Annotated in this window: 46 protein-coding genes and 1 tRNA gene (2 of these 47 running past the window's edge); 19 read left to right on the top strand and 28 right to left on the bottom strand. The window is 68.4% G+C overall.

The features are described 5' to 3' along the window. Positions 1 to 908 carry the 3' portion of a glycosyltransferase gene (locus tag ACIPV5_RS08495; RefSeq protein WP_053095629.1) on the top strand. Its footprint begins 22 nt before the window's first position, so 908 of the gene's 930 nt are visible here — the last part of the coding sequence; its start codon lies off the left edge, out of view; the stop codon is at positions 906 to 908. 27 nt (positions 909 to 935) lie between these two features. Here the strand turns inward: ACIPV5_RS08495 and ACIPV5_RS08490 are convergent, their stop codons facing one another. Next, positions 936 to 1,937, bottom strand: a complete 1,002-nt coding sequence (locus ACIPV5_RS08490; protein WP_400340726.1) for a glycosyltransferase — start codon at positions 1,935 to 1,937, stop codon at positions 936 to 938. Between the two features lie 110 nt (positions 1,938 to 2,047). Between ACIPV5_RS08490 and ACIPV5_RS08485 the strand changes: the two genes are divergently transcribed. Continuing rightward, positions 2,048 to 3,310 carry a lipopolysaccharide biosynthesis protein gene (locus ACIPV5_RS08485; protein WP_372984657.1) on the top strand — a complete coding sequence of 421 codons (1,263 nt, stop codon included), beginning with the start codon at positions 2,048 to 2,050 and terminating at the stop codon, positions 3,308 to 3,310. Further along, positions 3,303 to 4,076 (top strand): glycosyltransferase, encoded by a 774-nt coding sequence (locus ACIPV5_RS08480; RefSeq protein WP_372984656.1) that lies wholly within the window; start codon positions 3,303 to 3,305, stop codon positions 4,074 to 4,076. The genes ACIPV5_RS08485 and ACIPV5_RS08480 overlap by 8 nt, the downstream gene beginning before the upstream one ends. Before the next feature lie 32 nt (positions 4,077 to 4,108). Here the strand turns inward: ACIPV5_RS08480 and ACIPV5_RS08475 are convergent, their stop codons facing one another. From ACIPV5_RS08475 to ACIPV5_RS08460, 4 genes are read right to left on the bottom strand one after another with little or no spacing between them, the layout of a single operon-like run. Beyond that, complete coding sequence (locus tag ACIPV5_RS08475; RefSeq protein ID WP_372984655.1) at positions 4,109 to 4,999, bottom strand: glycosyltransferase; 891 nt, start codon at positions 4,997 to 4,999, stop codon at positions 4,109 to 4,111. Further along, the gene (locus ACIPV5_RS08470; protein WP_372984654.1) at positions 4,996 to 6,936 is read right to left on the bottom strand and encodes a DUF6541 family protein; all 1,941 of its coding nucleotides are present in this window, start codon (positions 6,934 to 6,936) and stop codon (positions 4,996 to 4,998) included. The genes ACIPV5_RS08475 and ACIPV5_RS08470 overlap by 4 nt, the downstream gene beginning before the upstream one ends. Beyond that, a complete protein-coding gene (locus ACIPV5_RS08465; protein WP_056278153.1) occupies positions 6,933 to 7,835 on the bottom strand; it encodes a glycosyltransferase family 2 protein in 903 nt (300 codons plus the stop codon). The genes ACIPV5_RS08470 and ACIPV5_RS08465 overlap by 4 nt, the downstream gene beginning before the upstream one ends. After that, positions 7,829 to 9,514, bottom strand: a complete 1,686-nt coding sequence (locus tag ACIPV5_RS08460; RefSeq protein ID WP_295103261.1) for a glycosyltransferase — start codon at positions 9,512 to 9,514, stop codon at positions 7,829 to 7,831. The genes ACIPV5_RS08465 and ACIPV5_RS08460 overlap by 7 nt, the downstream gene beginning before the upstream one ends. Positions 9,515 to 9,745: 231 nt before the next feature. Between ACIPV5_RS08460 and ACIPV5_RS08455 the strand changes: the two genes are divergently transcribed. Together ACIPV5_RS08455 and ACIPV5_RS08450 are read left to right on the top strand one after the other, a co-directional pair. Further along, positions 9,746 to 10,579, top strand: a complete 834-nt coding sequence (locus ACIPV5_RS08455) for an ABC transporter permease (RefSeq protein WP_053099057.1) — start codon at positions 9,746 to 9,748, stop codon at positions 10,577 to 10,579. Beyond that, positions 10,563 to 11,306 carry an ABC transporter ATP-binding protein gene (locus tag ACIPV5_RS08450; protein ID WP_053095621.1) on the top strand — a complete coding sequence of 248 codons (744 nt, stop codon included), beginning with the start codon at positions 10,563 to 10,565 and terminating at the stop codon, positions 11,304 to 11,306. The genes ACIPV5_RS08455 and ACIPV5_RS08450 overlap by 17 nt, the downstream gene beginning before the upstream one ends. Positions 11,307 to 11,359: 53 nt before the next feature. Here the strand turns inward: ACIPV5_RS08450 and ACIPV5_RS08445 are convergent, their stop codons facing one another. Then, complete coding sequence (locus tag ACIPV5_RS08445; protein ID WP_400340724.1) at positions 11,360 to 12,433, bottom strand: glycosyltransferase; 1,074 nt, start codon at positions 12,431 to 12,433, stop codon at positions 11,360 to 11,362. A 109-nt stretch (positions 12,434 to 12,542) separates the two neighbouring features. On the opposite strand from ACIPV5_RS08445, the gene ACIPV5_RS08440 reads away from it, so the two are divergent. Then, positions 12,543 to 14,303, top strand: coding sequence for a DUF4012 domain-containing protein (locus tag ACIPV5_RS08440; RefSeq protein ID WP_372984652.1), 1,761 nt, complete (start codon positions 12,543 to 12,545; stop codon positions 14,301 to 14,303). A 143-nt stretch (positions 14,304 to 14,446) separates the two neighbouring features. After that, positions 14,447 to 15,028, top strand: a complete 582-nt coding sequence (locus tag ACIPV5_RS08435; RefSeq protein ID WP_053095618.1) for a hypothetical protein — start codon at positions 14,447 to 14,449, stop codon at positions 15,026 to 15,028. Positions 15,029 to 15,217: 189 nt separating this feature from the next. On the opposite strand, the gene ACIPV5_RS08430 is transcribed toward ACIPV5_RS08435, so the two are convergent. The 6 genes from ACIPV5_RS08430 to ACIPV5_RS08405 all read right to left on the bottom strand — a co-directional run bounded on the left by ACIPV5_RS08430 (position 15,218) and on the right by ACIPV5_RS08405 (position 21,122). Next, on the bottom strand, positions 15,218 to 16,588 hold the full coding sequence (locus ACIPV5_RS08430) for an LCP family protein (protein ID WP_400340722.1): 1,371 nt from the start codon (positions 16,586 to 16,588) through the stop codon (positions 15,218 to 15,220). An 80-nt stretch (positions 16,589 to 16,668) separates the two neighbouring features. After that, a complete protein-coding gene (gene purE, locus ACIPV5_RS08425; RefSeq protein WP_053099056.1) occupies positions 16,669 to 17,136 on the bottom strand; it encodes a 5-(carboxyamino)imidazole ribonucleotide mutase in 468 nt (155 codons plus the stop codon). Positions 17,137 to 17,245: 109 nt separating this feature from the next. Further along, complete coding sequence (locus ACIPV5_RS08420; RefSeq protein ID WP_053095616.1) at positions 17,246 to 18,370, bottom strand: 5-(carboxyamino)imidazole ribonucleotide synthase; 1,125 nt, start codon at positions 18,368 to 18,370, stop codon at positions 17,246 to 17,248. Between the two features lie 90 nt (positions 18,371 to 18,460). Beyond that, positions 18,461 to 19,015, bottom strand: a complete 555-nt coding sequence (locus ACIPV5_RS08415) for a PH domain-containing protein (protein WP_056278146.1) — start codon at positions 19,013 to 19,015, stop codon at positions 18,461 to 18,463. Between the two features lie 57 nt (positions 19,016 to 19,072). Beyond that, the gene (locus ACIPV5_RS08410; protein WP_372984649.1) at positions 19,073 to 19,837 is read right to left on the bottom strand and encodes a biotin--[acetyl-CoA-carboxylase] ligase; all 765 of its coding nucleotides are present in this window, start codon (positions 19,835 to 19,837) and stop codon (positions 19,073 to 19,075) included. A 1-nt stretch (position 19,838) separates the two neighbouring features. Then, a complete protein-coding gene (locus ACIPV5_RS08405) occupies positions 19,839 to 21,122 on the bottom strand; it encodes a CDP-glycerol glycerophosphotransferase family protein (RefSeq protein WP_072591026.1) in 1,284 nt (427 codons plus the stop codon). A 153-nt stretch (positions 21,123 to 21,275) separates the two neighbouring features. Here ACIPV5_RS08405 and ACIPV5_RS08400 point away from each other — a divergent pair, with 153 nt between their 5' ends. Beyond that, complete coding sequence (locus tag ACIPV5_RS08400) at positions 21,276 to 22,301, top strand: glycosyltransferase (RefSeq protein ID WP_053099055.1); 1,026 nt, start codon at positions 21,276 to 21,278, stop codon at positions 22,299 to 22,301. A 21-nt stretch (positions 22,302 to 22,322) separates the two neighbouring features. On the opposite strand, the gene ACIPV5_RS08395 is transcribed toward ACIPV5_RS08400, so the two are convergent. Genes ACIPV5_RS08395 through ACIPV5_RS08385 form a run of 3 tightly spaced genes read right to left on the bottom strand, consistent with a single transcriptional unit; the run spans position 22,323 to position 26,655 of the window. Further along, positions 22,323 to 23,759, bottom strand: coding sequence for a CDP-glycerol glycerophosphotransferase family protein (locus ACIPV5_RS08395; RefSeq protein ID WP_230100651.1), 1,437 nt, complete (start codon positions 23,757 to 23,759; stop codon positions 22,323 to 22,325). Next, the gene (locus ACIPV5_RS08390) at positions 23,756 to 25,009 is read right to left on the bottom strand and encodes a CDP-glycerol glycerophosphotransferase family protein (RefSeq protein ID WP_320487923.1); all 1,254 of its coding nucleotides are present in this window, start codon (positions 25,007 to 25,009) and stop codon (positions 23,756 to 23,758) included. The genes ACIPV5_RS08395 and ACIPV5_RS08390 overlap by 4 nt, the downstream gene beginning before the upstream one ends. A 53-nt stretch (positions 25,010 to 25,062) precedes the next feature. Continuing rightward, complete coding sequence (locus ACIPV5_RS08385) at positions 25,063 to 26,655, bottom strand: S1C family serine protease (RefSeq protein ID WP_372984648.1); 1,593 nt, start codon at positions 26,653 to 26,655, stop codon at positions 25,063 to 25,065. A gap of 100 nt (positions 26,656 to 26,755) precedes the next feature. On the opposite strand from ACIPV5_RS08385, the gene ACIPV5_RS08380 reads away from it, so the two are divergent. After that, positions 26,756 to 27,955 (top strand): aminotransferase class I/II-fold pyridoxal phosphate-dependent enzyme, encoded by a 1,200-nt coding sequence (locus tag ACIPV5_RS08380; RefSeq protein WP_372984647.1) that lies wholly within the window; start codon positions 26,756 to 26,758, stop codon positions 27,953 to 27,955. A 10-nt stretch (positions 27,956 to 27,965) separates the two neighbouring features. Here ACIPV5_RS08380 and ACIPV5_RS08375 read toward each other — a convergent pair whose 3' ends face one another. After that, positions 27,966 to 28,787 carry a carbon-nitrogen hydrolase family protein gene (locus tag ACIPV5_RS08375; protein ID WP_372984646.1) on the bottom strand — a complete coding sequence of 274 codons (822 nt, stop codon included), beginning with the start codon at positions 28,785 to 28,787 and terminating at the stop codon, positions 27,966 to 27,968. Between the two features lie 79 nt (positions 28,788 to 28,866). Between ACIPV5_RS08375 and ACIPV5_RS08370 the strand changes: the two genes are divergently transcribed. Further along, positions 28,867 to 28,940: transfer RNA gene (locus ACIPV5_RS08370), tRNA-Met, on the top strand. A gap of 120 nt (positions 28,941 to 29,060) precedes the next feature. Here the strand turns inward: ACIPV5_RS08370 and ACIPV5_RS08365 are convergent. Next, positions 29,061 to 29,528: a hypothetical protein gene (locus ACIPV5_RS08365; protein ID WP_053095607.1), complete on the bottom strand. Its 468-nt coding sequence runs from the start codon at positions 29,526 to 29,528 to the stop codon at positions 29,061 to 29,063. Positions 29,529 to 29,532: 4 nt separating this feature from the next. After that, positions 29,533 to 30,852, bottom strand: a complete 1,320-nt coding sequence (locus tag ACIPV5_RS08360) for a hypothetical protein (protein ID WP_053095606.1) — start codon at positions 30,850 to 30,852, stop codon at positions 29,533 to 29,535. Between the two features lie 221 nt (positions 30,853 to 31,073). Between ACIPV5_RS08360 and ACIPV5_RS08355 the strand changes: the two genes are divergently transcribed. After that, positions 31,074 to 31,664, top strand: a complete 591-nt coding sequence (locus ACIPV5_RS08355; protein WP_400340718.1) for a hypothetical protein — start codon at positions 31,074 to 31,076, stop codon at positions 31,662 to 31,664. A gap of 150 nt (positions 31,665 to 31,814) precedes the next feature. Here the strand turns inward: ACIPV5_RS08355 and ACIPV5_RS08350 are convergent, their stop codons facing one another. After that, positions 31,815 to 34,709 (bottom strand): UPF0182 family protein, encoded by a 2,895-nt coding sequence (locus ACIPV5_RS08350; protein ID WP_400340716.1) that lies wholly within the window; start codon positions 34,707 to 34,709, stop codon positions 31,815 to 31,817. 46 nt (positions 34,710 to 34,755) lie between these two features. Then, on the bottom strand, positions 34,756 to 35,850 hold the full coding sequence (locus ACIPV5_RS08345; RefSeq protein ID WP_082586550.1) for a PDZ domain-containing protein: 1,095 nt from the start codon (positions 35,848 to 35,850) through the stop codon (positions 34,756 to 34,758). Positions 35,851 to 35,967: 117 nt separating this feature from the next. Between ACIPV5_RS08345 and ACIPV5_RS08340 the strand changes: the two genes are divergently transcribed. Next, positions 35,968 to 37,374: a zinc-dependent metalloprotease gene (locus ACIPV5_RS08340; RefSeq protein WP_394194306.1), complete on the top strand. Its 1,407-nt coding sequence runs from the start codon at positions 35,968 to 35,970 to the stop codon at positions 37,372 to 37,374. A gap of 789 nt (positions 37,375 to 38,163) precedes the next feature. On the opposite strand, the gene ACIPV5_RS08335 is transcribed toward ACIPV5_RS08340, so the two are convergent. Together ACIPV5_RS08335 and nudC are read right to left on the bottom strand one after the other, a co-directional pair. Next, positions 38,164 to 39,885: an ATP-dependent helicase gene (locus tag ACIPV5_RS08335; protein WP_053095601.1), complete on the bottom strand. Its 1,722-nt coding sequence runs from the start codon at positions 39,883 to 39,885 to the stop codon at positions 38,164 to 38,166. Beyond that, positions 39,882 to 40,781, bottom strand: coding sequence for an NAD(+) diphosphatase (gene nudC / locus ACIPV5_RS08330; protein WP_400340714.1), 900 nt, complete (start codon positions 40,779 to 40,781; stop codon positions 39,882 to 39,884). The genes ACIPV5_RS08335 and nudC overlap by 4 nt, the downstream gene beginning before the upstream one ends. A gap of 64 nt (positions 40,782 to 40,845) precedes the next feature. On the opposite strand from nudC, the gene ACIPV5_RS08325 reads away from it, so the two are divergent. Continuing rightward, positions 40,846 to 42,195 carry a phosphotransferase gene (locus ACIPV5_RS08325; RefSeq protein WP_072591014.1) on the top strand — a complete coding sequence of 450 codons (1,350 nt, stop codon included), beginning with the start codon at positions 40,846 to 40,848 and terminating at the stop codon, positions 42,193 to 42,195. Here the strand turns inward: ACIPV5_RS08325 and ACIPV5_RS08320 are convergent. Together ACIPV5_RS08320 and ACIPV5_RS08315 are read right to left on the bottom strand one after the other, a co-directional pair. Continuing rightward, entirely contained in the window at positions 42,141 to 45,635 is a 3,495-nt protein-coding gene (locus tag ACIPV5_RS08320; RefSeq protein ID WP_400340712.1) for a UvrD-helicase domain-containing protein, read from the bottom strand. The two genes, ACIPV5_RS08325 and ACIPV5_RS08320, sit on opposite strands and share 55 nt — an antisense overlap. Further along, positions 45,584 to 48,817 carry an ATP-dependent helicase gene (locus tag ACIPV5_RS08315; RefSeq protein WP_400340710.1) on the bottom strand — a complete coding sequence of 1,078 codons (3,234 nt, stop codon included), beginning with the start codon at positions 48,815 to 48,817 and terminating at the stop codon, positions 45,584 to 45,586. Before ACIPV5_RS08315 ends, ACIPV5_RS08320 begins: the two co-directional genes overlap by 52 nt. A gap of 186 nt (positions 48,818 to 49,003) precedes the next feature. Here ACIPV5_RS08315 and ACIPV5_RS08310 point away from each other — a divergent pair, with 186 nt between their 5' ends. Together ACIPV5_RS08310 and ACIPV5_RS08305 are read left to right on the top strand one after the other, a co-directional pair. Further along, on the top strand, positions 49,004 to 49,228 hold the full coding sequence (locus ACIPV5_RS08310; protein WP_053095596.1) for a DUF3107 domain-containing protein: 225 nt from the start codon (positions 49,004 to 49,006) through the stop codon (positions 49,226 to 49,228). A 7-nt stretch (positions 49,229 to 49,235) separates the two neighbouring features. Then, on the top strand, positions 49,236 to 49,523 hold the full coding sequence (locus tag ACIPV5_RS08305; RefSeq protein ID WP_400340707.1) for a hypothetical protein: 288 nt from the start codon (positions 49,236 to 49,238) through the stop codon (positions 49,521 to 49,523). Positions 49,524 to 49,545: 22 nt separating this feature from the next. On the opposite strand, the gene ACIPV5_RS08300 is transcribed toward ACIPV5_RS08305, so the two are convergent. Further along, positions 49,546 to 50,259, bottom strand: coding sequence for a ferritin-like fold-containing protein (locus ACIPV5_RS08300; RefSeq protein WP_053095594.1), 714 nt, complete (start codon positions 50,257 to 50,259; stop codon positions 49,546 to 49,548). A gap of 167 nt (positions 50,260 to 50,426) precedes the next feature. On the opposite strand from ACIPV5_RS08300, the gene ACIPV5_RS08295 reads away from it, so the two are divergent. Next, positions 50,427 to 51,950, top strand: coding sequence for a DEAD/DEAH box helicase (locus ACIPV5_RS08295; protein WP_053095593.1), 1,524 nt, complete (start codon positions 50,427 to 50,429; stop codon positions 51,948 to 51,950). 73 nt (positions 51,951 to 52,023) lie between these two features. On the opposite strand, the gene ACIPV5_RS08290 is transcribed toward ACIPV5_RS08295, so the two are convergent. After that, positions 52,024 to 52,899 carry a PHP domain-containing protein gene (locus ACIPV5_RS08290; RefSeq protein ID WP_400340705.1) on the bottom strand — a complete coding sequence of 292 codons (876 nt, stop codon included), beginning with the start codon at positions 52,897 to 52,899 and terminating at the stop codon, positions 52,024 to 52,026. Between the two features lie 88 nt (positions 52,900 to 52,987). Between ACIPV5_RS08290 and ACIPV5_RS08285 the strand changes: the two genes are divergently transcribed. From ACIPV5_RS08285 to ACIPV5_RS08275, 3 genes are read left to right on the top strand one after another with little or no spacing between them, the layout of a single operon-like run. Then, the gene (locus tag ACIPV5_RS08285; RefSeq protein ID WP_372984639.1) at positions 52,988 to 54,007 is read left to right on the top strand and encodes an endonuclease/exonuclease/phosphatase family protein; all 1,020 of its coding nucleotides are present in this window, start codon (positions 52,988 to 52,990) and stop codon (positions 54,005 to 54,007) included. A gap of 37 nt (positions 54,008 to 54,044) precedes the next feature. Further along, a complete protein-coding gene (locus ACIPV5_RS08280; protein WP_400340704.1) occupies positions 54,045 to 55,466 on the top strand; it encodes an aminopeptidase P family protein in 1,422 nt (473 codons plus the stop codon). A gap of 8 nt (positions 55,467 to 55,474) precedes the next feature. Further along, entirely contained in the window at positions 55,475 to 56,365 is an 891-nt protein-coding gene (locus ACIPV5_RS08275) for a phosphotransferase (RefSeq protein WP_400340702.1), read from the top strand. Positions 56,366 to 56,369: 4 nt separating this feature from the next. Here the strand turns inward: ACIPV5_RS08275 and ACIPV5_RS08270 are convergent, their stop codons facing one another. Both ACIPV5_RS08270 and ACIPV5_RS08265 read right to left on the bottom strand, forming a co-directional pair. Then, positions 56,370 to 57,125 (bottom strand): metallophosphoesterase family protein, encoded by a 756-nt coding sequence (locus ACIPV5_RS08270; RefSeq protein ID WP_400340701.1) that lies wholly within the window; start codon positions 57,123 to 57,125, stop codon positions 56,370 to 56,372. Between the two features lie 12 nt (positions 57,126 to 57,137). After that, positions 57,138 to 57,179 carry the 3' end of an alpha/beta family hydrolase gene (locus ACIPV5_RS08265; RefSeq protein ID WP_295100551.1) on the bottom strand. It continues 609 nt past the right edge of the window, so 42 of the gene's 651 nt are visible here — the last part of the coding sequence; the start codon falls outside the window, past its right edge — the gene reads right to left on this strand; the stop codon is at positions 57,138 to 57,140.

Genomic DNA, 57,179 nt, shown 5'->3' with positions numbered 1-57,179 from the left:
CCGATGTCTGGGGCGTCGTCACCGTGCATCGCCCGGCACAGGTGCCTCCGCTTCTGGGAGATCTCGCTCCGCAAGTCACCGGCATCATCGTGGTCGATGACGGCAGCGGTGCAGAGTTCGACGTGATCCGCGCGGACATCGCATCGACCGGTGCGCAGGTGATCACGTTGGAGAGCAACCGCGGCATCGGTGCGGCACTGAATCACGGCATCCGCTGCGCCATCGAACACGGCGCGAGCGCGGTCGTGACATTCGACCAGGACTCGACCATCGCCCCCGGCTTCGTCGCCGCTCTGGGCGCCGCGCACGAGCATGCGCGCGCGCACGGCGTTCCCGCGGGCCCCGTGGTTCCGGAGTTCTTCGCGGACGTCTCCCAGGCCGGGTCATCGACGCCGCAGGGAGTGGTCCACGCCGCCCACGCGATCCAGTCCGGCATGTATCTTCCGTCAGAGGTGCTCGAACGGGTCGGGCTGATGGACGAAGCCCTCTTCATCGACCTCGTGGATACGGACTTCGAGATCCGCTGCCTGGATGCCGACCTGCCGTGCATCGTCGCCCCCGGCCTCCGCCTGCCCCACCGCCTGGGTGCACGCTACCGGGTACCCGGCCCGCTCGGAGCGGTGCTTCCCACCCTCACGCTGAGCACGCCGTTCCGGTACTACTACAGGGCGAGGAATCGGATCGTCGTGGGACGGCGGCATCCGCGTCATCGGGCGCGCCTGCGTCGCGACGCGCGAGCCGACTACGCGTACTTCCTCATCGCGTGGATGCTGGCCAGGCCCCGATCCACCATGCGCAAGCTGCTCATCGCGGGGTTCCGTGACGGACGCGCTGAGCGCCTGGGCAGGATGAGCCCGGAACTCGCCGCTGACGCCGCTCGAGTCACCTGGCGCGCGCGCCCTGTGTGACCGGCGCGAGATTTGCGAACGGACCGCTCAGCGTGCCACCGTCGGAGTGCGCCGCCGGCCCCGGATCAGCCACCCCGCTGCCCAGCTCGCGACATAGGCGATGACGAAAGGCGTCGGGACGGCCCGCGCGCGGCGAACCCTCCGCAACATCCCCAGGGTCACCGGCAGTCGCCGACCCGAGCCGAAGAGCCGATCCAACTCGATCGCGCGTGCCGCGCGGGGATCACGCTCCAGGAGCGTCTGCGCCATGAGCTGGCGCCACCCCACATAGATCCAGAACAGCATCCGGGTCATCGCGGACGGCGTCGCCGCCCCCTCGTACCGCACGGCGAACGTGACGGCATTGCCCCAGGCTCTCCGCAGGGTCGCGATCGGTCCGAGTCTCAGCCTGCTCGGGTCGCCGAACACGTTCGCGGAGTGCTGCACGTAGTCCTGCACGACCTCATCCACGATGCGACCGCCTCCCTGCGCCATCCCGACGACAGCAAGCCAGTGATCGTGCGCGACCGTGTGTGAGGAGAGGCGGGGAAACGGCAGCGCCGTCGTCAGCAGGTCTCGGCGGAAGAGGCACAACGAACCGGTGAACTGATTCACGATCATCGTCGATGCCGGGTCGAGCTGCCGGCGGTCGGTGAATCCGAGCACCTCGTCACCGGGATGGGACACCAGACGCGCCTGCCCGGAGACGATCGCCGAATGCGAGAGGTACGGGAGCAGCTTCTCGAGCTTGTCGGGATACCAGAAGTCGTCCTGGTCGCTCAGCGCCACCCACTCGGTCTCGGCGGGCACCGCTGCGAGACCCCTCTCGAAGTTCAGGTAGAAACCCAGGCGTCTGCCGTCCGCGACGATGCGGAAGCGCTCGTCCCCGGCCGCGACCTCGGCGACGACCTCCTCGACGGTCTCCAGTTCTCCGTCGACGGAGATGATGCACTCCCAGTCGGTGACCGTCTGATCGCGAATAGAGGCGAGCTGGCGGCTGAAGAGTTCCCGGGAAGGTCGGTAGGCGGCGAGCACGATGACACCAACCATGGGACCCTGACCTCTCGTTCACGCCGACTCAAGTAGTCTAGGGTCGCACGCGTTCACGTCCGCGCCATCCGGAATGGTGTCGGGCCGCAATGGTCCGAGGAGTCCCATCGATGAAGGTTCTGCTGTCACGCTTCGCGGGCTTCAGCGCCGTTCCTCTGATCTCATTCATCGCGCCGCTGTTCCTGCTGCCGATCATCCCGAACGTCTTCGGTCTGGCGGCGTGGGGCTCCGTGGGCACTGCTCAGGCCGTGGGAACCGTCTGCGCGATAGTCGCGGGATTCGGCTGGAACATCTCGGGCGGAGCGCGCATCGCGCTCAGTGCCGACGACGACGCCCGACGTCAGCTCTTCGGTGATTCGTTCTGGTGCCGCGGACTGCTCGTCGTCGCGGCGGGACTCGTCGGTGCCGCCCTCAGCTCGGCCCTGGTTCCCCCCGAGTTCCGCCTTGTCGCCGCCCTCGTCACGCTGGCGACCACCGCCGCGGCCATGACCGTCGTCTGGTACGCAGTCGGCGTCGGGGATGCGCGGGTCGTCCTGCTGTTCGAGACCGTGCCAGTGAGCCTCAGCGTCGCTCTCGCGATCCCGCTCCTCCTGCTCACCGAGCAGCTGCTGTGGTATCCGGTCCTCACTCTGATCGGCTTCCTCACCGGCCCGCTGCTTCTGAACCTCCGCCTCTACCGACGACCCGTGCCTCCGTTCGCCGGGCGGCGCGTCCTGCGCGCATATCGCGCGAACGTCTCGGTCGCCGCGGCCGAGACGATCGGCGGAACCTACACCTCTGCGCCCATCCCGCTCGCCCAGGGCCTCCTCGGCGCGACGGCCAGTGGTCAGGCGACCTCCGCCGACAAGTTCTTCCGCATCGCCCTCTTCGCCGTCACGGTGCTGTCGAACACTCTGCAGAAGTGGGTGCTCGAAGTGTCTTATGCGCATGGCCGGGCGCGCCGCCATCTCGTGGCATTCGGCCTCCACACAGCCCTCGCTCTCTTCGGCGGTACGGCGCTGGCTCTGCTCGGCCCTGTGCTGTCCACGCTCCTGTTCGGCCGCGCGGCGACGCCCGAGATCGCCGTGTTCCTGGGCTTCGGCGCCACCTTCGCGCTGACGAGCCTGACGACCCCCTTCATCCGCAACGTCCTGGTGCCGGCCGGCCTCAACCGCTACGTGCTCTACGGCACCCTCGGCGCCGCTGTCGTCGGAGTGCCGCTCATGATCTGGGCGTCCCAGTGGGGTCTCAGCGGGATCATCGCCGGCCTCGCCGCCTCGGAGCTCGTGATCCTCGCCGTCGTCGGGTCGGCCGGAACACATCATCTGCTGCGGGAGAGGCGGGCGGCTTTCGCTCTCGTGGCACCGTCTGAGCGAGGAGTCGCACATGACTGAGACCGTGTGCGTATGCATGGCGACGTACAACGGCACAGGGTATCTGCGCGAGCAACTCGACTCGATCCTCGCGGGACTGCGGCCGGACGATCAGGTCGTCATCGTCGACGACGCGAGTACCGACGGCACCGTCGCCCTTCTCGAGACATACCGCGATGCGCGCGTGACCGTGTACAGAAACCCGAAGAACCTCGGTTACGTCAAGACGTTCGAGCGTGCGCTGTCGCTGGCGGACCGTGACGTCATCTTCCTCTCCGACCAGGACGATGAGTGGGTCGCCGGGCGTCGCGACCTGTTGGTCGAGGCACTCCGCGACCGCTCGATCGCCGCCGGCGACCTGGTGCTGCTCCCTGACGACTCGCCACTGAGCTCGCCGCTCACCGGACGACCCTGGCGCCTCGCTCCGCTCCCCTCGGGCGGATCGCTGGCGAACGAGCTGCGTCTGCTGGCCGGCGATGCCCCCTACTACGGCTGCGCGATGGCGATCCGACGTGAGGCCTCGGAGCTGATCCTGCCTTTCCCCGGGTTCCTGGTCGAGTCCCACGACCTGTGGATCGCGACGGTGGGCAACACGGCCCGTGTGCTCGCGCATGTGCAGAGCCCGGTTCTGCGACGTCGGCTGCACGATGCCAATGCGTCGGCACCGAGACCACGGGGTCTCCGCAAGGCTCTGCAGTCGCGGTGGATGCTTCTCCGTGCCTGGCGCGAGGCATCACGTCGCGTCGCCGCGGCACGACGACTCAGCCGAGGCGGCTCAGCCCCGTAGACAGCGGCTGAGCCTTTTCCGCGCGCGGAACCTCAGCGGGGATCCGCGACGTGCGCCAGGGCCGACCGCACACCCCGCGCCGTGCCATGCCTCAGGACGAGGGGCAACGCGGCGATCCCGTGCAGACGGGACATGAGACGTACTCTCGCGGTCCGCGCTGTGCGGCTCCATCCCCGCGCAGCGGCCGATCGACGCGCGATGCGGTAGTACCGACGCTCGTCGAGGAAACGACTGCCGTCGAGCAGCGTCTTCTGAGACGCGCTCGCCAGATGACGCCGATAGGAGAACGCGAGCGGCGGCGTATACGCCAGCGTGCCCCCGTCGAACGCGATGTCCATGAGGAGAGCGAGATCCTGGATGACGGCGAGGTCATCCGTGAAGTCGATCCTGCGCAGCGTCTCGACCCGCAGCGAGAGCGAGGGCCAATACAGCCAGTTGCCCCGGATCAGCGTCGTGGCCATGTCAGGGCCGTTGAACACGGTGATCCCCTGGCCCTTCGGGGTGAGCAGGCGCTGCTTGATCCGATCGACGAGGGGCAGCACGACCGCGCCGCGCTCATCGATGACCTGGACTCCCGGCTGGATCACATCCGCGTGGGGCACGGCACGCGCCGCGGCGCGGACGACCGCCACGTAGTTCGGGTGCAGGAGGTCGTCGCAGCCGAGGATCGTGACGAAGTCCCCGGACGCGCGGCGGACCGACTCCCGGAAGTTCTCGGTGATCCCGATGTTGTGCTCGTTCCGGGTGTAGATGATCCGCTCGTCCAACTCCTCGTCGAAGTGCGCCGCGACAGAGTCATCGGGATAACAGTCGTCGATGACGGTCAGCCGCCAGTCCGGGTCCGTCTGGGCGCGCACCGATTCGACGGTCTCGTAGAGCTGTTCGGGGTCTCCCCAGAAAGGCACGAAGATCTCGTACGTCATGAGCCGAGTCCGCACGAGACGATCTTGTAGAGCTTCGCATCTCCGCGCTGCTCGACGAGCTCGACGTAAGGCGAGCTCTCGAGGTCCTCGAGTCCCGAGTAGTCGCCGTCGTTCTCCTGGAAGTCGCCGTCGGCGCTGAAGTCGAGGACGTACGCGACACCGGTGTCCTCGAGGGCGTCGCACACCTGCGGAGAGTCGCCGTCTGTGTTCAGCTTCGTGTTGATCGCCTCGGCGTCGTCGGTGAGATCCATCAGGAGATGCGGCATGAGGACGCGTCGTCCGCTCACGCCATAGGCGAAGGACGCTCCGGTCCACGGGTCTCCCGCGATGACGGCGTCCTCGGGAACGAGCTCGTCGAGATCCTCCATGAGATCGAGCTCGTCCGGAGACAGGATCGGCCCACCCGGTCGCAGCTCGTAGGTGAACTCGATATCTGCTGCGGCCTGCCGGATCGCGGCGTTCTGGGTGACTCCGACGAGTGCGATCACGACGACGGCGATCAGGACGATCGGCAGACGCTCGGAGAAGCGCCGCACCGGCGCGAGCAGCCGCTGGCGCAAAAGCCATGTGACCAGCACGATGCCACCGAGCGCAGCGAGCGGGAGGACTCCGATCGCCCAGAACGCGGCGATACGAGGCGGGTTGTTGTACCACGGGGCCGTGAACCAGAACCGGAGCGTCTCATACGGTGACGCCGACACGATGATATAGAGCACGGCGGAGATGACCGCCATCGCCAGGACCGACCACCGCGCATAGGTGCCTCGGCGGATCACGCTGTACGCGCCGATGATCATCAGAGCGGTGATCCCGAGCGAACTCGGGTAGCCGTACACGCTCGCCGCGACGACCTCACCGATGGAGTCGGGCACGGTGTTGATGATGGGCCAGTAGATCTGGCTTCCGGGGGGACGCACGACCTGCAGGAGGACCACGCCGACGGCGGCGTAGGCGACGAGCAGGCCGATCGCGATCACCCGCGGGCGTCCGGGAGCCCTCATCTGATGCAGAAGCCTGGCGAGGACGAAGGGCACCGTGAGAGCGACGACCGCCATGAGAGCCCCGGGGTGCGCGACACCCAGGCCCGGCACGACGAGCACCAACAGCAGGGCCCAGTCCTGGCGACGCGACACTCGCCCGGGCCTGAGAAGCCACCAGGCGACGACGATCGCGGCCGGAGCCACGGCCAGGCCGAGGAACAGCGGATAGAGCACCCCGTAGTGCAGGAGCAGGAAGGGGAAGGCCGGGAAGGCGGCAGCCAGAGCGCCCGCGATCACCGTCATGATCTGGTTTCGTCCCAGAAGCTCGCGCACGAGGAACACCGCGCCGATCGGCCAGACGACCGCCGCGACGACGATGATCATCGCATTGGTAGCGAGGGGCACGGATGCCCCGCTCAGAGCGACGACGATGGAGACGAGCGCGTGCCATCCGGACGGGTAGAAGGGGACGCCGGCCGGCGACGTCATGCTTCCCAGCCACAGCGGCGATGCGTTCCCGGTGTCCAGGACGTACTGCACAGCGTTCAGATGGAAGAAGTTGTCGTAACGCTGTGAGAAGAACTCCGGGTCGTGCATGCTCCGCACGAGCACGAACGCGATCAGCGCAGCGGGCACTGCGATGGAGACGATGATCGCGACCAGCTGCCTCGCGCTCACGTGCGTGCGTGGTCGCGCCGGGACTCCGACGTGCTTCGACCAGAAGAAGGCGGCGAGCGACGCCACCGCGGTGAGTACGAGGACGGGCAGGATGCTCCATCGGATTCCCACGAAAGGCGCTGCGATGGCGGCGACCGCGACGAGGGAGACGCTCAGCGCCGGTGCCAGCGCGAGGAGTCTCATTCCGCGCAGGCGGAGGAGGAAGCCGAGCAGGAGTCCCGGGAGGAAGAGAAGAGCTCCGGTGACGATCAGTGCGGGCAGGATCGAGACCCAGCTCACGCCGCCTCAGCCTCCGGGTAGCGGACCTTCGGATTGAAGGTGATGCCCTTCAGCCACTTGCCGAGCAGCTTCGCGCGCAGATCCAGCGGGACGCGACCGCGGTGCAGGCTCACGAAGAGCCGTGCGCCGAACTCGATGAAGTACAGGAATCCGCGATGGTGCAGCTGCCAGGAGGCCTCGTTGCGCACGCCGTACGAGAACTTCCAGAGGCTCTTGCGGTCGACCATCGCGAAGTTCACTCCGCGGTTGTCGCCCATGTCGTGGACCACGACGCTGTCGAGCACCTGCACGCCCGGGCAGCGAGCGGTGAGGCGAAGGGTGTACTCGCGGTCGTCGAACCAGATGAAGTACTCGGAGTACGGAAGCCCGTACTCCGCGATCGCCCAGCGTGGAATGAGCACGGAGACGAACGAGCACGCTGTGACCATGACATTGTTCTGGCCCTTGACGAGCAGACGGCCCCAGTCCCACGTCGTCACGGGGTTGTTCATCTCGCAGATGCTGCCGTCGGTGAACTCGACGACGGAACATGCGAAGGGGACGTCGCCGCCGAGTTCCTGGACGGCCCCGTCGAATCCGGCGATGAGGCTCTCGAGCGCTTCCGGCTTCGGATAGCAGTCATCGTCCATGATCCACACGTGGTCCGCGCCGGAGGCGTATCCGCGCAGCATCCCCTCGGAGAAGCCACCCGCTCCCCCGGAGTTGGTCGACATGGTCACGACTTCGAGGGGGACGGACGTCTCGAGGGATGCCAGGTACTCCGCCGTGCCGTCGGTCGAGGCGTTGTCGATGACGAACAGCGTCTCGACGGCGTGCGTCTGCGCCTCGATCGATGCGATCACCGTCTTCAGCTTCTCGAGCCGATTGAACGTGACGACCACTCCAGCGACACTCACCATGAGCCCACCTCTTCCTTGAACCATGAACTCGCGGACTGCTGGGACAGCAACTTCTTCTCCGCCTTGCGCTCCTTCCGCCACAGCGCTTCCCTCGACTCCTCGTCGTCGACGAGCGGGGCCACCGCCTCGGCGAGTCGACGGGCGGCGACACGTGCGTGACGCGGAACCAGAGCGGATTCGGGGATGATGTCGCTCTGTGCCCCGACATCCGTCGAGATCACGGGCACACCGTGTGCGATCGCCTCGAGCGTCGTGAGCGTGAGTCCCTCATTGTGCGACGCGACGACGAGCACATGCGCTTCATCGAGCGTCTCGGAGACAGGGGTGTCCGAGCTGCGTCGGACGATGTCCTCCCCCAGCCCCTCGGCACGGATGATGTCATCGACCCAGCTCGACAGCTCGCCGCCGCCGTGAAGGATGAAACGCAGCGAGTATCCCTGGCGCTTCAACCGCCTCGCCATGGTGATGTACACCTCGGGCGCCTTCTGCCGGGCCATCCGGCCGATGAACGCGACGGTGAACTGCTCACCCGCGGTCCGCGGACGGAACACGGCATCCTTCGGCTTCACGGTGAGTCCGCCGAGCGGTGCCATGACCACACGGTCAGCAGGGATGCGCTGCACATCGGTCATCCAGCGGGCGAGGCTCGGCGAGATGACGTGATGCGTCGTGATCGATCGGGACGCGATCGCACTGCTCAGCGGATACCCGCCGCCGGTGTACTCGACGATGTGAGTGCTGTCGATGATGGGGATGCCAGGACGCGAGGCGGCGATCCAGGCGACCCGGTCGTACAGCCACTGATTGTGGTGGATGACGACACCGCGCACGTCGAAGGTGCGCAGCAGCGAGCGGAGCAGCGGTTCGACGCCGGCGGTCTGCGAGGTGACGGTGGGCTCGGAGAACGGGATCAGCAGCGCTCCGTCGAGCTCGGGCCGTGTGACCCATGGCTGGTGAGAGTCCCGATTGGTCAGCACGATGGGAAGGAAGCCGGCCTCGCGCACCAGACGCACCGTCTCGAACGCCCAGAGTTCGGCGCCACCGAGCTCGAACCAGTGGAGTCCGATGATCACGGCCTTCGGCGCCCCGTCGAGAACCGGGCCGGCCGGCACGATCACGTCGTCCTCGTGTGCGCCCCCCGGACGGAACTCCGCCTCGTAATCGCGAGGCTCGATGGCCGTCGTGAGCTTGCGGCGGAATCTGAGCAGCGAGAGGTCCCGGGCGTCGTCGTAGAGCAGCGGCGCGCGCGACTTGACGCTCCGTGCGATCCGGCCGACCAGGCCGGGACGCTGCGGGCGGTAAGGGTCCGAGTCGAGCACATCGTCGGATGACACGTGCAGATGCCTGGCGGGCGACGCCACGAGACGGGCCGAGGCCGCTTCCGCACGCTCGCGCTCACGCTCTTCGACGGAGACGGAGCTGACGATGTCGAAGCTCCCGATGCGGTGTCGGTTGTTCCTCGAGAGTCCGTCGAACGTGCTGTCGTCGGTCAGTCGAGGCGTCGTCTCCACCGAGCCGTCGTAGAGATGGATCCGCAGCTTTCGCTGAGGTGCCATGAGCGCGTGGAAGTTCAACGCGCCGACGAGAAGGCGGCGTTCGCGCTCCGACAGATCGGCGCCCGTCTGCGGGTCCTCGAAGCGGAAGAGTGCAGGCTGATCGAGAGCTTGAAGAGGTGTCACGGATACAGTTTGCTTTCGGATCGACGGACGCACGAGACCTCCGCGATCCTACCAGCGGCCCAGCCCCTGACCCTGGGTTGCGCCTGTGCCGCGCGTTCGGACGCATCCCCATCGATCTGCCAGGGACACCGCGCGGAGGATCGTATGATTGCTCTCGGTGCGCCCGAGACCGTCGGCGCCTCGGAAGGTGGAATCGCGGTGCAACAGGCTCGCACAGCCGACGACCAGAGAATGACGACTCCTGGCGCGAATCGAGGGCTCCTCGAGGTCTTCCGGCAACGGCATCTCCTCTCGCTCATCGTGCGCAAGGAAGTCCAGATCCGGTATCGGGGTTCCATCTTCGGCTGGCTGTGGTCGTACGTGAAGCCACTCGTGCAGTTCGTGGTGTTCTTCGTCGCGATCGGCGTGTTCCTCGGCCTGAACGACCGCGTCGACTACTTCCCGATCTATCTGCTCTCGGGCATCACCGTCGTCACCTTCTTCAACGAGGCGTTCTCCAACGGCACCCGGTCCCTGGTCGACAACGCGGCGCTCATCAAGAAGATCTACCTGCCTCGCGAGATGTTCCCGATCGCCAGCATGATGATCGCCGCCGTGAACACGGTGCCGCAGATCATCGTCGTGATCGCCATCTCGCTGTTCTTCGGGTGGGCGCCCACCTTCGCCTCGCTCGGCGCCATCCTTCTCGCACTCGTCATCATCGCCGTGCTCGCCAGTGGCCTCGGGCTCTTCTTCGGGTCGATCAACGTGACGTTCCGCGATGCGCAGAGCTTCGTCGAGATCATCGTGATGGTCGCGATCTGGGCCTCCCCCGTGATGTACGAGTGGACGCAGGTCGCCAATGTCGTACCCGACTGGCTCTTCGTCCTCTATCGACTGAACCCCATCACCGCCGCCGTGGAGCTCTTCCACTACGGCGTCTGGTTCCCGCTCGGGCCTGACGCGTCCCCGCTCCCCGACGTGTGGATGTACGGGCTCATCGCCCTCGTGACGTCTCTCATCGCGCTGGTCATCGGCCAGCTCGTCTTCCGCCGACTGGAGGGCCGCTTTGCCCAAGATCTCTGATGCGCAGCCACTTCCGCGGATCATCATCGACGACGTCCACAAGACGTTCAAACTCCGGCACACGCATTCGATCAAGGAGACGGCTCTCGCCGCGATCCGTCGCAAGCCGCTGACGACCGACTTCCACGCCCTGGACGGCGTGTCGTTCGACATCCAGCAAGGCGAATCCGTCGCTCTCCTCGGTTTCAACGGATCGGGCAAGTCGACGATGCTCAAGCTGATCTCGGGTGTTCTCGAGCCCGATGCCGGCACCGTGCTCACTCGCGGCCGCATCGCCGGCCTGATCGAGGTCGGCGCGGGGTTCCACCCCGATCTGTCCGGACGCGAGAACATCTTCCTCAACGCCGCGATCCTCGGCATGAGCAAGAAGGAGACCGAGGCTCGGTACGACGAGATCGTCGCGTTCAGCGAGATCGAGCAGTTCATCGACACCGAGGTGAAGCACTATTCGTCCGGCATGTTCCTCAGACTCGCGTTCTCCGTGGCGATCCACACCGAGATGGACGTCCTGCTGATCGACGAGATCCTCTCGGTCGGCGACGAGCCGTTCCAGAAGAAGTGCCTCGCTCGCGTGCGCGAACTGCACGCTGAGGGGAAGACGCTCGTCGTGGTCAGCCACGACCTCAACATGGTCTCGAACCTGTGCGACCGCGGCATCCTGCTTCAGAAGGGCAAAGTGCGCTTCGACGGACCGAGCGCGGAAGCCGTCGAGGTCATGCGCTCCTGAGAGCGCTCGGACGCCGGCGCAGCGCGCTCGGCGACCGCGCGCGGATGTGCGTCTCAGAGATCCGCGTGGAGTCCCCACACACGCTCGGCCGCGCCGAGCCAGGAGAACGACCTCGATCGATCCGCGCCGAGCACGCTCAGACGCCGTGCGCCGTCGCCGACCGCATCGACGACGGCCTCGACCATCTCGGTCGACGGCACGATCGCGCCCCCGTCAGCGATCACATCCTGATGGACTCCGCTGTCGACGGCGACCACCGGCACACCGAGGGTCATGGCCTCGACCGCACGCCATGGCCACGCAGCGCGTGGGCTGGTCGCGACCAGCGCCGACGCCCCGGCGAAGACGGCCGCCCGATCCTCCGTCGACAGAGCGCGACGGATGTGGGCCCGTGCTTCAGGCAGCCCTGTGGCCACTGCGACCTCGACGAGTCGCGGTTCTGCCCCCTCCGGAGCGTCGAGCACGACGGCATCCCTGCCGGATGCGACAGCTGCCCGGAAGCCGTGCTCGAGCGACTGCGCCGATCCGGTGAGCAGCACATACCCTTCCGTCAGGGACAGAGCGGCTCGTCGTTCTCGCGCGTCGAGGGGCATCACCAGAGCAGTTGGGGCGGCCCCAGGGATGACGCGAATCCGTCCGCTCAGCTTCGCGATCTCCGCCAGTCGCTCACCGACCGAGTGGGAGGGCACCACGACGGCATCCGCGTGCTTGACGGCTCGCTTCAGCATCGCCCGCTGCCAGGCGACCACGGACTTGGTGAGCGAATCCGGCTCGTCCCACGCCTGCAGATCCCACAGGGTGACTGTCGTCTGATCGAGGTCGTGCAGGCGGTCGTGACGCACCAGCGGAGCCATCAGGGTCGGCGAGTGGATGAGCCCTCCGCCCACCCCGGGGACGATGCCCAACTGCCAGGACGCCGCGAGCTCGCGCCGCGCGAGTGACAGTCTGCGCACGTCGACCAGACCCGGGATCTGCACGTCGACGCCCGACGGGACGATGGCCTCGACCTCGCACCCGGAGGGGGCGGTCGAGATGAGCGCAGCGGTGAGGTCCGACGCCGCTGAGGCGTGGTCCGCGTGCACGACATGCGTCAGCTGATCCAGAACAACACGCAGCCGAGCACCCATGCGACAACAGTAATCGCCCACCCGCCCCGAACCTGGGAGCAGCACCGGGTGCGCGGAGGATTGCGGGGCCGTCCGCCGCCGATATCTCGCTTCGTGCTTGAATGCAGGGGTGAGTGACGGACGCCTGCCTGTACGTCGTCGATGGTTGCGGTGGACCATCGGCGCGATCGTGACCCTCGTCGTGCTCGCGATCGGCTGGGTCGGCATCCGTGGGATCGGAGCCGTGAACGATCTGCAGCAGGTCTCGGCCGCGTCGTCGAAGCTCAAGCAGGCGATCGGGCAGGGCGACCTCGACACAGCCGCAACGCTCTCTGCGCGCATCGCTCACCACGCACGGTCCGCGCACGACCTGACATCCGATCCGATCTGGTCAGGCTTCGGTCTGCTGCCCTGGCTCGGACCGAACTTCTCGGCGGTGAGCGACGTCGCCGAGATCGCCGACGACGTCGCGTCGGACGCGCTCGTTCCGGTGCTGGCCGCCGCTGAGGAACTCGATCTGGCGAGTCTGGGACTCTCCGGCGGAGTGGTAGATCTCACGCCTTTCGCGCAGATCGAGCCCCCGTTGGCTGAGGCGAGTGCCACGCTGACCTCTGCGGAGACGCGAGCGCTCGACATCGACGCGGGCGCGACGATTCCTCCGCTCGCCGATGCCGTGAGAGAGATGCGATCGGCCGTCACGCAGGCTGCCACCGTCGTGGGAGCGCTGCATGGAGCGTCCGCGCTGCTGCCGAGCATGCTCGGCGGAGAGGGTCCCCGCAATTATGTGCTCGCGATGCAGAACAATGCCGAGCTGCGATCGTCCGGCGGAATCATCGGGGCGATCGCCCTGCTGCACGCCGAGAACGGCCGGATCACGCTCGTCCAGCAGGCCTCCGTTCCGGATTTCCCCTCCCTCGACACGCCGCTGCCGTTGAGCGAGTCGACCGTCGCCCTCTTCGAGGACAGCCCCGGTCGGTATATGCAGAACCTGACGAGCATTCCGGATTTCACGGAAGCAGGCCCCGCGATCGCGGCACGATGGCAGAACCGATTCGGGCACCCCATCGACGGCGTCATCGCGGTCGACGCCGTGATGACGGAGAACCTCGTCGCAGCCACGGGCCCGCTCACCTTCGGGCCGTTCAGCGCGACGAAAGACACCGTCGTGGGCCTGCTGATCTCGGAGATCTACGCCAGCGTGCCCGATCCGGCGGCGCAGGATGAGATCTTCTCCCAGGCGGCGGGAGCGCTGCTGTCCGCTGCGCTGACCGAAGCGGCCCCGAAGGATCTCGTCGCCGCCCTCGCCGAGTCGGCCGATGAGCGACGCATCCGCATCTGGAGCGCGCATGAGGACGAAGAGGCGATCCTGTCGGCGTCGACGCTCGGCGGGGCGCTGCCCGAGGACGGCCCCCAGACCCACGTCGGCGTGCTCTTCAACGACACGACCGGCGGGAAGATGGACTTCTACGCGGACGCGGCCATCACGACGTCGATCGGCACGTGCGACGGCGAACCGACCACGCAGGTGACGGTGACCTGGAAGAACGACGCGCCCGCGGACGCCGGGACGGCGCTGCCGCCATACGTGACCGCTAACGGGTTCTACGGAGTACCCGCCGGGTCGACCAGGACCCTGATCACCGTGTACGGCCCCGAGGGCGCGACCCCGTCTCATATCGATCGCGACGGAGAAGAGGTCAGTGTGCAAACGGCTCTGCTCGGCTCCCGCTCCGCCGTTCAGCACGAGGTGCTGCTGGCTCCGGGCGAATCGTCGACGATCACCGTCGAATATCAGGGAACCGGCGCCGGAGAACGACTGACGGTGGTCGATCACACGCCCATGGTCACCGCACCCGACGTGTCCCGCGAACAACTGCGTTGCACGTCGTGACTTTCCTGATTCGATGATGTAGGGTCATTCTCACTGGGGAATATCTGAGTTCTGCAATTCTGTCGTGGGGACAGGAAGAGCTCACGCAGTCGGATGCAGGGGTGTATCCGAAGGCGATTCCGCGTGTATTTCTGGGGAGAATCATGCTGAAGAAACTGGCTGCCATCAGCCTTACCGCTGGCGTACTCGTGCTCATGGCACCTGCTGTCGCCTCCGCCTCACCGGTCGTTCCGACCGAGTCCGACTCGTATGCCGGCACGCCGCGGGTGAGCGTCGATGATCCGATCATCGACATCTGCGAAGTGTCCACCGTCGTCTTCGGCGCAGGCTATTTCCTGCCGTCTGAGAACGTCGGAGTGTCGGTCTCTGGCCTCAACGCGGGCGACTCCGCTGTCTCGGGCAACACGGCCGCGGCGGACGGCAGCCTCGTCGTCACCTTCCGCCCGCCGGCCGACGGCGAGGGCTCCTACGCACTCGCCTTCGACGGGTCGCGGTCGTACACGGCGACGATCACCGTCTCGCACGGCCACGATTCAGCGGTGAGCTGCGACCACGATCCCGGTGTCGCGGCCGCGGGCACGGAGCTTCCGCTCACCGGCGGCGGGCTCGAGCTCGCCCTCACGGGCGGCAGCGTCTCGCCGTGGGTTCTCGGAGGTGGGGCAGCTGCTCTGGTGGCTGGTGGAGTACTCGTCGCCACAGGCGTCACGCGCCGTAAGCGCGCCTAGGTCAGGTCCCCGCTTTCAGCGGGAACCGACTGGACGACGGTGATCCCTCCCCCTCCGATCACCGTCGTCTGGTGAATCCGGTCCTGAACCGGAGGCCCACGGCCGCCACCTTCACTCTCAGGTGGCGGCCGTGGGCTCACTCATGTGCACCGGCCGTTCGAGGGAGAACATCCCGATCGACGTCACCGATCACGGAGTCGGCGTCGGCGTCTCCGTCGGCGGGTGCAGCGTCTGCCGGACCAGCTCGTGGATGTACCCGTAGTCAGGGGTGTGCTCGTCCACCCCGTTGTCAGGAGTGAGCTCGATCGTGGTGACGGTCTGCTCCCGGGCCTTCGTCATCAGGTCGAAAAACTCGGGCAGCTTGTCCTGAGGCAGATCGGTGCTGATCAGCGCGGTACCCGCGGCGGCCACCTCGTTGAAGCGCGTGAGCACCGTCTGCGGGGTGAACTGCGCGAGGATCGCCTCCTGCAGTTCGCGCTGGCGCTTCATCCGATCCCAGTCGCTCGTCGTGTACCGCGATCGCGCATACCACTGCGCCGTGTCACCGTCCATGTGCTGCTCGCCGACCTCGATCCACCCGATCGCCCATGCGTCGACGTCATACGGGTCGGTGCCCTCGGGTGGGCCACCCTTGGGCAGCCGCTCCGTCACAGTGATGTCCACACCGCCGAGCGCGTCGACGAGCGCAGCGAAGCCGTGCATGTCGACGAAGACGTAGTACGGGATCTCGATGCCGAGAACGCCCTCCGCCGCATCCTTGGTCGCCTCGATGCCGGGATCGGAACCGTGCGATGCGGCGTCCGGGTACAGGCCGGTGCCGTTGTCGTCACGGCAGATCTCTGCGGCATTGCGCACGTGGTTCATCCAGCCGTTCCAGCCGCACGCGCTGGAGCTGTGACCCTCGAGGCCGTTCGGATACAGAGCCTGCATCGGGCTTCCCTCGCTGAAGGGTGCATTGGGCAGCTCGCGCGGGATCCCGGTGATCGTCACGGCGCCGGTGGTCGCGTTCACCGAGACCACCGAGATGCTGTCGAACCTCATCGAGTCTCGGCCCTCGCCGCTGTCCGCTCCGAGCAGCAGGATGTTGTAATACCCCTCGCTCGGCGGCAGGCTGGGCCCGCTCTGTCCGAAGATCGTGCTGATCGTTCCCCGGGCTGTGCCGACGTACGACGCCGCGTATGCCGTTCCGGTTCCGACGAGACCGAGCAGAAGCAGGGCGACGAGTGGGATCGCGAACTTGGACGGGCCCGGGACCCTGACCAGTCGGACGAGCCGCAGCACATCGAAGGTGAGCACCACCCACAGCACGAGGTAGGCGATCAGCAGCACCTGGACGAGAGTCAGGATGACCGCGGAGAACCAGCCTCCGCCGACCGTGAGCCACAGCAGTACAGGACGAGCGAACAACGCCAGCCCCGCGCCCACGATCACGAGCAGCCATGCGGTCAGCGTCGCCCCGAGACCGAAGCGTCCGAGCCTGCGATTGCCGGCGAGGACCTGGGCGGAACCGGGCACCAGCAGGTTGAGCAGCACCAGCCACCACCCGCGTTTGGTCATCATCCCCGCATCGGCGGTGTTCGGATGCCGGATCGGGCGGCTCTCGATCAGTGGTCGCGCCGTACCTCGCGGCGGCGCAAGGGTCACAGGGACCCCTTCAGCCGATCGTTCTTCTCCTCGACCTGCGCTTCGAGGTCGAGCGCGTAGGCCTCGACACGATCGGCGAGGTCATCGTCGGAGGTGCCGAGAATCCGCGCCGCGAGGATGCCCGCGTTGCGCGCTCCCGCTATCGACACCGTCGCGACCGGGATTCCGGCAGGCATCTGCACGATGGAGAGAAGCGAGTCCATCCCGTCGAGGTACGCGAGCGGAACGGGGACTCCGATGACCGGCAACGCGGTCATCGAGGCCAGCATCCCGGGAAGATGAGCGGCCCCGCCGGCACCTGCGATGATCACACGGATGCCGCGACCGCGCGCTTCCCGCGCGTACTGCATGAGCTTGTCGGGGGTGCGGTGCGCCGAGACGACCTCCACCTCGTGCGGGATAGCGAAGTCGCTCAGCGACTGAGAGGCGTCGCTCATCACGCGCCAGTCGGAGTCGGAACCCATGACGACGCCGACGAGGGGCGCGGTGGAGGAGTGCAGTGGCTCAGTCACCCACTCAGGCTACGGTCTGGTGCTGGGAGAAACCCCGAACGGCACACCCCTGACCGCACGCTCAGTCGAAGTGCGCCGCCGCGGCGCGCGCGACGTACACCGCGTCGTCGAGGTCGTCGCCCGTCACATTGACGTGCCCGACCTTGCGACCCGGTCGCGGGCTCTTTCCGTAGGTGTGGATCTTCGCCGACGGATGCTCGGACATGGCTCCGGCGAAACGGTCGCCGAGCGTGCCGGTCTGCGGCCCTCCGAGGATGTTCACCATCACGGACCACGCCGCCTGAGGCGCGGTGTCGCCGAGGGGCAGGTCCGCGACAGCGCGCAGGTGCTGTTCGAACTGCCCGGTCACTGCGCCGTCCTGGCTCCAGTGGCCGCTGTTGTGCGGACGCATGGCGAGTTCGTTCACGAGGATGCGCTCATCGTCGGTCTCGAAGAGCTCGACCGCGAGCATCCCGGTGACCCCGAGTCCTTCCGCGATCGATCGACCGATCTCCTCGGCGACCCGGACGAGGCGCTCGGCCGCATGAGGCGCCGGCGCTATCACCTCTGCGCACACACCCCCGCGCTGCACCGTCTCGACCACCGGGTAGGCGACGATCTGGCCGCCCGGACGACGAGCCACCTGCTGCGCGAGCTCGCGCACGAATCCGACCAGCTCCTCGACCAGCAGCGCCTCGCCGTCGGCGAGCCCGTCGAACCAGTCCTGAGCCTCGCCGGCCTCTCGGACCACGCGGACTCCCTTGCCGTCGTATCCGCCGCGGGGGGTCTTCACGACACCCTGCCCGTCGTGCTCGTCGAGGAATGCCTGCAGCTCGGAGGAGTCGCGCACCGGCGCCCAGTCCGGCTGAGGAACCCCGAGCTCTTCGAGCCTCGCCCTCATCAGGAGCTTGTCCTGGGCGAACTGCAGGGCGTCCGGCCCCGGGTGCACGGCGACCCCGTCGGCAACCAGTGCCCGCAGCACCTCCTGCGGCACGTGCTCGTGGTCGAAGGTGACGACGTCCACGTCGCGGACGAACGCGCGGACGACCTCGAGGTCGTGGTAGTCGCCGACCGCCGTCGCGGCGAGCTGCGCGGACATCCCCTCGTCCTCAGCGAGCACCCTCAGCTCGAGTCCGAGTTCGACCGCCGGAGCGATCATCATCCGAGCCAGCTGGCCTCCACCGATCACACCAACGCGCAGCGCCATGGGCCGCCTCCATTTCGTCCTGACCATTCTCGCGCATCAGCGCGAGCGCCGTTCACGCGTCCCGCCCGACCCGCCGACGCGGTACCGCGCTCAGAATCCGGCAGTGCCGTCGTGACCTGACTGCGCATCGCGGTGCGCCAGAATCTGGCTCACCTCGATCTGATCGGCCAGTGTCTCGTGCACGAGCGTCACGTTCGGGACATTGGGCAGACGCAACGGTGCATCGACCCCATTCGAGAGCGTGATCGTTCCGACGCCCCACATCCGCTGGATCATGCCGCGGCGGACGCCGATCGTGTATCCCCGAGCGTGCGACATCTCCCGCCTGTTGCGGGCGCCGATACCGTGATTGACGATGACCCTCCGCGTGGTGAGAGTAACGGAGCGCGAGTACCAGATGACCCAGGGCACGACGACCAACAGGAGGACGATCGCTCCGGCTGCACTCAGCAGCATCCAGTTCTCGAACGGCGCCGGGAGGTTGTCGTAGAAGAAGGACGTCGCACCGAAGACGGCGATGAGCACGAGCGCCGACCAGAAGAGCCTCCGGGCGTGAGTGCGGAACCGGGCGATGAGCAGCTCTTCCGCGGGCGCACCCGGCGGTGGCATCGTCGGCCTTCCGCCGAGAGTCACGGGCTGAGTCACCCCTCCATTGTGCCCGCAACCGCCGACATCGCCGCTCGCGCGCCGGGCGTGTCAGACTCACGCCGGACGGACGTGCACCACATCTCCGGCAGAGATCGACGTGTCGCCGCCCTCCGCCTGCACGACGAGCCGACCGTCCACGTCGAGTCCGGTGGCTCTTCCGACGAGGACGGAGTCGCCGGGAAGGGAGACCCTGACGTCGAGACCGATCGTGGCGCACCGCTCGCTCGCGGCGGCGTGGAGACCGCTCGAGACGGCGTCGCCCGCTGCCGCGAGCTCGGCGACCAGCTGATCGAGTGCGCGCAGGTAGGTGGCGAGAAGCCTGTCGGCGTCGGCCTCGACGCCGAGGATCGCGAAGGACGTCGCGGTCGGCACCGGAAGCTCCGACCCTGTCATCGCCGTGTTCACACCGGTTCCGACGACGACGGCATCCTGAGTCGCCTGCGCCAGGATTCCGCAGATCTTGCGACCGTCGACCAAGATGTCGTTCGGCCATTTGACCGCCACGTCGTGGTCGGGAAGCTGTTCGGCGATCGCATCCGCCATCGCCACTCCGGCCGCGAGCGGGATCCAGCCTCGCGAATCCGCCGCCGAGGGCAGCCTCCGCAGCAGCACGGAGACGGCGAGCGATGCGCCAGGTGCGGATGTCCAGGAGCGGCCGAGTCTGCCGCGCCCCGCCGTCTGGTTGTCGGTGAGGACAACGGACAGGTGCGGCGTCGACGGCGAATCGCGCGCTCGCTCGCTCAAGATGTCGTTCGTCGAGCCTGCTTCGGTCAGCACCTCGAGACGTGAGGCGACCGCGGCAGTGAGTGGAAGGTCCACGTCAGACCTCCTCTTCGTCGGCCTCTTCGTCGTCATCGTCCTCATCGGTGCGCACTGCCCCGATCTCGTTCGCCTGCCAACGATCCCACTTCTGCATGAGCTGCGCGATCGCGGCGTGGAACTTCTCCGTGGCCACTCCGGGGGTCGTGTCTCCGAAGTAGTGCTGCACCCACATGCGCAGCCTCGCGATGGCGACCTCGTCGGCACGCACGCGTTCCACCTCGGCGACGATGTCACCCGCAGCGCCGGCGTCGAGCCATTCACAGTCCGACAGGTAGCCGTTGGTGTCGATCGATGCCCTCTCGTCGGCCGGCCGTGTGATCATCAGCGGCTTGCCTACTGCGAGGCGGTCGTAGACCATCGCCGAGATGTCGACGATCGCGACATCGGCGGCGGCCAGCTGCCATCCGAGCTCCGCGCCGTCGTCGTAGACGTGCTGTGCGGACGGATCCGCGGCGTTGGCGGCCGCGATGGCGGCGATGATGCGTCGGTGCGCGGCACCGTACGCGTCGTCGATCACGCCGCTTCGCGGGTGCGGGCGGTAGATCACGCGGTGCCTCTCCGAGGCGAGCAGCGTCGTGACGAGGGTCTCGCCGTGGGTGGCGATCGACCCGTAGTGCGCGCTCGGGCGGTCGCCCTCCCACGTCGGGGCGTAGAGCACCACGGTGCGCTCGTCCGGAACGTACGGCAGCGTGCCCGAGTAGTGGTCGGCCTGCGGCCGGCCGATCTCGATCGTCCGTCGATCGATGTCCCAGTCCCAGAGAGTCCGTGACAGGCGGTCACGGGCAGCCTGTCCTGCGACCAGGGCGTAGTCGTACGCCTTGTACTGATTGGTCGTCATGTACATCTTGTCCGACTCGCCGTGATTGATGAACACGTGCCAGCGCCTGCCGTAGCGGAACATCTGGAAGTTGCGGGTGTTCTGATTCACGTAGAGGACGACACGGATGTCCTGCGTGCTGAGGAAGCGTTCGAGATCACGGATCGTCGGGACGAAGGCGACGGGAGGACCGGCCTCGTCGAGCAGCTTGTCGGCGCCCGTCGCCGACCGGGACAGCACGACGACGGGCCAGTGCTTCGACAGCTCCACGAGAGGGCGATACCACTGCCGCATCTGGTACATGTTCACGTCGCCGTCGGCGAAGTACACCGCCACCTGGTAGTGCTCCGGCGGGTGCGGTTCGCGCTCGGCGAGGCGCCGCCGCACTCGCTGCACAGCCTTGCGCGAGGCGAGCGCCCGCTTCAGCAGACGGTAGGCCTTCTTCGCATCGGACACAGCACCCATCCCTCCAGGATACCGAGTGCGGCGGCTCGCCCCGCCTGACGCCTTCCGAGATCACCGGTGCCGGGAATCAGCGAACGCGCGAGAAGCGCATGCCATGATCGTCATGTGCCTGACAACGACATCGCCGCCCCGGAGAACGGAGTGTCTTTCGTCATGCCCGTGCTCAACGAGCGCGCCTATCTGGAGCACGCAGTCGCCTCCGTGCTCCAGCAGGAGCTCACTGTCCCGGCCGAGCTGGTGCTCGCGCTCGGGCCTTCCACCGACGGCACGACGGAGCTCGCTCAGCGCCTGGCCGCCGGGGACGCGCGGATCCGGCTCGTCGACAACCCCGCAGCTCACATCCCGGTCGGATTGAACGCCGCGATCCGGGCCAGCCGCTTCGCGACCATCGTCCGCGTCGACGCCCATTCCGAACTCGCTCCGGGCTATGCGGCCCTCGCCCTCGCGACTCTCGAACGCACGGGTGCCGCGAACGTCGGCGGTGTGATGCGCGCTGACGGACGCACGCCGTTCCAGACCTCCGTCGCGCGCCTCTACAACTCCCCCGTCGGCCTCGGCGGGGGGGCCTATCACGGCGGCACCCACGAGGGCGAGGCCGAATCCGCCTACCTCGGCGTCATGCGTCGGTCGGTGCTCGACGAGGTCGGGCTCTTCGACGAGTCGATACGTCGCGGAGAGGACTGGGAGCTCAACCTCCGCATCCGCCAGGCAGGACATCTCGTCTGGTTCGATCCCGATCTCTCGGTGACCTACTGGCCTCGCGAGAGCTGGCTGCGCCTCGCCCGTCAGTTCCGGGCCACGGGCGCGTGGCGCGGCGAACTCGTGCGACGATACGGACGCCGCAACGGCATCCGGTACTTCGCTCCCCCGGCACTCGTCGTCCTCGTCGCGGCCGCTCTCCTCACCGGCGTCCTGCAGCTGACCGGCATCCTCTCCGGCGCTCTCTCGCTCGTCGTCGGGGCTGTGGTCTATCTGCCGCTGGTGGCGTATCTGCTGCTCGTGGTGGGCGTCGCCTGCCTTCCCGGCGGTGGCGGGCTGCGCCAGAGACTGTGGACACTGCTGGTTCTGCCCACCATGCACCTCTCCTGGGGCCTCGGCTTCATCGAGGGCGTGCTGCGCGGCGCTCGCGACACGGTGGACGCGTCCCGACTCGGCACCCGCAACACGCCACTCCCCTGACGCGCCGCACCGCCGACCGGCTCACCGGGTGACGTACCCCTGGTCCAGGATCCGCGCGACGACCCGCTCGGCGGAGCGACCGTCATCCCGCGGGTTGAACTGCGCCCGCCAGGCACGATATCGCTCGGCATAGACGTTCCCGTGCTCGCCGTCGGCGAGTGCCGCGACCAGTTCATCCTGCGTGCGGACCAGAGGGCCGGGGGCGCGGGTCTCGAGATCGAAGTAGAACCCACGGAGCTCTCCGCGATAGTGGTCGAGGTCGGGCACGAGGAAGAACATCGGCTTGCCCGTGACACTGAAATCGAACATCACCGAGGAATAGTCGGTGATCAACACGTCGGCGGCGAGCAGAAGCTGCGAGGTCTCGGGGTATCCGGTGACGTCGATCACGCGAGCGCCCGCTCGGTCCCGTCCCGTGTCGATCGTGCGCGAGTGGCCGCGCACGAGCACGACGGAGTCCGTCTGCCTCGCGAGCTCCTCCGCGTCGATGAAGTCGACCATCTCGGGTCGGTCGTCGCGCCAGGTGGGCGCATACAGCAGCACGCGCTCGCCGTCGGCGATGCCCAGATCCGCGCGGATCGCTGCGGCATCCCCGGTGACCAGAGCGTCGTTCCGCGGATACCCCTCGACCCAGATGGGCCGTCCGAAGAATGCGTACGCCTTGCGGAGAATGCGCTCGGAGTAGGTGTTCTGTGCCAGGAGCACGTCCCAGCGTCGGGACTCCTTGATGACCGCCGCCATCCGTCGAGGAGCGAACCCCGGACGGTGCAGCGCCAGCCGCTTCAGGGGTGTGCCGTGCCAGGTCTGCAGCACCTTCTGGCCGGGCTTGCGGGCGAAGCGACGGCGCAGCCAGTCGTTGACCACGAGCAGGCGGGATGCCGCGCGGGCACGCCACCACTCCGGGCTGCCTTCGACCACCGCGATCGCCCCGTCGGGAACCGCCACCGACAGGTCGACCACACTCCAGTAGCGCGTGACGTCCGGCGCCTGCGCGAACAAGGCGCGGTCGATCGCCTGCGGGTTGCAGCCGACGGCACGTCCGTAGAAGCTCTCGAAGAAGACGGCGTTCTCGGTCGCCCCGGGATGCGCGAGGTAGCGGCCCTCGAGCGTCGCCTGCCCCTCGCTCGTCTCATAGGCGGGATCGATCGGGGCCGCGATGCGCACGGTCGTCCCGTCGACGGCGACGCGCACGCCGGTCAGCACCTCCGCTGCGACGAGGAGATCACCGAGCTCCACGTCGGCGATGTGCAGCTCGTAGTCCCCAGTCGGCAGGGGAAGCTCAGGGCCGCCCCACCGTGCTGCGCGCAGCGGGAACGTCGCCTTCCAGGTCTTGCCTCCGCCGGTGATGCGCGCGCCGACCCGGGCGCGCGGCCCGATCAGCTCGGCGGTGGTGGGGCGCTGGCCGGCGCCTGCGATGACCAGCGTCTCTGCCGCCTCATCGATCCGGGCCGTGGTCATGCTGCTCCCTTCGGCGCGGGGATCCCCCGCGCACGGATTGTCTCGTAGACGCGCCGGGTGTTGCCGCCGTCGCGGAAGGCGTGCATCTCCGCGCTGAGCGTATCCGAACGCTCGGCGCGTGCAGAGAAGAGGTCCTCGTCGTCCAGAAGTGCAGACAGCTGCGGCAAGAGCGAGTCCCAGCCGGTCGCGGCGTCGTCGCCGGCGACGTCCTGGAACCGACCGTAGAAGCCTCTCGTCCGCGCGTAGTCCTCGGCGTCGGGAGCGAGGAACAGCACCGGCATTCTCAAGAGTCCCACGTCGTACGCCATCGAGGAGTAGTCGGTGATGAGCACATCGATCGCCGGCAGCACCGGCGTGACGTCGGTCAGCAGGCCGGAGCCGAGCATCCGCACCCTTCTGCTGGGCAGCGGAGGCGCATACCCGCCCTCTCCGAGCGGGTGGGAGCGAACGAGCAGCACGGCATCCCGCTGCTCGAGCATCTGGATGATCCGCACCCACTGAGTCGCCGACGGGACTGCCGGATCATCGGCTCCGTCGCGCCAGGTCGGGGCGTAGAGGATCGTCCGAGATGCGGTCGGCAATTCGCCGACGACGCGCGCCAGCGCATCGGACGCGGCGGCCCGACGCTCGGTCGGGTCGCCTGCGGACAGCACGTCGACGCGCGGCTCGCCCGTGACGACGACGCGGCCGTCGCCGAGCGCGAAGGCCGACTCGAGCCGACCCCTCGACCGGTGCGATGCGGCCGGGAAGACTCGGATCCGCTGAGCGGCTCGGCGGTACAGGAAGCCGACGAGACGACGCAGCAGCGGCGCACCGGGGACTTCCGGGACCTGCGTGGTCGCGGGTGAGTCCAATCCGATCCGCTTGAGGGGGATGCCGTGCCAGAGCTGCACGACGAAGGCACCGGACACCGCATAGCGGTTGACGTCGCCGAGGCCGTGCGTGACGACGACGACGCGGGCACGCGCCGTCGCCCACCACCCTCGCAGGCTGCCCTTGCGCACCGTGCGGAGGCCGAGCGCCGCGGCATCGTGGTCTTCCCGATCGGAGGACGTGAGCCACACGGTGTCGTGCCCCTCAGCTGCGGCGACACGGTGCAGGGCGAGAGCCCCATCCCCGACGCCTGCACCGCACCCGAACACCCATCGGGCCCCGCGCGGAATCACGAGGGTGCCGGCGCGTCCGGCGAGGTAGAGCGGTATCCGAAGCAGCTTGGCCGCATTGCCGGAGCCGAAAGAGAAGGACGCCACCCCGCGAGCCTATCGCGGGGTGGCGTCCTTCTCGGTGAGCACGGTTGCCGGAGTCAGCCGGCGAGGTCGCCCAGGGTCACATCGGCCTCGTATTCCTTGCCGCCACGGATGTACGTGACCTTCGCGTCGCTGCCCCCGGCTGCCGCCCGCACCTGCGCCGTGAGGTCGCTGGCGCTCGTGATGGGCACGCCGTTGAACGCGGTCACGATGTCATCGGCCTTCAGCCCGCCGGCCGCGGCGGCGCCGCCACCGGTGACATCCGCGATGTAGGCACCCGACACGTCGGCATCCTTGACGCTGGCCGCATCCTGCACCGACGCCCCGAGCAGGCCATGGGTGGCTGCGCCGTCGGCGATGATCTCCTCCGACACCCGCTGAGCGATGTTCGCGGGGATGGCGAAGCCGATCCCGATGGATCCCGACTCCTCCGAGCTCCCGGAGCTCGCGATCGCGACGTTGATGCCGATGAGCTCGCCCTTGCTGTTCACGAGCGCGCCGCCGGAGTTGCCGTGGTTGATGGCGGCATCCGTCTGGATCACGGCGATCGAGATCGACTCCGACGTCTGCTGCGAGGTGTTGCCGGGCAGATCGAACTGGAACGGGCCCTCGCCCTCCTCAGGCGTCTGCTGCTCGTTCTGCGGAGCATCTTCCGAGGACGAGTCCGGAAGCGCCGACGACGCGATCTGGATGCTGCGGTTCAGAGCACTGACGATTCCGGTCGTGACCGAGTTCGACAGGCCGAGCGGCGCGCCCAGAGCCACCGCGGTGTCCCCCACGTTGAGCTTGGAGGAGTCTGCGAAGTCGATCGGGGTGAGATCTGTCGCGTCCTCGAGCTTGATGACGGCGAGGTCGTAGATCGGGTCGGTCCCGACGACGGTCGCCGAGAAGATGCGGCCGTCCGACGTGGTGACGCGGATCGTGGGATCGGCGACTGCGCCGCCGAGCGTCACCACGTGAGTGTTCGTGAGCACGTAGCCGTCGTCGCTGATGATGACGCCCGATCCGCTGCCGCCCTGATCGGAGCCGGCCACCTCGATGGTGACGACCGACGGGAGCGCCGCGGTCGCGACGGCCGTCGTCTCGTTGACGGAGCCGGGGTTGTTGACGGTGATGGTCTCGGGACCCTGGGCGACGCCCGTCGAACTCTGGTCGGAGATCCCGTTGAGGATCGCTCCGCCGCCGAAGCCCGCGACACCGCCGACGAGCGCAGCCGCCACGACGATCGCGGCGAACTTCACTCCGGCGCGCGGCTTCTGCTCTTTGACCTTGACGGAGCCGTCGACCGGCTGCCCGGGCTGCGCTCCGGTGTGCAGACCGAACGCCGCACCGGGAGAGGCCGCGGCCGGTCCGCCGACCGGGCCCGATGCGTGGCCAGGGTGGTGTCCCGGCGCTCCGAGGTACTGCTGCGGGACGGTCTGGGCGTCCGGCGCCACAGGTGCGGTCGGCGCCTCGAATGCCGCCGCGGGTGACGATGTGAACGTCGCGGGAACGTGGTGTCCCTGATATGGCCCCGGGGCGGCGACGATGCCGGGGGTCTGAGCGGCGGCATCCGTCGTCGAACGGTCGACGACCTCTGCTGCCTCGGTGGACGGCGCTGCGTCATTCGACGCAGGTGCCGTGTGGTCCTGGGTGCTGTCTTCGTTCATGGTGTGTGCTCCTTCAACAACGCCCTCTCAGAGTGACGCCTGTATCTGTGCGTTTCGTATGGCGAAGATGAGTTTCACCTATGGCCTTAGCCTGTTCTTCATGAGTGTCATCCCCGGCGCATGGCGGCGCACGGCAGCGGGAGCCGGTCTGCTCGCACCAGACGGAACCGTCGCGCCCACCATCTTCGCAGAGATGTCCGCTGCTGCGGCCCGAACCGGTGCGATCAATCTCGGCCAGGGTTTCCCCGACGAGGACGGTCCTGCAGAGGTGCTCGACGCTGCCAGGGACGCGATCTCCCGCGGGGTGAATCAGTACCCGCCCGGAAGAGGGAACGCCGACCTGCTCGCCGCGATCAGCGAACACCAGCGGCGCTTCTACGGGCTCGAGGTCGACCCCTCCACAGAGGTGATCGTGACGGCCGGTGCCACCGAGGCGCTGACCGCGACGCTGCTCGCCCTCATCGACGGTCCTGACGACGAGGTCGTCGTCTTCGAGCCGTACTACGACTCCTACGCGGCGGCGGTCGCTCTCGCCGGCGCACGACTGCGCACGGTGCCGTTGCGAGCACCGGACTTCCAGCCCGATCTGGAGCAGCTGGCGGCCGCGGTGTCCGACCGCACGCGCATCATCCTGGTCAATGACCCCCACAACCCCACCGGAGCCGTCTTCGGTCGCGAGGTGCTCTCGGAGGTCGTCCGTCTCGCCGACCTGCACGATGCGATCATCGTCACCGACGAGGTCTACGAGCATCTCGCTTTCCAGATCCCGCACACCCCCGTCGCCACCCTGCCGGGTGCCGCCGAGCGCACGCTCACGATCTCGTCGGCAGGCAAGACGTTCTCCGCGACCGGCTGGAAGATCGGCTGGGTGCACGGCCCCGCCGATCTCATCACCGCTGTGCTGACCGTGAAGCAGTATCTGACATACGTGAACGGCTCGCCGTTCCAGCCGGCGATCGCCGTGGGTCTGCGCCTCGGAGATGCGTTCTTCGCGGATGCCGCGTCGACGCTGGCGCGCAAGCACGAGATACTCGGCGCCGGCCTGCGCGCCGCCGGGTTCACCGTGCATCCGCCCCAGGGCGGCTATTTCACGGTGGCCGACGCGTCAGCGATCGGCGGAGCGGATGCCGCGGCGTTCTGCCGCGCACTTCCCGAACGCGCAGGAGTGGTGGCGATCCCGCTGACCGCCTTCGTGTCGCAGTCGCGCCGATGCGAGTACGCCGGGCTCGTCCGCTTCGCGGCGTGCAAACGCGTCGAGATCCTGGAGGACGCGGCGACGAGGCTCGCGAGGAGCTTCTGAACGCACCCGTTCAGCGCGGACCGACGGCGTAGCGGCGCACGCGCAGGGACGGGTTCACTGCCCGCACGCGATCGATCGTGCTCCGCTCGACTGTCGCGACCGCGATGCCCTCGGTCGTTCCCACCCCGGCGAGCACGACGCCCTGCGGATCGACGATCTGCGAGTGCCCGACGCCGATCGGGGTCGGGTGGTCGGCGGCGATCACGTACGCGGTGTTCTCGATGGCGCGTGCCGCCAGCAGCGTGGTCCAGTGGTGCTCCTTGAGCGGACCGCGGACCCACTCGGCCGGCACCACCAGGGCGTCGGCGCCGGCATCCATCAGAGTGCGCGACACCTCGGGGAATCGCAGGTCGTAACAGGTCATCAGTCCGAATCGGATGCCCGCGAGCTCGAACGTCGCCGCTCCCCCGACCTCCCCCGCCTCGACCCAGTCGGACTCGGTCTGGCCGAAGGCGTCATACAGGTGCTGCTTGCGATAGGTCGCGAGGATGCCGTCGCCGCGCACCGCGACCACCGTGTTCCTCACATGAGCGGCGTCCGAGGCCTGCTCGGCCAGCCCCGCCACGATCACCACTGCGTAGTCGGAGGCCAGCGCAGTCAGTGTCGACACGAACTCACCATCGAGTGGCTCCGCGTTCTCGGCGAGAGTGGCGTCCATCGGATCCACGAAGTAGCTCGAGTACTCGGGGAACACGACCAGCCTGGCACCGCGTGCGGCGGCCTCCGCCGTCAGCTCCGCGATCCGATCCCGGTTGGCCGCACGGGAGGCGGTGGGGGCGAACTGACAGACGGCGACGGGCACAGCGACGGGCACGGCGGGGGTCTCTGGCATGCTCCCATCCTCTCGCACACGCGTCCTCGCGGCCTCGATTCGCGCACTCCTGATTCGCGTGTTAGGCTATTGATCGTGCCGCGGGGTGGAGCAGTTCGGTAGCTCGCCGGGCTCATAACCCGGAGGTCGCAGGTTCAAATCCTGTCCCCGCAACGAGAATGCGACACACGAAAGGCCCCTGATCGGGAGATATTCCGATCAGGGGCCTTTCGCATGTGTACCTCACGCCGGCCTCGCAGCCGAGCGACATCGAGATCGCTCGGCTGCGAAGGATCAGCGGTAGCTGAGTGTGAGCTCAGGACCGGTCGGCTCGACGAACTTGACTCGGACGCTGCCCAGCGCCGCCGCGCCGGCCGCGACGTAGCTCATCACGACGCGGTCCCTGTTCGCGGTTCCGCCGTCCGGCAGGATGAGAACGCGCGCGACCGAGAGCGCGTCCACGAAGTCACCCGCCGAGGCGCCCCCGACCCGGCCCTGTTCCCAGGTGCGGAAGACGCTCGCCGCGGGTGAGCTGTCGCGCTGCACTCCCTCGGAGATGGTGGTGCGCGCCATCTCGTCGAGGAAGGCGAGATTGTCGAGAACCATATCGACGTCGTTGAGGACGGACTCGTCGAAGCGGTCCGGATAGTCGATCTCGATGCGCACCTGCACATCGTCTCCGTCGAACGGCACCGAGCCGTTCATCGCGCCCCCTCCGGTTCCGCCGTCGAGGGTGATCTGTCCGAGATGACGACTCTCCATCAGTTCACACCCCCAGATTCGCGCTGAGGATCTCTTCGGCAAGGAGGCGCGAGACCTCCTGCGAAGCCGCGGAATCCGACGAGAAGAAGTCCTCGACAGTCGCGTCGAACAGCTGATGCCCTCGGGCATATTCGGCCACGGTGAGCGCCAGGCAGCGCGCCGTCAGCGCGTAGAGGTCGCTCGCCGCGTAATGCGTGCCGTTCGACGAGCGCCCGACGCCGGCGCCGCGGGGAGTCGGGTTCGACGCCGGCGCGCTGCCGAGCGCCGCTGCGGCACTGGCGAGCTCCGTATCGATCCGGCCCATGCTGTTCGACACAACGGTCGCATTGCTCCTGTCCATGCTCATCGTGCCGTCACCGACCGGGTACGGGCCGAGAGCGAACGCGTCCAGATTGTAGGTGGCGTTGTCGGAGCGGATGATGCTCGCGGCTTCGGTCATCGCGTCGTTGAGCTCGTTCTCCTGCTTCTCGAGCGCCTTATCGAGATTGCCGAGCGCCTCGTCGAGAGACGACAGGATGTCGGAATAGGTGTTGCCCTCGATGACGACGTTGCGGGCGATCCCCTGCACGGCGCTGCTGGCCGCGCCGGCGATTCCCGAGAGCACGGCTGCTGCGGCCACCGTGCCCGTGCCGGCCGTCACGATCGCGGATACGACGCCCGCCACCGCTCCGACGACGGTCAGCACGAGCGTCCCGTTGGCCGCAGCGGCGTTCCCCGCCTTCTGGTCCCAGGCGGCGCGAGCGCTGTCGCAGATCGACACGACGTCCTGTCGCGCGGCGGGCCACATGGCGGCCTGAGCGCTGTAGTTGAGCTGGAGGATCACGCATGCGTCCCCCAGGCCGTGGGTGACGGACTGGAACTGGATGTAGTACTTGTCGATGAACGCGGGCTTGAAGCTGCCCTCGATCTTGTTCGCCATCATCTCGTGCACCGAGTCATTGGCTGTGCCGATCGCACCGGTGTTCTGCACCGACGCACCCGCGCCCGAGGTGCCGAGGATCGCGGCTGCCGCCGAGGTCGCACTCGCCGGTGCCTCGCAGGCGTCACCGCCGTCCGGCAGATCAAGCCACTTCGACACGCGGGCATCGATCGCGGCCCGGATGTCGTCGAAAGCCGGTGCGACCGAGTGGTTCACGCCGTTGCCGTCGCCCCCGCCCTCGCCTGCGGCATTCGGCCGGTTGTAGAAGTTGAGCATGAAGCCCCACTTCGCGTAGATCTGGTCATTTCCCCAGTTCGGGTGAAAGCCCTGGTCCGCCATGAAACAGTCGATCGCGGCGCGCTTCATCTTGCCGATGATGTCCGGCAACTCCGAATAGTCAGGCATATCTCGATCCCCTCCAGTCTCGATTTCCGTGAAGTGCCGCCCGGACATCTCTCGACGCGTCGGGGCGGCTCCTCCGAGAGACTAATCGATTCCCGGACTCCTTCGCTCGCGACCAGACGACACCCGCATCGCCCTCGGATCCACTCGTTAGACTGTCCCACCGAACGGCGCGACCGTCGACGGCGGCGCGGTCGGTGGAAACAATGACCCGGAGGTCCATGATGACGCAGACTCCAGACAGCGCCGCGGGGAACCGTCCCGCGCTTGCATCAGGCTCATCGCGGCGCGCGATCGTCAGCCTCTGGATCGGCGCCGTGGCTCTGCTGATCTCCGTCGCATTGATCGTGCTCCTCTTGCCCGTTCCGGCCCTGCTCCCGGTCGCAGCAGCCGCCGCGCTGCTGGCGATCGTCGCTCTCCTGCTGGCCGGTCGAGCGAGACGCTCCGCGGTCGCTCGCACGGGAACGGCGGCCGTCGTCGTCGCAGCGGTCGCCCTCATCGTCGATCTCATTCTCGTCGTCGTGATGGCAGTCGGCGTCCTCGCCGGCAACGGCCTCAACCACGTCGAGGTGCATGCCACGGGCGGACCCACATTCACGGTCTCCTTCGCCGATGACACACAGGCGTACGACGAGGAGTGGGCCTCCAGCGGCTGGAAGCAGTACACGACGACCGGCGATTCGGCGGAGATCGTCGTCACCGCCCCGGACGACGACACGGACTCGACCGTGAGCTGTCAGATTCTGTGGAACGACGAGCTGGTCGTCGAGCAGAGCGGCACGGGCTCCGTGACCTGCCGCTACGACGCGGACTGACCGACCGGACTGATCGGCACGGACGGATCGCGGCGGCGTCAGCGGACTGCTCGTCGCGCCCGTCGCCTGCCTCCGCGGGCGTCGGCAGAAACGGACGATGCCGCCCCTCGCGAACGAGGGACGGCATCGCGTGCAGACGGGGCCGGGGTGTTACTCCCCCGAGGCGGCTTCCAGTCCGAGCAGCGTGTTCACGGCATCCGTGAGGCGCTTGTCGGCCTCGGCGAACTTGGTCAGGTCGCCTGCCTTCAATGCGGCCTCTCGGTCGGTCAGCGCCTGCTGCGCGGCTGCAAGAGCCTCGGCCTCGGCGTCGGTCGGCACCGTCGGCTCGGTCGGGACCTCACCGGTGTCCGGGTCGGGCTCGGTCGGCTCGACCTCATCGTCTCCACCGGTCGCACCGGCATCACCGCCGAAGAGGGTGTCGAGCGCGGCGGTCAGCGTGTCTTCGAACGCGACCTTGTCGCCGAAGGCCACGAGGACCTTCTGCAGACGCGGCAGCTTGGTGCCCTCCGAGGACTGCACGTACACCGGCTGCACGTAGAGCAGACCGCCGCCCACGGGCAGAGTGAGGAGGTTTCCGTACAGCACCTCGGACTCGCCCTGCTGCAGCAGGTTGAGCTGCGGCACCACAGCCGTGTCCGAGTTGTAGGTGTTCTGCACCTGGCCGGGGCCTGGCACGGTCGTATCGGTGTCGATCTCGAGCATCCGAAGCTGGCCGTAGCCTTCTGCCTTCACGCCGGCCTCCGATCCGGCATCCGAGTCGACCGCGAGATAGCCCATCAGCACGTCGCGGTTGCTGCCGCCCTGCGCCGAAGGAATGAACGTCGAGAACATCGAGAAGCGCGGGGAATCCTGACCCGGCATCTGCATCGTCAGGTAGTACGGCGGCTGCAGGACCTGCTCGCTGCGCGGGTCGTTCGGCGTCTGCCAGCGGTTGTCCTGCTGCGCGAAGGAGCCGGCGGTGTCGATGTGGTAGGTGCCGAGGATGTCGCGCTGCACCTTGAACAGGTCTGTCGGGTAGCGGACGTGGCTCATCAGATCGGCCGACATGTCGCTCACCGGCTTGAGCGTCGACGGGTAGATGTTCTGCCAGGTCTGCAGCACGGGATCCTGGTCGTCCCATGCGTACAGGGTGACCGAACCGTCGTAGGCGTCGACCGTGGCCTTGACCGAGTTGCGGATGTAGTTGATCTCGTCGATCGCGAGCGTCGGCGACGGGAGGTTCGAGTCGGCGATCGCATCCGACAGGCTCACGTTCGTCGAGTAGGGGTAGGTCGAGCTCGTGGTGTATCCGTCGACGATCCAGACGATCCTGCCGTCCACGACGCTCGGGTACGGGTCGCTGTCGAGCTCGAGGTACGGGGCGACCTTCTGCACGCGCGTCTTGGGATCGCGGTCGTACAGGATCTGCGAGTCCTCGTTCACGAGGTTCGAGAACAGGATCTGCTCCGACTGGAACTTCAGCGCGTACAGCAGCTTCGTGAAGCTGCTCCCGATCTTCGGTCCGCCGTCGCCCTCGAACGTCGTCTTGGTCTCGCTGGCGCCGTCCTTGCCTCGCGGATAGTCGATCTCGACAGGATCGGTTCCGTCGGGAGAGCCGACGATCGAGTACCCCGGCGAGTTCTCGCCGAAGTACACGCGCGGCTCGAACTCCTCCTGCTGGGTGAGGAAGCCGTCGGACGGGATGCCACGCTCGAGGAAGACCGGCTCGCCGTCGGGCGTGCGCTGGTTGCCCGCTGCGACGACCAAGCCGTAGCCGTGCGTGTAGACAGCGGCGCGGTTGTTCCAGTTCGTGACGTCGACGCCGTTCATGTCGAGGTCGCGGACGGAGACGACCGTGTCCTGCATCTCCCCGCCGATCTCGTAGCGGTCGACGTCGAGCTTCTCCTGGAACTGGTAGTAGCCGCGGTACTGCTCGAGCTGTCGCACGGCGGGGCTGATCACGTTGGGGTCGACGATGCGGATCGATGCGGTGGTCTCGGCGTCTTCACGCAGCTGGCCGGCCTCGGCATCGGTCTCGGCTTCGAACGGGGTGGTCTCGAGGTCGGCGACCCCGTACGCCTCCTTGGTGCCGTCGATGTTCCGCTGGTAGAACTCGGCCTGGTAGGCGTTCTGGTTCGGGCGGACCTGGAACGTGGTGACGGCCCACGGGAATCCGACGCCGACGACGAGCGAGGCGACGATGAGCAGCGCGGTCGCGGCGAGAGGGAACCGCCACCGGCCGATGACGGCCGTGACGAAGAAGAGGATGGCGACGAGCGCGGCGATGATCGCGAGGATCGCGAGGCCGGGGATCGTGGCGTTGACGCCCGTGTAGGCCGGGCCGACGATGCGGTCGTCCTGTGCGACGAGGGTCTTGTAGCGGTCGAGCCACAGGCTCGCCGCCTGAACCAGAAGGTACAGCCCCGCGATCACAGCGAGCTGGATGCGTGCGGGCTTCGAGATGCGCAGCTCGCCCTGACCGATGCGGACCGACCCGTAGAGGTACGACACCAGCGCGGTGACGATGAGGGTGAGCAGCAGGACCGCAGACACGAAAGCCAGCAGGATCGAGTAGAACGGCATCGCGAACATGTAGAAGCCGGTGTCGACGCCGAACTGCGGGTCGGTGGCGTCGGTCGCGACGCCGTTGGCCCAGAGCCAGACGGTCTTCCACTGGCTGGCCGCCGAGAAGCCGGCGAAGAGGCCGAAGAAGATCGGCATGCCCCACATCGCGAGGCGGCGGAGCGGCTCGATGACCTCCTGGTACCTGTCGAGCTGCGAGCTGAGCCGCACGTAGACGGGGCGCAGTCGGTACGCGAGCTGGATGGCGACGAACAGCGGCACGGCCATGCCGAGGAATCCGACGACGAACATCACCGCCGTGGCGAACCATTGGGTGGTGAGCACTCCCGCGAAGCCCACCTGGTCGAACCAGAGGAATTCGGTGTAGAGCGACGCGAAGACGAAGAAGGCGGCGATCAGCGCGGCGATGATCGCCAGCGAGATACCGAAGATTCTTCGCGAGGTTCGGGGAGTGGCCGGGTTCGGTGCAGAAGTCGAGGTCACCCTCCCATCCTAGGCACGCCTTACTGTGCTGCGGCTGTCATACCTGTCACGGGGAGGTCACGACGTCGCAGGTCGGGAGCGATCCCACGTCGCCGCCGTTCGCGATCACCTCGAGCGCGTCGAGCGATTCCTCCAGCGTCGAGGTGCTGATCACGGTCAGTCCGTCCGGCACGTGGCCGGTGACCTCGTCGCAGTTCGTCGACGGAGCGAGGAAGTACTCCGCCCCCGCATCACGGGCACCGTAGAGCTTCTGACGGATGCCGCCGATCGGCCCGACCGTCCCATCGGCCTCGATCGTGCCGGTGCCGGCGACGTTCTCGCCGCCGTTCAACTCCCCTTCGGTGAGGGTGTCGATGATGCCGAGCGCGAACATCATCCCGGCGCTGGGTCCACCGACATTGTCGAGCTGGAGCGTCACATCGATCTCGAAATCGTAGTCCGTGCGCAACGTGACACCGATCAGCCACGTCGTCACGTCACCGTCGGTCTGCTCGACGGGCGTCACCTCGACCACCTGTTCCTCGCCGGAGCGCTGCACGGTGAGCGAGACCGGCGCGCCCTCCCCATCCTGGATCGCCTGACGCAGCTGCTTCGCGGAGGTCACCGCGGCGCCGTCCACGGCGGTGATGACGTCCTCCGCCTCGAGCGCTCCCTCGGCCGGTGCATCCTCGACGACCTCCTGGACGACGACCTCGGCTCCGGTGTCGTAGCCCAGCTCGTTGAGCGCTGCCGCGGTCGCCTCGTGCTGCGAGTCCACCATGAGTGTCGCGTTGCGTTCGTCACGCTGCTCCGTCGTGACCCCCTCGGGGAACACGGAGTCGAGAGGCACCACCGCTCGTGAGGAGTCCATCCACGCGAGAGCGAGCTCGAACCAGCTCGGGGTGCGCTCACGGTTTCCGACGACCTGCACGGTCGTGAGGTCGAGAGTGCCTCCGGTCTCGAACGTCTCGGCGCCGTCGACCTGGATGAGCGGAACCTGCTCGCCGTCGGCTCCTGCCGCGGTGCCGAGGGTGTCGTAGACCGGGCCCGGGCGCTGGATCACGTAAGGCGTCGGGAGGAAGGTCAGCACGACGAGCGCGATCAACGCGACGACCAGCGCCCAGACTCCCAGTCCGAGCTTGACAGACCGGGTTCGATCCACAGGGTTCCTCCGTCGTTCGCGGGCGGCGTACAGCGATCTGCCCGCTTCGGGGTCTCGCGGCCGATCCTGTGACTAGCGTAGATGCCACGGCTTTAGGCGTGCTGAGAGGCGAGCGACATGTCAGACAACGACCCGACCCCCGAGGACTTCCAAGAGTTCCTCCGACGCATGATGTCCGGCCAGGGCGCCGGAGACATCGACCCCGAGGCGCTGCAGAACGCCTTCGCGGGCATGGATGGGATCCAGATCGACCCGGCGATGATGCAGACGATCATGTCGCAGCTGCAGGGTGCGTTCGGCGGCGATCCCTGGGAGAACGCGCTGCGGCAGGCGCTGCACATCGCCAACCGCGACGGTCTCGGCATCACCGACGGCTCGCGGACCTCGCTCGTCGACTCCTTCGCCCTCGCGGACCTCTGGCTCGGCGAGGCGACCACGATCTCCGAACTCGGCGAGTCGCCGAAGGCCATGACGCGCGGCGAATGGGTCGAAGCGACCCTGCCCGTGTGGAAGGAGATCGCCGGCCCCGTGTCGACGAGCATCGCCGATGCGCTCACCAGCGCGCTCGACACGCAGGTGCCCGAAGAGATGCGCGACGTCGTGCAGGGCGCGGGCAAGCTCATGCGCGGTCTCGGCGGCTCGGTCTTCGCGGCGCAGTTCGGCCAGGTCCTCGGCAACCTCGCACTCGAAGTGGTGTCGGGCGGAGACGTCGGCATCCCGGTGCTTCCGGCCGGCACTGCCGCTGTCATCCCCCAGAACCTGACAGCGTTCGGCGAGGGTCTCGAGATCCCCGAAGACCAGATCACCCTCTATCTCGCGACCCGCGAACTCGCATACGCCCGGCTGTATCGCCACTCGAAGTGGCTGCACCTGCACGTCATGGCGCAGATCACCGATTTCGCCCGCGGGGTCACGGTCGACGTGGATGCACTCGAGGACGTCGCAAGCCGCCTCGACCCGTCCAACCCCGAAGAGCTCCGCGCGGCCATCGAAGGCGGTGCGCTGCTTCCCACGCAGACCGACGCGCAGCGCGAGGCACTGGACCGACTCGAGAACCTCGTCGCGACGATCGACGGCTGGGTCGACGTCGTGACCGCGCAGGCCACCTCCCGTCTTCCCGACGGTGCCCGCATCGCCGAAGCCGCTCGTCGCCGCCGCGCGGTGGGCGGTCCCGCCGAGGACGCACTCGGCGCTCTCGTCGGACTCAAGCTGCGGCCCCGTCGTCTGCGCGAGGCATCGGCCATGTGGCAGGCGGTGACAGACGCCGTGGGCATCGCCGGGCGCGACTCCCTGTGGGACTACCCCGACCTCATGCCGACGTCGGACGACATCGACGACCCGTCGGCGCTCGTGGCGCGACTGCAGGCGAGCGCGCGGGGAGAGCAGCCGGTCGCCGATGAGTTCGACGAGGCGCTGGCACGTCTGCTGGATGGCGACGACTTCTCGCGAGAGCAGCCGGAGACGCCCGAAGGCGAGCAGGACACGGACGGTGACGACGGCCCAGGGGGCGACCGACCCGTGTGACCGACGGGGTGGCAGAGGCGCGAGGACTTTTCCACGGATGCCCGCGACTCCCCCACCGGGAGCTCGGCTTTGCGCAGAATCGAGGGATGTCTCCTCTGACACCCAAGACCATCACTCGCCTGGATCCCGCGGTTCCGCTGCTCTGGCGCGACGGTGAGACCCTGCAGATCGGCATCGAGGGGACACTGCGCATCGCCGCCTCGGAGCCGTGGGTCGAGCGTCTGATCGCTCGGATGGCCGCCGGATTCCGGCGCGGGGGCTTCGATGTCGTGGCACATGCCGCCGGCGCCCCGCGCGCAGAGGCGCGGATGCTCCTGTCGCGGCTCGAGCCGCTGCTCGTCGACGATTCTCCCGCTCCCCCGGCTGCGTGGGTGGAGAGCATCGACGTCGCCGACGCGCGATGCGAGTTCCGCATGCGCGAGGCGCTCCTCGACGAGGGCATCGCCGTCGGCGAGCGGGAGAATCCCCGCGACATCGGCATCGTGCTGGTCGAAGGTGCGGCGGCCGCGCTGCACTTCGCACGCTACCTTCGCGACGACACCTCGCACCTTCCGGTCGCGCTCGAGCGAGGACGGATCACGGTCGGACCCCTGGTGGTGCCCGGCGAATCGGCCTGCCTGACCTGCCGCGACGAGCATGAACGCGAGCGCGACGATGCCTGGCCCCGCATGCACGCCCAACTCATCGGGCGCGGCGCGGGTCCGATCAGTGCCGCGCGGATCACGGAGGCGGCGACGCTCGTCGCGCGGCTGCTCGCAGAGAGCGCGGCCCCGGGCTCGTTCGTCGAGGTCAGCGGCGAGGGGCGCCGCGACTGGCGCTCGGTGACGTTTCACGAAGAATGCCGGTGCCGCGAGCAGTCGTTCCCATCTCTGCCAGGAACCGCGACGGGGCGCGTTCCCCGCGTCCCGCTGAGCGCGACCACGACAGCGAGAGAGTACGCGCGGCCCGCGTGACGCCGACGTAAGCGAGGCGGCGCTCTTCGTCGATCGCCTCGAAGCCGGTGGCGTAGGAGATCGGAAGTGCGCCCTCCGCCCACCCCGCGAGGTAGACATGCGGCCATTCGAGACCCTTGGCGGCGTGCAACGTCGACAGAGTCACGGTGCGCATGGTGGGCTCGTGCTGGTCCTTCGCGCGCGCCATGAGCGCGTCGCTGAAGGTGCGCAGGGTCTCATCGGGTCCGGCGTCTTCGGCGAGACGCAGAATCGCCCGCCGAGCCTCCCAGCCGTCGCGCTGAGCTCCCCCGGCCGCCGGTGGCTCGTCGGAGAGACCGAGCTCGCGGAGGACCCTCTGGACCCCGGGCAGGAAACCGTGCTCGGTCGGCGCGACCGCGGCGGCCCGCAGGGCCAGGATCGCCTGTCGCACCTCGGGCATCGCGAAGAACCGGGTTCCACCCAGCACCGATGTCGCGATGCCCTCGGCGGCGAGCGCCTGCTGCAGCACCGCGGACTGCGCATGAGCCCGGTAGAGCACGGCGATCTCTGAGGGCGACGCCCCTGACTCGATCCGCGCCGCCACGGCGGCGGCGATCCCCTCTGCCTCGTCGCGCTCGGAGTCGTACGCCGTGACCGTGGGCGAATCCGCGTTGAACGTCTCTCTCGCCGGGACGAGTTCGAGGGCGCCCGGCCGCCCCTTCATCAGGGCGTTCGCCGCTTCGAGGATCGGGGCCTGCGAACGGTAGTTGGTCTCGAGACGCACGACCGTGGCATCGGGATGCCGCCGCTCGAACTCGAGGAGGAATCGCTGTTCGGCGCCGGCGAACGAGTAGATGGTCTGACTCGCGTCACCGACGACGCAGATGTCCTTGCGATCGCCCAGCCAGAGTTCGAGCAGGCGGTTCTGGAGCGGAGAGACGTCCTGGTACTCGTCGACCGTGAAATGCCGATACTGCTCGTGCACGGACGCTGCGACGCGAGGTTCGGCCTCGAGCATCCCGGCGCAGGCCAGCAGCACGTCCTCGAAGTCGAGTTGGCGCCGCTCGTCCTTCAACGCTTCATAGCGCTGTTGCAGTTCGACGAACTGAGCGGAGTCGACGCCGCTCAACGTGCGGCCGAGCGACGCGTGCTGTTCGATCGACAACATCGACACCTTGCGCCATTCGATCTCCGAGGCGAGGTCGCGAAGCGTCGCGGTGCTCGGCCGCAGTCGCATCGCGTCGGCAGCCTGGCCGAGCAGCCTCACCTTGTTGTCGATGATCGACGGAGCGGGTGATCCGGCCAGTGTGGGCCAGAAGAAGTTCAGCTGGGCGAGGGCGGCGGCGTGGAATGTCCGCGCGGCCACGCCCTCGACGCCGAGCGCGCGCAGACGACCCCTGAGCTCGCCCGCCGCCTTGGCCGTGAAGGTCACCGCCATGACGCGCGACGGCGAGTATGCACCGGTGTCGACGCCATGGGCGATCCGGTGGGTGATCACTCGGGTCTTCCCGGTTCCCGCACCTGCGAGCACGGCGACGGGACCGCGCAGCACGGATGCCGCCTCCCGCTGTCGATCGTCGAGGGCTTCGAGCGCGCTCACGCGCGCTCCTCGAACCAGTCGAGGATCAGTGCGCGCGCGATGGACGCGGGTCCGGGGAGGCCGACGGGTCCGTCACCGGCGAGAGCGGACCCGATCTCGTCACGGGTGAACCAGCGGACGTCGATGATCTCCTCCCCGTCGGGCCGCAGCTCGTGCTCATCCAGAGCGACGGCACGGAAGCCGAGCATGAGCGAGCGAGGGAACGGCCACGGCTGAGACGAGACGTAACGCAGCGAGGCCAGCCGAACGCCGGATTCCTCCTCGAGCTCACGATGCACGGTCGACTCCAACGACTCGCCCGCCTCGGTGAATCCGGCGAAGCATGAGTACATCCGGCCGCCCCAATTGGCGTTCGCCCCGAGCAGGAGCCGTTCGCCGTCAGAGCTCTCCACCGCGACGATGACGGCTGGGTCCGTCCGAGGGAAGTGCTCGCGACCGCAGACGAGGCAGCGGCGCGACCATCCGGCCTGGCGCAGCTCCGTCCCTCCGCCGCATCGGGGGCAGAACGGTGCGTCCCGCAGCCAGCCTCCCAGCGCGAGCGCCTCGATGAGCAGCTCTGTGTCACCCGAGCCGAGACGCGCGCCGAGGTCGCGGAGTCCCAGCCACACCTCGTCGGGTGCGGTGTCGACGGTGTCGCCCTCGGGCTGCAGAACGGCGAGAAGCACGGCGGTACCGTCACCTTCGCGCCCGAGGAGCGCCCAGGTCGCATCGACGATCTCGCCGGCGGGAACCCGCAGCAGCGTGGCCGATTCGAGGTCGGCGCCCGAAATGCGCACGCGGCCGTCTCGTACGGCGATGACCCGCGTCGCCTCGTCGGCGCGCAGACGATCGAGGACTCCGGGTTCGACCCGCAGATCCGCTGCGCGATCGAGGGATGTGCTGCTGCCGGCGATCATCGTCTCCCTCTCTCACGGGCGTGGCGGAAGCTGGACCACCCCCACGTCCACCTACCCTGGAGGCATGGGACGCTCTCCATTCACTCTAGCCGCGGCGGTGACTGCCGCACTGCCCGGCGCCGAGGTGATCGGGGCCCGCACGCTCAGCGCCGACGGTGACGGACGCTTCGACTCCGCGGTCGCCACTCTCGCAGACGGGCGCGAGCTCGCGATCCGTGTCGCCGATGACGATGAGACCTCACGCGAGCTGGCCGCCGAGGCCCTCGCGCTGCGGGCTCTGACGGCCGGTGCGCGGGCGATGCTCCCCTTCCGAGCCCCGGAATACATCGGCGAGACGCGACTCGCAGACGCCCGCGCGCTCGTGACGGAGCTGCTGCCCGGATTCCAGATCGAGGCGGCGATGGTGCCGGCCGGCCGTGGCGCCGCCGAATCGATGGGTGCGGCGATCGCGGCAGTGCACTCCCTGCCCACCTCCGTCGTGAGAGGCGCCGGATTGACGACGCGGTCTGCGCAGGAGAGCCGCGACGAACTCGCTCGACTGATCGACTCCGCGGCATCGACCGGGCGCGTCCCCGCGCGGCTCACCGTGCGATGGCGCGACGCCGTCGCCGATGACGATCTCTGGCGGTTCGAATCGACGGTCGTGCTGGGCGGCGTGCAGTCGACCTCCTTCATCTTCCGGGACGACCCGGATCTCGGTCCCGAGGTCACCGGACTCATCGGCTGGCATTCGCTCTCCGTCGGAGATCCGGCGATCGATCTGTCGTGGCTGTCCACCGCCCCTGATGCGGCGCACGACGTCCATGCCGCGTACGCTCGGGCCGCCGACCGCGGGCCGGACGGCGCTCTCGAGGTGCGCGCACGCCTGCTCGCCGAGCTCGAATTCGCCCGATGGCTCGTCCACGGCGACTCCTTGCACCGACCCGACATCGTCGACGACGCCGCCGCCCTTCTCGAGGCACTCGCCGAAGGATTGCACAGCGACGATCTCGGCGTGATCGCGTCGCGCAACGAGGGCGTCGAGTCCGCCCTGGACGCGCTCGACAGAGTGCCGGCACGCGCCTCGGCGGGGGCCGACACGTCGATGCAGACCGACGCGTACAACCCGAACGAGCTGTGGCGCGACGACGACGCCGACGGTCCTGATGGCGATGCCGACGATCAGGCGACGAGCGATCTCAGCGACGCCGCCGCGGACGCCGCTCGTCGTCTCGAGGTCGGTGGTCTCGAGACGGAAGATCTTTCAGGCGTGCGCAGGCACACCGCGCAGGAGCCCACCGCGGAGCGACGCCCGGTCGATGACCCGGCGCGGACTGAGCGAGCGGACGGCTCAGACGAGGGATCGCCGGAGGACGAGGCTCAGCGGGCTGCCCGAGCAGCGCTCCAGCGCTGGAAGAGCTCCGACTCGGAGTAGACGCGGTCACCGCGGATGACGAGGTCGTCCGCGACGTAGTACAGCGCCACGTCGATCTCCTCCAGGGGCACTCCGAAACGACGGTGGTAGGCGAGACGGTAGAGCGCGAGCTGCAGCATCCGCTCCTCCCGTTCCCGAGGTGTGCGTGGGGCCTTGCCCGTCTTCCAGTCGACGATCTCGATGCGCCCGCCGCGATCTTCGCGTCGATAGACCGCGTCGAGTTTGCAGATGACGATATGGCGTTCGTCACCCGGCACAGCGCCACCCAGCGCGAAGTCGATCTCGATCTCGACCGCGATGGGCTTGAGCGCTCCCCACTCGCTGGCCTCGAAGATCGACTGCAGGGTCTCGAGGTCGGCGGCGTCGGCGGACGAGACCTCCGCTCCGCCGACGGTCTCGACGAACGAGAGATCATCCTCGTCGACCTCCCACAGCGCCTCGTCGACGCGCTGACCGACGCCGACGAGTTCGCTCCGCCGCTCGACCCATGCGTGGAACAGCGTGCCCAGCCGGGTCTGCCGATACGGCCGCTCAGGCATCGGACGGACGATGGAAGACACGGTGCCGGTGAAATCGGTGACGTAGTCCTTGAAGCGGGAGGCCGGCACCCGGGTGGGCGGTGATGCGTCGGTGCCACGCAATCGGGCGGCGCGCTCGGCGAGCAGACGCGCCAGTTCGGGAGCGGCCTCCGGCTCCCCGTCGGCTGCCGCGCGCACGGCAGCGGCGGCTGCCTCGACGACTCCACGCCGAGCGCCGAGCGGGTCGAGAGGCCAGGTGAGCGTTGCGCCGGGGCCGTCGTAGGGGTTCTCGTCCGGATCCACGGGCTCGATCGGAGCGATTCCGAGAATCTCCATCGCCTCGGTCAGATAGGGGCTCGGCTTCTTCGGCTGCTTCTGCCCCGCCCAGTGGGCCCCGGTCAGAAGCAGATGACTGCGCGCCCTGGTGACGGCGACGTAGGCGAGTCGACGCTCCTCCTCCTGCTGATACTCGCGGTAGGCGTCCTTGAAGACCGTGATCGCGCCCGGCGCTGTCTTGCTCCTGCTGGTCAGCGATGCGATACCTGCCTTCAGCCGCTTCGCCGCATCGAGCTCTTCGTCCGAGGGCGCTATCCAACTGAAGGTCGGCAGGGCCGCGCTGTCGCCTCGCAGAGCGAACGGCAGCACTCCGAAGCCGAACCATCCTGAGGTGTCCGTCGGGCGCGACGGCAGTTCGCCCTCGACCATGCGGACGACGGCGACCGCATCCCACTCCAACCCCTTGGATCCGTGGATCGTCAGAAGCTGGACGACCCCGGGTTCGGGCGGCTCGGGCCGCGGCACCAGCTCGTCTGTGCTCTCGGCCTTCTCCAACCAGGCGAGGAGACTCGAGATGGTCCCCCGTTCGTCTGCGGCGAGGAACGACCGAACCTCGTCGGTGAACGCGCGCAGCTGCGTCGCCGCGATACGCGCCGGCCCTCTGGTCTCGTTCGCTGCGAGCTCGATGTCCAAACGCAGCTCGAGCTCGATCAGCCTCAGCAGATCGGGAAGCGGAAGCGACGACGCCCGTCGGAGGCGTTCGAGCATCTCGCCCGCGGCACGGATGCGAGAACGCCCGTCCGGCGTGATCCCGGCGAGAAGGCGGTAGTCGTCGCTGAGACCGCGGAGCACGTCGACGGCGTCGATGATCGACAGCGCCTCGTCCGCCCCCCGTGACGCGCGGATGCGTTTGCGGAGCTCGTCGTCCAGCGGCAGCAGCCCGCTGTCCCGACGGGAGAGCTCCGCCGCGAGCTGCTGCAACGCCGCCATGTCGGCGACACCGACGGAGAATCGAGGACCGACGAGGAGCCTGATCAACGCAGAGCCCGCCGTCGGATCGTGCAGCACGCGCAGCGTCGACACGACATCGACGACCTCGGGGGTCGCCAGGAGTCCCCCGAGCCCCAGGATGCGGTGCGGAATCCCTTCTGCGGCAAGGGCCGCCGCGAACGTCTGCATGTGCCGCTTCGACCGGAACAGCACCGCTCCGGTATGCGGCTTCGCGAGGTCGTCGTGCTCCGCGCGACGCGCCGCGAACCATTCGGCGACCGCGCGAGCCTCGTCATCGACGGTGAGCGGGAAGCTCATCTCGACCGCCCCGGGGCCGGCGCCGGGACGAGACTCGAGCGGTGGCACATCCAATCCGGGCCTGCGCAGCGGACCGAGGATGCGGTTGGCGACACCGAGGATGCTCCGGTCGTTGCGCCAGCTCGTCATCAGACTGTAGTTGCCGACGCTCTCGTGTTCGGAGAAGGTGCGCGCGAAGGCGTGCAGATTGTCCGCGCTGGCGCCTCGCCATCCGTAGATCGACTGGTGCGGATCCCCGACCGCCATCACCGCGGTGTCGCGGAAGAGTCGGGCGAGGAACTGCGTCTGGATCACCGAGGTGTCCTGGTATTCGTCCAGCAGCACCACCTGATGCTGCTGCCGCAGGTCCTCGCGCACGTCGGGAGACGACTCCACGATGTCGTAGGCGCCGCTGACCTGGTCGGCGAAGTCCAGCACTCCGCGGCGCTCCTTCTCGGCGATGTAATCGCGCACCAGGACGGACAGAGCGGGAAGAGCGCGCAGGTTCGCAGCCGCGGTCGCGACCTCCGCGTTGCTGAGGTACGGCTCGAACGCCTCGGCCTGGCGCAGCGCGATGCGATCGGCGCGGTCGAGATCGACCCGGTGATCGAGCGAGTCGCCGGCCAATCTCTGAACCGCGTCGACCACCCCCGCCACCGACCGGTCGATCTCCTCCAGCTCCGGCAGGTCGGCGCGCAGCACCACGTCGCGCACGAGCATCCAGGATGCGGCCTGGCTGAGCATGGCGACGTCGGAGTCGCGGCCGATGCGCGCCGCGTGCTCGCGCACGATGCCATCCGCGAACGCGTTGTAGGTCGAGACCTTCGGACGGATCAACAGATCCTCGGCCGAACGGGGGGTCGAGACCGCCCCGGTGCCGAAACGTGCGGCGAGCTCGTCGAGCACCTGCGATCGGACGACCTCGCGCTGTCTGGCGTTCGCGGCTCTCGACACCCGATCGAGGGCACCGCTCGCCACGATCTCGGGCAGGTGCGGCAGCAGTCCTCGTCTCCCGTATTCGTCGATGAGCGCCAGACGGACGCCGATGCGCTCCGCGAGCTCACCCGCGGCCTTCCGCGTGAAGGTCAGGCCGAGGATCTGATCGCGTCGCACATGCCCGTTCGCGACCAGCCAGACGACGCGGCCGGCCATCGTCTCGGTCTTTCCGCTGCCCGCGCCCGCGACCACCAAAGCCGGCGCCGGTGGCGACTCGATCACCCGCTGCTGAGCCTCCGTCGGTGCGGGGAGACCGAGCGCGGCGGCGACGTCCAGAGCAGAGATCCCGTTCCCCGCTCCCGTCCACGCCGTCACGCGCTCACCGCGGCGACGGTGTGGATGCGGCACGGCTGGACTCGCCATTGCGTATCCGCGCAGTGAGCCTCGACATGGGCCGTGAAGCTCGCCGCCGACATCCCTCGGGCGGCTTCCGCGATCCGCCCGAGGAACTGGACACGCTCTTCACCGGCGAGGGTGTGCTGGTGCGCGACGCGGAAATCGCTGCCGGCCAGGGTCTTGGCGACCAGGACGAGGCGCGCGCCGGCGAGGGCCGCAGGATCCGCTCCCGCCACGAGTCCTTCCTGCACCGCCACCTGGTATGCGGCGAGCTGGGCGTGGTCCGCCACCTTCTGCTCGCTCTCCGGCTCGTACTTGCCGGTCTTCAAGTCCACGACCACGACGCGCTCCCCGCTCTGCGCATCGGCCATGCGCGTCCACTTCTGTCCCCGCGCCTTCGCATGCTCTCCACCACCCGCGGTGTACGCCTCGACCCGGTCGATGAAGCCGTGCACGATCGCATGGTGCGGATGGGGGTCGCCGTCGACGCTCGCCGCACGCACGCCCGGCGCGATGCCCTCCTGCTCGGGCACCTCGACCGCGAACCGGAACTCCACCTCGCCGGCGATCACCCGACCGCCTTCGTCCGCCACGTCCGACAGGTAGCTGTGCAGTCGATCGATGTACAGATCGGCGCGGCGCCTCTCCTTGCGACCTATCCAGGCCGTCTCGAAATCGAGCTCCGGCCAATGCTCGGCCAGGACCTCACGCAGACGGTCCAGTTCGCCGTCGGGCACCTGCTCCATCGCCTCGTGGATGATCGTGCCGATTCCGGCCGACGGCGGCATCACGGTGTCGCCGCCCAGGGCGGACACCGCCCAGTTCAGCTCGCACTCCTCGAAGGACTCCATCCGCGACGGCGAGACCCGGGCGGCGTCGACGGCGAGGTCGTGCAGCGGTGCATCGGTCGTCGGCGGCGTCACTCCGTACCACTCGTCCGGATCGGCACCCGGCACTCCCTCCCGCGCGAGCACCGCCAGCTGGGCGGAGGCGTGGTCTCGGGCGGCACGGACGCTCGAGGTCGTCAGTACCCGACGATGACGCGCGACGAGACCGCGCAGCGTGAGCGGGTGCTCGGCCGAGGCATGCAGCTCGGGCGGGTCGGGCGGCGGGAGGAAGCCGAAGAACGCACTGGGTGTCATGTCGTCGTCATCGACCGCGGTGATGAGGAGTCTGCTCCGCGAACGAGAGATGGCGCGGACGAACAGCCGCAGCTCATCGTGCAGAGCGGCGCGGCGCCTGTCGAGTGCCTCGGGCGGGTGCTCGGCGGTTCCGGTGCGGGATGCGAGCAGTGCGTCGGCGAGACGCCAGGACTGGAGCATCCCGCCGCGCAGCCGCACATTCGGCCAGATTCCGTCCTGCACTCCGGCCACCACGACCGCGTCGAACTCCGTTCCGAGTGCGGTCGCCGGTGTGAGCAGGGTCACACGGCCCGGCCGGTCGGGACTCGAGAGAGAGTCTTCGGGCACCTCGCTGTCGAGGATGTCGCGCACGAAGACCTCCGGCTTCTCGTTCGGGGTGCGCTCGACGAATCGCTTGGCCGCACCGAACAGGGAGACGAGCGCATCGAGGGCTCGCGCCGTCTCCGCACCGCTGGTCTGCAACGACATCTCACGCCAGGCGATCTGGAGCTTGCGCCCGTCGACCGCTCTGGCCTGGTCCCAGACCCGCCACAGGAGATCGTGGATCGTCTCGCCGTCGGCAGCCGCGGCGGCCACATCTGCGATCGTCGCGGCGAAGCGCGCGGCCAGGCGCGATTCCTGGGCGTCGATGAGCGTGAAGTGGTCGGGCGATGCCAGCGCCTGGCGCAGCAGTTCCCGTGCGGGCGTCGAGCCCCCCAGGTCGAGCTCGATATGGCGCAGACGAGCGCGAAGGCGTCGGAGCCCGATCGCATCCATGCCTCCGAAGGGAGTGCGGAGCGCCTCCTCCCAGTCCTGGGGAGTCCGCTCCTCGGCCGGCGTGAGGGCCAGGCGCACGATGCCGACGATGTCGCGCACGATCGGCTCGGAGCCGAGAGGACGTTGCACGCCCGCGGCTCTCGTCGGGATCTCCCGCGCGGCGAGCTCTGCGTCGAGCTGCGTGACCTGCCTGGTGTCGTGTGCGATGACCGCGATGCGATCCCACGGGACGTCATCCACGAGATGCCATTCGCGCATGACACCCGCGATGCGGTCGAGCTCTTCATGCGGTGACGGGGCGATGAAGGTGCTCACGTCGCCGGGGGCGCCCGGGCTGTGCGCGGCGACGGGCTCGGGCGCGCGCCTGTGGTCGACGCGGCCCGACACGCCGATCGCCTGCGTGACGGTGCGGGTCAGCGCGGTGAGCGCCGGCGCCTGACGATGAGGGACATCGAGCACGTGGACCTCGCCCAGCGCCGTGGCGAGGTGCGCGAACAGCTCGGGGCTCGCGCCGCGGAAAGCTCCGGAGGAGATGTCAGGATCACCGAAGGCGAGCACTGCCGTGCCTCGCGCACGGAGCGCCTCGACCACCGCGATGCCACCGCGTGTCAGCTCCTGCGCATCGTCGATGAGCACCACCCTGAGGTCGGCGAGAGGGCCGAGGGCACTCGGCTCCGCGGTGCGCAGGATCGTGCACGCCTCGGCGAGCAGGTCTGCCGCGTCGCGGTGGGATGCCCGTGCCAGGTCGAGCACGGCGCGGTATTCGACGAGGAACTCGGCGACGGACGACCAGGCGGGGACATCGGACGTGCGCAGCTCGTCGGGCTGCGCCCCCAGTTCGACGCATTCCGCGAGGAAGGCACGGAGCTCGGAGCGGAACCCCTTGGAGGCGCGTACGGCGGGGCTCAGCGCCTGCGGCCAGTCGATGCGCTCGTCCTCCGCATCGCCGGCGAGGAGCTCGGCGATCAGGCGGTCCTGGTCTGCGCCGGTCAGCAGAGCCGGTGGCTCCGCCCCTTCGCGGACCATCGCTCCGCGCACCACCTGGAATGCGAACGACCCGAGCGACCTGGCCAGCGGCCCGGGAGTGGCCTGACCGATCCTGACCCCGATGCGGTCCCGCAGCGCGGTCGCCGCCTGCCTGCTGGGAGTGAGGACGAGGACCTGCTCCGGACGCATCCCCGCTGTGTCGAGCAGATGGACGACGCGCTCGGTGAGAGTGCGGGTCTTGCCCGTGCCGGGCGCCCCGATGATGACGCCGGATGCCGAGGCGTCTGCACCGATCACGGCGTTCTGCGCGGCATCCTCTGTCATGTCCTCCACGCTACTGCGGCGCGCCGACATCGCCGGGCGTCGGCGCCTCGCGACGGTGTGCGCTCAGGGCGAAACCGGCCCGATCCGCGGATCCCGTCACCTCGCCGCCCGGTAGAGTTAGGCTCAGTCGTCGACCTCCGAGGTCGACTCGACCACAGCATCGTCGACTGGAAAACAGGAGTACGCGTGGAAATCCGCATCGGCATCATCAACACCGGCCGTGAGCTCAGCTTCGAGACCGCATCGAGCGCGGACGAGGTCCGCACGCAGGTCTCCTCGGCTCTCGAGCAGAACACTTCTCACCTGAGCTTCGCCGATGTCAAGGGCAACTCCTACCTGGTTCCGACCGCGAACCTCGCGTACATCGAGCTCGGCACCGAGGAGTCTCGTCGCGTCGGCTTCTTCGCCTGACCCCACGATGTACATCCTCCTCGCTCTCGTCGGAGCGTGCGCGCTCGGCATCGCGGCCCACTACATGATCGGTGGGCGGGAGTTGCGCGGGGTCGCTCTCACCCCCGCTGTCGCCACGGCCCTCGCTGCCGTCATCTACACCGGCCTGCAGTGGCTCGGCGTGGGCGAGGACAGCATCTGGCTATGGCTCGCGAGCGTGGTGGGATCCGTCGGCATCGCGGCAGTCGCCACCGTCGCGATCGTCGCGTCTCGCCTACGCAGCGATGCCGCGGCCAAGGCGGCACTCGGCATCTGATGCCGTCGGCCGGGTCCGTCGGCTAGGAGGCGAGACCCATCGCATCCATGCGGCGTGCGTGCGCGCCCATCAGCTCGGTGTAGACCAATTCGACGCGGTCCTCGCTCATCGCGGCGAGCTCGGGCTGACGCAGCGCCGACCGGCACACCAGGATCGTGTCCCCCACGAGCCGGCGCGCCCACATCGAGAGCAGCGACCGCCACTCGCCGTCGCCGTCGATCGTCTCCTGGATGATGGCGACGATCTCGTGTCGCGCATCGTCCTCGGAGAGGATCTCCGCGACCCTCTCCCCCGTGTCGCCGTAGCTCGAGGCGAGCGCGAAGTAGAAGTCGTCGAGCATGCCTGCCGTGATGTAGACGGCGAGGAGAGTCTCCCGCGGACGCGCGCCGATGGTCTTGCGCCGGAAGGCGTCGAGGTTCTCCCGGAACGGGAGCATGAGCTGCGTCGGATCGTCTCCGCGCTCCGCGATGAGTTCGACTATCGCCCGATGCTTGGTGAGCGCAGCACCGGCTGCCCGGGAGAGCGCCTCCTTCTCGGAGAGCTCCGGAGTCGCCCTGATCAGCCGCGTGAGCGTCTCGAAGTACCCCAGCTGGAGGTACGCCGCCTGTCCCAGGAATCGCGGCAGCTCCGGCGCGAGTTCGGCGAAGTCGACCCGCGTCGCCGCTCCTTGATCGCCCCGACTGCGCAACGTCATCGTGCGCCGGGGCGTCCTACGCTTCCAGAACCAGTTCACCACGGGGTTCACACTACCCGGGAGACGCGATATTCCCGGGCGTCGCCACCCCCTCGGGTAGGCTGTCCCTGTCCCCGCCGTCGGAGCGGGGCCCGCGCCTGTGGCACAAGAGACGGCGTGGATCCGTGAACATGGCGATCCTCGCAGGTCGCCGGACAGGCATCTGAACATTGACAACCTTCGCTGATCTCGGAATCGATCAGGACATCATCGACGCTCTCGCCTCCAAGGGCATCGTCGACGCATTCCCGATCCAGGAGCAGACCATCCCCCTCGGCCTTCCGGGCCAGGACATCATCGGCCAGGCCAAGACCGGAACAGGCAAGACCTTCGGCTTCGGCATCCCCGTGGTGCAGCGGCTCGGCCTCGACCCCGAGCACGGCGTCAAGGCGCTCATCGTGGTGCCGACGCGCGAGCTCGCGGTGCAGGTGTACGAGGACATCGACCTGCTGACGAGCAACCGCTCCACCAGCGTCGTCGCGATCTACGGCGGCAAGGCATACGAGGGCCAGATCGACCAGCTCAAGGCGGGCGCCCAGATCGTCGTCGGCACGCCCGGTCGCCTGATCGACCTCGCCGGCCAGCGTCTGCTCGACCTCTCCAACGCGACCGAGGTCGTGCTCGACGAGGCCGACAAGATGCTCGACCTCGGATTCCTCGCGGACATCGAGAAGATCTTCCAGAAGGTCCCGGCCGTCCGTCACACCCAGCTGTTCTCCGCGACCATGCCCGGACCGATCGTCGCGCTGGCTCGTCGGTTCATGACGAACCCGATCCACATCCGCGCGACCGACCCCGACGAGGGTCTCACGCAGGCGAACATCAAGCACCTGGTGTACCGCGCCCACTCGCTCGACAAGGACGAGATCATCGCCCGCATCCTCCAGGCGGAGGGTCGCGGCAAGACGGTGATCTTCACCCGTACCAAGCGGGCCGCGCAGCGCCTCGTCGACGAGCTCAGCGACCGCGGCTTCAACGTCGGCGGCGTGCACGGCGACATGGGACAGGACCAGCGCGAGCGGTCGATGGCCGCGTTCAAGGCCGGCAAGCGCGACGTCCTCGTCGCGACCGATGTCGCCGCCCGCGGCATCGACGTCGACGATGTGACGCACGTCATCAACCACACCATCCCCGACGAGGACAAGACCTACCTGCACCGCGCCGGTCGCACCGGCCGGGCGGGCAAGACCGGCATCGCCGTGACCTTCGTCGACTGGGAGGACCTGCACAAGTGGGCGCTGATCAACCGCGCCCTCGAGTTCGGGCAGCCCGACCCGGTCGAGACCTACTCCTCGAGCCCGCACCTGTTCAGTGACCTCGACATCCCCGCAGGCACCAAGGGCCGTCTCGTCTCGGCTCCCAAGACCCAGTCGGTCAAGACCGAGCGCGCACCGCGCCCCGAGCGTGCGGCCGATGCCGCGGCCGAGGGCACGGATGAGGGCGGCACCCGCCGTCGTCGGCGTCGTCGGGGCGGCTCGACCCCGGTGGGCTCGACATTCGCCGAGGGCGCTGCCGACGCATCACCCGGAGACTCTCAGTCCTCGCCGTCAGCGGACCGCGGCGCCGAGGGCGCCGGCACCCACGACGGCGCAGGCAAGGAGCACCACGACGGCAAGCCGGCCCCGGCCCGTCGTCGCCGTCGTCGCCGCGGGGGTTCGGGCGGCGCGGGAGCGGCTCCGGTCGTCGGAGCCTGATCGACTCCACCTCAGGGACTCACAGAGGGGCGGATGCTGCAGCTGCGGCATCCGCCCCTCTGCCGTCCCGGCGTCAGGCGTAGCGGGGTGCGGTGCCGGTCGCGCGCTCGATCAGTCGCTCCACCATCTCGTCGGATGTGGTGTTCTCGCCCGGCAGATTGGGTTTCCCGGTGCCGTGATAGTCGCTCGAGCCGGTGACGATGAGATCGTGCTTCGCGGCGATCGCGTGCAGCGTCTTCCGGCCTGCCGCGGTGTTCTCCCGATGATCGATCTCGAAACCGCCCAGGCCTGCGGCGATGAGCTGCTCGATGAACGGCACGGGCATCATGTGGTCGCGGCCGATCGTGGCAGGGTGCGCGATGATCGCCACCCCTCCGGCCTCGGTGATCAGACGCACTGCCGTGAGGGGGTCGGGCGCGTAGTGCGGCTCGTAGTAGCCCTCTCTGGGGTGCAGAATCCCGTCGAACGCCTCGGTGCGGTCGCGCACGATTCCGCGCGCCACGAGGGCATCGGCGATGTGCGGACGGCCGACCGTCGCGTCGAGAGTGGTCTGGGCGAGGACATCGTCCCAGTCGAGGTCGTAGTCACGACCGATGCTGCGGACGATCCGCTCGGCACGACCGATCCGGTCGCCTCTGATGCGATCGGTCTCGGATCCGAGCGCCTCGTCGAGCGGATCGAAGAGGTAGCCCAGCACGTGCACACTGCGCCACTCGTGTTTCGCGGAGAGTTCCATGCCGGGGATGAACGTCATCCCGAGCTCGGCCGTCGCCGCTGCCGCCTCGTCCCACCCCGTCGTGCGATCGTGATCGGTCAGCGCCATCGTGCGCACCCCGAACCGGTGTGCCTGGCGCACGACATCGCCGGGCGACTCCGTTCCGTCCGAGTGGTTCGAGTGCATGTGCAGGTCGGACGGACCGGCGAAACGGCGGGATCGAGCGGTGGCCATGCTCCGAGCGTACCGACGACCGTGGACGTCGGCCGCGCACGCCTGTCGCTCTAGGGACTTCACAGAGAGGACTTCTAGGCTGAAGAGGATGTTTCGACTACTGGGGATCCTCGTCACCGTGCTGCTCGCGATCGCGACGGCCGTCGTCGTCTGGCCGCAGTTCTTCCATCTCGAGCAGACCTATCCGTTCGCGCAGATCGTCGCCGCCCGCGGCGTGGTCCTGGCGGCATTCCTCCTCGTCGCGGCCGTTTCGATGCTGCTCCTGTTCGCGAAGCCGTTGCGCGGCTTCGCGGCATCCGTGCTGATCGTCGCCCTGCTCGGCGCCGGTGCGACGGGAGCCATCGGCTTCATGCGCGGGTTCGGCGCGGACACGCTCCCCGCCGCCACCGATTCGAGCATCCGGGTGCTCACCTGGAACACCGCCGGCGACGAGGTGTCCGCCGAGGAGATCGCGCGGGAGATCCTCGAGCGTGGCGCTGACGTCGTCGCATTGCCCGAGACCACCGAAGAGGTGGGCGAGCAGATCGCCGTGCTGCTGCGCGATCAGGATCACCCCATGTGGGTGCACCATGTGCAGTTCAAGCCCGACGTCGTCGACGGCCCCAAGTCCTGGCACACGACCGTCCTCGTCTCCCCCGACCTCGGCGAGTACTCCGTGATCGAGTCGTCCGAGGACGGCTCCAACAACACCGGCTCGGTGCCCAGCGCGGTGCTGATGCCGGTCGATGGCGAGGGTCCGACGATCGTCGCGGTGCACGCCGTCGCGCCCCGGATGGAGGACATGGCGCAGTGGCAGAGCGACCTGCGCTGGATCGCCGACCAGTGCCCCGAGGGGAACTTCATCCTCGCGGGCGACTTCAACGCCACGATCGACCACATGGCGGGGCTCGGCGTCGACGGCGGCGACATGGGGTACTGCCGCGACGGTGCGAGCCGCTCCGGCAACGGATTCAGCGGCACATGGCCGAGCTCGCTGCCGGCGCTGCTGAGCACCCCGATCGACCACGTCATGGCGTCGCCGAGCTGGTCCACGACGGGTTCCGTCGTGATCGGCGGCTCGGGAAGCGACCACCGCGGTCTCGTGGTGCAGCTCGAACCCGCAGGCTGACATGCCGTGGCCGTCGCTCAGGTGACAGACTGGAGGGATGAGCACCGCTGAGCGCGACACGATCGCAGAGCCCACGACCGAGACTCCCGCCGAGACGACCACCACGAATCGGAAGCAGCCCTTCCCCCGCGGATTCCTCGACACGATCTCGACCGGATGGGCGGAGCGCCCCGAGTCGATCCCCGCGCCGCGAGCGCAGGCGCCGTTCGCCGCCGTGCGTCGCGCCGCCCTGTCCGCTGCCTTCCCCGGCAAGCGACTCGTCATCCCTGCCGGTTCGCTCAAGCAGCGCAGCAACGACACCGACTACCCGTACCGTGCGCATTCGGCCTTCGCACACCTCACGGGATGGGCTTCGGATGCCGAGCCCGACTCGATCCTCGTGTTCGAGCCGGCCGAGTCCGGCCACGATGTGACGCTGTACTTCCGGGAGCGCGCCGATCGCACCACCACGGAGTTCTATGCGGACGCCACGGTCGGTGAATTCTGGATCGGCCCTCGCCCGTCTCTCGCCGGCGTCGCGGCAGACCTCGACATCGCGACCGACCACCTCGAGAGGTTCTCGGCCGCCGAGGGAGAGCTCGTGCTCGACGAGGACGACGACCTCACCCGCTTCGTCTCGGAGCTGCGGCTCCTGAAGGACGAGTACGAGATCGCCGAGATGCGCCGAGCGGTGGACATCACCGCGCAGGGATTCGAGGACGTCATCCGTTCGCTGCCCGACGCGATCGCTCATGCTCGCGGCGAGCGCGTCGTCGAGGGCGTCTTCCACCGCCGCGCGCGCGAGGACGGCAACGGCGAGGGGTACGACACGATCGCCGCATCGGGTCCCCATGCCTGCTACCTGCACTGGACCCGCAACGATGGCACGGTCGTGCCGGGAGACCTCATCCTCGTTGACGCGGGCGTCGAAGCGGACAGCCTGTACACCGCGGACATCACCCGCACGCTCCCCGTCTCCGGAACCTTCACCGAGGTGCAGCGCCGGGTGTACGAGACGGTGCGCGAGGCCGCTGATGCCGCGTTCGCCGCGGCTCGCATCGGGGTGCGCTTCCGCGAGGTCCACGAGGCGGCCATGCGCGTCATCGCCGCGCGCGTCGCCGAGTGGGGAATGCTCCCCGTGACCGCGCAGGAGGCGCTGGACGGCGACACCGGCGGGCAGCACCGCCGCTACATGGTGCACGGCACGTCGCACCACCTCGGCATCGACGTCCATGACTGCGCTCAGGCCCGGCGTGAGATGTACTACGACGGCATCCTCGCCCCGGGAATGGTCTTCACGATCGAACCCGGCCTCTACTTCCAGATCGACGACCTCACCGTTCCCGAGGAGTACCGGGGTATCGGTGTGCGAATCGAGGACGACATCCTGATGACCGAGGACGGCCCGGTGAACCTCTCGGCGGACATCCCGCGCACGGCGGATGAGGTCGAAGCCTGGATCGCACGAGTCCAGCGCTGACCTCACGGATGCACGAGGGCGAGCTCGCACTCACGGACGATCGCGCTGCGCGGCTGATCGCGCAGACGTTCCCCGAGCTCGCCCATCTGCCGATCCAGCGCGTCCGCTCGACGGGCACGGTGAACACGATCTTCCGGATCGGCGACGACCTCGCGGCACGGTTCCCCCTCGTCGCAGAATCGCGCGATGTCCTCGGCGCCGAGGCCGCGGCGATGGCTGAGCTCGCCGACGTCTGCGGCGTGCCGGCGACGCGGCCTGTCGGACTCGCCGCGGCGACCGAGGAGCATCCTTCTGCCTGGTCGATCCAGACCTGGCTGGCGGGTGTCGCCGCGAACCCCGCCGGCCACGCATCGTCGGAGTCGCTCGTCTCGGACGTCTCCGGGCTGATCGCTGCGCTGCGGTCGACCGAGACCCGCGGACGGAAGTTCGACGGGCGCGGCCGCGGTGGTGTTCTCCGTGACCACGACGAGTGGGTCGCGCTCTGCATCGAGCGCAGCGCTCACCGGATCGATCCTGATCGCGTGGATCGACTCTGGAGCTCGCTGCGCGACGCGCCCCGCGAGGGTGCGGACGTCATGAGCCACCGGGACCTCACGCCGTTCAACCTGCTGGTGGCCGACGGTCGTCTCGTCGGTGTCCTCGACGGCGGGGGCTTCGGCCCTGCCGACCCTGCGCTCGATCTCGTCGCCGCGTGGCATCTGTTCGACGCTCGGGGGCGGTCCGTCGTGCGTGACCGTCTGCGCGTCTCCGACAGCGAGTGGCAGCGAGGAGCAGCCTGGGCGCTGCAGCAGGCGATGGGCCTCGTCTGGTACTACGAGTCCTCGAACCCCGCCATGAGCGGTCTGGGACGGTCGACGATGAGGCGTCTGCTCGACGATCCGGACCTCGCGAACCTCTGAGCGATCATGGCGTCGCCGTCTGCGATGCCTGCCGCCCTCGATATACGGCGGTGCGGAGCTCGACGGCCCAGACATCGGCGGTCGGCATGTCGAGCGATTCGGCGACGGCGATCTCGGCCTCGACGTCGTAGGGCACGCGCACGAACTGGATCCCGAAGGGATCGTCCGCCGACTGTCCTCCTTCGAGGATCACGTAGGACGGAACGGGTGTGTCGAGCGGGTTCCCGACGCTTCCGACGTTGAACAGCGTACGTCCGTCGTTCGATTCGATGTAGGCGTCGTGGATGTCGGCGTAGCCCACCACATCGGGCAGCGGGCCGTCGCCGGTCATCTCCGTCGCCTCGAACATCGCGGAGAACTGCTCGGGCGTGTGGGCGAAGTGCACGCGGACGTGCGGGCTCTGCGCCGACGCGTGGAACAGGCGGATCCGATGACCGCTGAGGACCAGATCGACACTCAGCGGAAGCGACCGGAGCCACGCCCTGCTCGGCGCCGACAGCTCATCTCGCCACCACAGCATCTCGGACGGCCCGTCGTCGGGGATGGTCGGCAGGAAGTCGTCCCAGTTGCCGCGGACGTTCACCTCGCACACGTCGCGGCAGCGCCGCACGGCGTCCTCGCCTCGTGGCCCCTTGCCCGCCGTGTCTCCGAGGTTGACGATGCGGGCGATGCCCCTGCGATGGATGTCGGCGAGCACCGCCTCGAGAGCGCTCAGGTTTCCGTGGACATCGGAGATCAGGGCGACGCGTTCGAGACTCACCCTGCCATGCTGTCAGGGCCGGACGAACTCCGCGACGATCGGCGCGAGCGACGC

This window comes from Microbacterium sp. NPDC090014, assembly GCF_044748285.1.
Classification (GTDB): Bacteria; Actinomycetota; Actinomycetes; order Actinomycetales; family Microbacteriaceae; genus Microbacterium.
This window is presented reverse-complemented; position numbering and strand designations above follow the sequence as displayed.

Excerpts from the sequence above, each read along its gene's own strand:
- ACIPV5_RS08375 (WP_372984646.1), bottom strand. The coding sequence starts at position 28,787 with ATGCCAGAGACCCCCGCCGTGCCCGTCGCTGTGCCCGTCGCCGTCTGT.
- ACIPV5_RS08385 (WP_372984648.1), bottom strand. The coding sequence starts at position 26,655 with ATGAACGAAGACAGCACCCAGGACCACACGGCACCTGCGTCGAATGAC.
- ACIPV5_RS08430 (WP_400340722.1), bottom strand. The coding sequence starts at position 16,588 with ATGATGACCAAACGCGGGTGGTGGCTGGTGCTGCTCAACCTGCTGGTG.
- ACIPV5_RS08435 (WP_053095618.1), top strand. The coding sequence starts at position 14,447 with ATGCTGAAGAAACTGGCTGCCATCAGCCTTACCGCTGGCGTACTCGTG.
- purE (WP_053099056.1), bottom strand. The coding sequence starts at position 17,136 with ATGGGTTCCGACTCCGACTGGCGCGTGATGAGCGACGCCTCTCAGTCG.
- ACIPV5_RS08325 (WP_072591014.1), top strand. The coding sequence starts at position 40,846 with ATGGGACGCTCTCCATTCACTCTAGCCGCGGCGGTGACTGCCGCACTG.
- ACIPV5_RS08445 (WP_400340724.1), bottom strand. The coding sequence starts at position 12,433 with ATGGGTGCTCGGCTGCGTGTTGTTCTGGATCAGCTGACGCATGTCGTG.
- ACIPV5_RS08355 (WP_400340718.1), top strand. The coding sequence starts at position 31,074 with ATGACGCAGACTCCAGACAGCGCCGCGGGGAACCGTCCCGCGCTTGCA.
- ACIPV5_RS08465 (WP_056278153.1), bottom strand. The coding sequence starts at position 7,835 with ATGGTGAGTGTCGCTGGAGTGGTCGTCACGTTCAATCGGCTCGAGAAG.
- ACIPV5_RS08380 (WP_372984647.1), top strand. The coding sequence starts at position 26,756 with ATGAGTGTCATCCCCGGCGCATGGCGGCGCACGGCAGCGGGAGCCGGT.
- ACIPV5_RS08400 (WP_053099055.1), top strand. The coding sequence starts at position 21,276 with ATGCCCGTGCTCAACGAGCGCGCCTATCTGGAGCACGCAGTCGCCTCC.
- ACIPV5_RS08285 (WP_372984639.1), top strand. The coding sequence starts at position 52,988 with ATGTTTCGACTACTGGGGATCCTCGTCACCGTGCTGCTCGCGATCGCG.
- ACIPV5_RS08340 (WP_394194306.1), top strand. The coding sequence starts at position 35,968 with ATGTCAGACAACGACCCGACCCCCGAGGACTTCCAAGAGTTCCTCCGA.
- ACIPV5_RS08480 (WP_372984656.1), top strand. The coding sequence starts at position 3,303 with ATGACTGAGACCGTGTGCGTATGCATGGCGACGTACAACGGCACAGGG.
- ACIPV5_RS08485 (WP_372984657.1), top strand. The coding sequence starts at position 2,048 with ATGAAGGTTCTGCTGTCACGCTTCGCGGGCTTCAGCGCCGTTCCTCTG.
- ACIPV5_RS08490 (WP_400340726.1), bottom strand. The coding sequence starts at position 1,937 with ATGGTTGGTGTCATCGTGCTCGCCGCCTACCGACCTTCCCGGGAACTC.
- ACIPV5_RS08315 (WP_400340710.1), bottom strand. The coding sequence starts at position 48,817 with ATGACAGAGGATGCCGCGCAGAACGCCGTGATCGGTGCAGACGCCTCG.
- ACIPV5_RS08395 (WP_230100651.1), bottom strand. The coding sequence starts at position 23,759 with ATGACCACGGCCCGGATCGATGAGGCGGCAGAGACGCTGGTCATCGCA.
- ACIPV5_RS08475 (WP_372984655.1), bottom strand. The coding sequence starts at position 4,999 with ATGACGTACGAGATCTTCGTGCCTTTCTGGGGAGACCCCGAACAGCTC.
- ACIPV5_RS08275 (WP_400340702.1), top strand. The coding sequence starts at position 55,475 with ATGCACGAGGGCGAGCTCGCACTCACGGACGATCGCGCTGCGCGGCTG.
- ACIPV5_RS08305 (WP_400340707.1), top strand. The coding sequence starts at position 49,236 with ATGTACATCCTCCTCGCTCTCGTCGGAGCGTGCGCGCTCGGCATCGCG.
- ACIPV5_RS08280 (WP_400340704.1), top strand. The coding sequence starts at position 54,045 with ATGAGCACCGCTGAGCGCGACACGATCGCAGAGCCCACGACCGAGACT.
- ACIPV5_RS08290 (WP_400340705.1), bottom strand. The coding sequence starts at position 52,899 with ATGGCCACCGCTCGATCCCGCCGTTTCGCCGGTCCGTCCGACCTGCAC.
- ACIPV5_RS08360 (WP_053095606.1), bottom strand. The coding sequence starts at position 30,852 with ATGCCTGACTATTCGGAGTTGCCGGACATCATCGGCAAGATGAAGCGC.
- nudC (WP_400340714.1), bottom strand. The coding sequence starts at position 40,781 with ATGATCGCCGGCAGCAGCACATCCCTCGATCGCGCAGCGGATCTGCGG.
- ACIPV5_RS08420 (WP_053095616.1), bottom strand. The coding sequence starts at position 18,370 with ATGGCGCTGCGCGTTGGTGTGATCGGTGGAGGCCAGCTGGCTCGGATG.
- ACIPV5_RS08405 (WP_072591026.1), bottom strand. The coding sequence starts at position 21,122 with ATGGGTGCTGTGTCCGATGCGAAGAAGGCCTACCGTCTGCTGAAGCGG.
- ACIPV5_RS08455 (WP_053099057.1), top strand. The coding sequence starts at position 9,746 with ATGACGACTCCTGGCGCGAATCGAGGGCTCCTCGAGGTCTTCCGGCAA.
- ACIPV5_RS08320 (WP_400340712.1), bottom strand. The coding sequence starts at position 45,635 with ATGGCGAGTCCAGCCGTGCCGCATCCACACCGTCGCCGCGGTGAGCGC.
- ACIPV5_RS08365 (WP_053095607.1), bottom strand. The coding sequence starts at position 29,528 with ATGGAGAGTCGTCATCTCGGACAGATCACCCTCGACGGCGGAACCGGA.